Here is a 56,660-nt window from a genome sequence, read left to right on the forward strand (position 1 = left end):
GGCGAGGTCGCCGATCCAGGCCGCCCGTCGACGCAGCAGGTTCCGCACGAGCGTCCCGGTGCCGACGACGGCGAGGATGACGACGAGGACGGTGAGCGACCAGCCCCCTGGAGCGATGACCGAGGTGAACGGCCACATCGCCACGAGTGACGCGGTCGCAGCGAGGGCTCCCGGACCGACGACCCCGGTCGGCTCTTCGCGGTCGCGGTGCCAGCGCGAGTTCGCCCGCGCGGCATCGATCGTCGCCGGAGCGTGCTCAGCGCGGAACATCGCCGACTCCGATCCGCGCGGAGACGGCATCTTCCCAGGCCTCGGCGATGTCGGGTCCGAGCGGCACCACCGTCCAACCGTGAGGGGTCGCGGCCTCGGCGGCGCCGGGGAGCAGGTCGGTGCCGAACAGCATCGGGGCCGCGGCTCCGGCCGGCCGCAGCAGGGCGGCGTCCTCCTCATCCAGGCGTCCGGTGATGTAGACCAGCGGGCCGGGCGGTGTGCCTCCCACGAGCGCCGCCAGGTCGCGGCTCTCCCCGCGAGGCGTGACCATCGCGAGTGCCACGAGCAGGCCGTCCCGGTCGTCCTCATGTCCGCGCAGTGCCCCGAGCAGGGTTCCCGCGCTGTCGATCACGTCGACGCTGTACCCCTCGGAGGCGAGGTGCACGGCCGAGGAGGCGCACAGCGACACGGCGGCCTCGAACGCGGGGTCCGCCTCGCTGCCGGGTGCATCCCAGCGGCGGCCGCTGCGGTCCAGCACGACGACCGCGTCGGGGCTCGACTCCTCCTCTTCCTGGCGCACCATGAGCTGGCCGCGGTGCGCGGTGGCCCTCCAGTGGATGCGGCGCATCGAGTCGCCGGGGATGTAGCCGCGCGGCGAGAGGTTGTCGCTGCCCTGTCCGAGCCGGGTCGAGGAGGTGTGCGCGGTGCCGCCGGCGGCGCCGATCCGCACGGCCAGCGGGGCGAGGGCGAACACCTCCGGGACGACGGTGACGCTCCGGGTGTCGCCGAACGCCTGCTCCCGCTGGGCGAGGCCGAATGGGTCGACGGTGCGCAGCATCAGCGGGCCGAGCGGCCACACGCCGCGCCGGACGCCGGTGATCAGGTAACTGAGCTGACCGGTCTCCGGGGGATACTCTCCGCCGGAATCGCCGGCCACGGCATCGGGCAGCTCGTCCCGCCACAGCCCCCGCGGCACGCGGAGGGAGCGCAGGGCGAACCGCACGGTCACGCGTGACGTCTCGGAGACGGTCAGGAGGTCGGTGGAGATCTGCCGTGTGACGGTGCCGGAGCGGCGCGGCAGCCGAACGGCGAGGAGCGAGAAGAGGGTGAGCGCGGCCAGCAGCACCCCGAAATAGAGGAGGATGCGGGCACCGAGGACGTTGGCGGCGATCATGCAGCACAGTGCGGCGATGAGCGCACCGGCGCCGCGGCTGGTGAGGGATCGGCGTCGTCGCATGAGGGATCCGGTCAGGAGCGTGTGGCGACGGGGACGCGCACCCGCTCGACGATCTGGGTGAGCGCGGCCTCGACCGGCTGCGCCCCCGCGCGATGGGCCCCGCGGGCCGGAAGCAGCCGGTGCGCGAGGACGGGGATGAGCAGAGCGGTGATGTCGTCCGGGATGACGTAGTCGCGTCCGTCGAGCGCCGCCCACACCTTCGCCGCTCGGACCAGTTGCAGGGTCGCCCGCGGGCTCGCCCCGAGATGGAGGTTCGGGTCGGAACGGGTCGCCTGGGCGAGTGCGACGGCGTACTCCTCGAGAGCGGGCGCCACATGGACCGAGCGGGCCCACGCGATCAGCTGGGCGATGGATGCCGCATCGGCGACGGGCGACACCGCGGCGAGCGGGCTGACCACGTCGCGCTGACGGAGCATCAGCGCCTCGGCCGCGGCATCCGGATACCCCATCGAGATGCGCATCATGAACCGGTCGCGCTGCGCCTCCGGGAGGGCGTAGGTGCCTTCCATCTCCAGAGGGTTCTGGGTCGCGACGACGAGGAACGGCTCCGGAAGCATGTGCGTGGCGCCGTCGACGGTGACCTGGCCCTCCTCCATCGCCTCGAGCAGAGCGGACTGCGTCTTGGGGGAGGAGCGGTTGATCTCGTCGGCGATCACGATGTGCGCGAACACCGCGCCCCGCTTGAACTCGAACTCCCGGTCGACGGGGTTGTAGACGGAGACGCCCGTGACGTCGCCGGGGAGCAGATCGGGGGTGAACTGGATGCGGCGCACCGTCGCGTCCACGCTCGCGGCCAGAGCCCTGGCGAGCATGGTCTTCCCGACGCCGGGCACGTCTTCGATGAGCAGGTGCCCTTCGGCGAGCAGGCACACGAGGGCGCTGCGCACCGCATCCGGCTTGCCGTCGATGACCTGGCCGATGGAGCCGAGGATCGCGGAGGTCTGCGCGGCGAACCGTTCGGCATCGATCGTCACCGGGATCAGGGGGGCGTTCTCTGTCATGCGTTCCCTCTCACGTCGGCGCAGCGATGCGCGTTACTCGATCGTAACCCTGTGGCGGGGGTAGCGCTCTGGCAGTTCCGCGTGCTGAGGCCGGGCGTCGCAGGAAGCGAGGACCGTCGCAGAGAAGTACGGCCCCGCGGAACCACAGCTGGTTCTGGGGGCCGTACTCGCGTTTGCCTCTGCATCTCCTGCGATTGCGGCGGACTGTCGTCGGGCCCGTCGTCGCCGGGTTAGGATGGTTGACGGCTCTCCGCGTGGCGGCATCCAGGCCAATTCCCCCAGGGCGGAAACGCAGCAAGGGTAACCGGGCTCTGCTGGGTGCGCGGAGAGTCACTTTCTTTTTCTGCAGGTGGTCCGCCCGACGCTCAGTCCCCTCGCGGTCGCACCTGAGAGAATCGTCCGGTGACCGTCACCCAGCCGCCGAACGCGGAGCATCCGCTCGGCCGATTCGCCTCGCCGGTGCTCCTGCTCGTCGCGATGTGGGTCGTGCAGTTCGCCGATGCGATCCTGCCGGGCTCGTTCTCCGGCTTCGGCCTGCGGTCCTGGGATGTCTCGGGACTCGGCGGCATCGTTCTCGGTCCGCTCCTGCATGCGAACTGGCAGCATCTCATCGCGAACTCGGTGCCCTTCCTGGTGCTGGGCTGTCTCGTCGCGGTCGAGGGCACACGCCGATTCTGGGCCGTCACCGCCATCGTCGCGATCGTCGGTGGCATCGGCACCTGGGTCGTGAACGCACCGGGAACGCTGACGGTCGGCGCGTCAGGACTCGTGTTCGGATACTTCGGCTATGTGGTGATGCGCGTGTTCGCACCGGGCAGGCGAGTCGCACACCGCGTCCTGTACGCCGTGATCGCGCTCGTCGTCGTCGCGCTCTACGGCGGGTCGATGCTGGCGGGAGTCTTCGGGGCCGCCGAGGGCATCTCCTGGCAGGGGCACCTCTTCGGCGCGATCGGCGGGGGCGTCGCGGCGCTCGTCGGCCGACGCCCCCGAACCCGAACCGACCGAGGAGCCCTCGCGGCATGAGTGCGAGGCGCGCGTCATCACGGGCGAGGCGCAGACCCGCCTCGAAGAGGCCGGCGTCGAAGAGGCCCGCCGCGAGAAGGAAGACCGCGGCGCGACGCCGCAAGCCCGGTGCGAGGCGCCAAGCGGCGATCCGGGCGCGCCGTCGGAGAATCCTGCGGCGGGTGCTCGTGTCGACGGCGGCCGTCGCAGTGGCCGTCGGGCTGTTCGTGCTCGTCCCGCTCGGGCTCGCCCGAGATCCCGCGCCCCTCTGCGTCGAGGAGCCGCAGACGTTCCCCGAGGCGGGCATCGAGGGCTGGAGCGGCGAGCAGCTCGAGAACGCGGCGACGATCGTGCGCACGGCGGCGACGCTCGGATTCCCGCGAGAAGGACAGATCCTCGGGGTGATGACGGCGATGGGCGAGAGCAGCCTCCGCAACATCGACTACGGCGACTGGGAGACCCGGGGCTTCACCAACCCCGACGGCTCGCGCACGACCAGCATCGGACTGTTCCAGCAGCAGGACTGGTGGGGGAGCGCGGAGCAGCGGATGGACCCGGCGACCTCGGCGACGCTGTTCTTCGACCGACTCGGCCGGCTGCCGGACTGGCAGGCGATGGAGCCCTCGCACGCGATCCACCGGGTGCAGGTGAACACGGACCGCGACTACTACTCGCGGTTCCAGGCGGATGCCACGGCGGTCGTCGATGCGCTGTCCGGTCCGTGCGAGTGAGGCCCCCGCATTAGTCCCGGTGCGGTCCTCGGGGGGTTCCCGGATGCCGCGCCTAAGCTGAAGCCGTGGCGCAGAGCATCTACATCACCTCCGCAGAAGGTCATACCGGCAAGTCGACGATCGCCCTCGGCGTGCTCGACGCCCTGATGCGCGTGTCGCCGCGGGTGGGGGTGTTCCGTCCGATCGCGCGCTCGGTCACGGCGCGGGACGAGATCCTCGAGCTGATGCTCGCGCACGACGGCGTGCACCTCGACTACGAGGACTGCATCGGCGTCACCTACGACGACGTGCGCGCCGACCCGGAGGCCGCTCTGTCGACGATCGTCGCCCGGTTCAAGGCGGTCGAGGCCCAGTGCGACTCGGTCGTCATCATCGGCAGCGACTACACGGACGTCGCGAGCCCCGCCGAGCTCGGGTTCAACGCCAGAGTCGCCGCGAACCTCGGCACCCCCGTGCTGCTCGTGCTCAGCGGTCGCGATCAGCAGCGCCAGGCCGAGCATCTCGGCACGACGACCGCACGACCCGCCGCCGCGATCGCCCAGATCGCCGCGCTCGCGCTGTCCGAGCTCGCCGAGGAGCGGGCCGAGCTGTTCGCGGTCGCCGTGAACCGTGCCGATCCCGAAGCCCTCGACGCCATCATCGAGGCCGTGCACAGCGCGCTCCCCGAAGACCGCACCCCGGTGTGGGCGATCCCGGAGGACCGCGCACTCGTCGCCCCGTCGATCCGCGGCATCCTCGCCGCCGTCGACGGCACGCTCCTCAAGGGCGACGACGACCGGCTGACCAGGGAGGCGCTCACGATCGTCGTCGCCGGCATGTCGATGGTCAACGTGCTGCCGCGGCTCACCGAGGAGGCCGTCGTCGTGATCCCGGCCGACCGCACCGAGGTCCTGCTGGCAGCCCTGCTGGCCGACTCGTCCGGCACGTTCCCGCGCATCGCCGGCATCATCCTGAACGGCCCGTTCCCGCTGCCCGAGCCGATCGTGCGGCTGCTCGACGGCTTCGCGTCCTCGGTGCCGATCATCACCACCGACCTCGGCACCTATGACACCGCGGTGCGCGTGATGAGCACCCGCGGACGCATCTCCGCGGACTCCCGCTCGCGTTACGACCGCGCGCTGGGCCTGTTCCAGGCGCACGTCGACGTCGCCGAGCTCACCACGCAGCTCGGGCTCGCCGAGGCGCATGTCGTGACGCCGCTGATGTTCCAGTACGGACTGATCGAGCGTGCCCGCGCCGATCGTCGGCGCATCGTCCTCCCGGAGGGCGACGACGATCGCATCCTGCGCGCCGCGGCGACCCTCCTCGCCAGGGACGTGGCCGATCTGACGATCCTCGGCGACGAGGCCGCAGTGCGGGCACGCGCCGTCGAGCTCGGCGTCGACATCGCGACGGCACAGGTGCTCAGCCCCACCGATCCCGAGCTCGTGGAGCGCTTCGCCGCGGAGTACGCGCGGCTCCGGGCGCACAAGGGCATCACCCTCGCGCAGGCTGCCGACACCGTCACGGACGTGTCCTATTTCGGCACCATGATGGTGCACCTCGGCCTCGCCGACGGGATGGTCTCCGGCGCCGCGCACACGACAGCGCACACCATCCGTCCGTCCTTCGAGATCATCAAGACCAAGCCGGGCGTCAACGTCGTCTCCAGCGTGTTCCTGATGGCGCTCGCGGACCGGGTGCTCGTCTACGGCGACTGCGCCGTGATCCCCGATCCCACCAGCGAGCAGCTCGCCGACATCGCGATCTCCTCGGCGACCACGGCCCGCCAGTTCGGCATCGATCCGCGGGTGGCCATGCTGTCGTACTCGACGGGAGAATCCGGATCCGGCGCCGACGTCGACAAGGTGCGGGCAGCGACCGCCCTCGTTCGCGAGCGCGCGCCGGAACTGCCGGTCGAGGGGCCGATCCAGTACGACGCGGCGGCGGATGCGGCGGTCGCCAAGGCCAAGCTCCCCGACTCCGCCGTCGCCGGGCGAGCGACGGTGTTCGTGTTCCCCGACCTCAACACCGGCAACAACACCTACAAGGCCGTGCAGCGCTCCGCGGGCGCCGTCGCCATCGGGCCGGTGCTGCAGGGCCTGAACAAGCCCATCAACGACCTGTCCCGCGGCGCTCTCGTCGACGACATCGTCAACACGGTGGCGATCACGGCGATCCAGGCGCAGGGAGCCGCGCCGGAAGGAGATGCCGCATGAGTGCGATCCTCGTCATCAACAGCGGGTCGTCCTCCCTGAAGTACAGCCTGATCGACATCGAGCAGGAGGACCTCCTCGCGAGCGGCCTGATCGAGCGCATCGGCCAGGATGTGAGTCCGATCGCGCACACCGTGCGCCCGGAGACCGACGGCGACGCCGCGCCGACGATGCTCGACGCGACGTACCGCAGCGAGCGTGCGATCGCCGACCACGCCGCCGCCTTCGAGGTGATGCGCGAGCAGTTCGCCGCCCACGGGCCGTCGCTCGAGGAGCATCGCCCCGTCGCGGTCGGGCATCGCGTCGTGCACGGCGGTGCCCGCTTCTATGCCCCCACGTTGATCGACGCCGACGTGGAGCGGCAGATCGACGAGCTCGCGGTGCTCGCGCCGCTGCACAACCCCGCGAATCTGGCCGGCATCCGAGCCGCACGGGCCGTGTTCGACGACGTGCCGCACGTGGCCGTGTTCGACACCGCCTTCCACCAGACGCTTCCGCCCGCGGCGTACACCTATGCGATCGACGCCGCGCTCGCCGCGGAGCATCGGGTGCGGCGCTACGGCTTCCACGGCACGAGCCACCAGTACGTGAGCGAATCGGCGGCGGCGTTCCTCGGCCGTGATCTCGCCGAGCTCCGCCAGCTCGTGTTCCACCTCGGCAACGGGGCATCCGTGACCGCGATCGACGGCGGTCGGTCGGTGGAGACGTCGATGGGTCTGACGCCGCTCGAGGGTCTGGTCATGGGAACACGCTCCGGCGACCTCGACCCCGCCGCGCTCGTGCATCTGTCCCGCCGTGCCGGACTCTCGATCGACGACCTCGACTCCCTGCTCAACACCCGCAGCGGCCTCGCGGGCCTGGCGGGGCGCAGCGACATGCGCGACATCCTCGCGGGAGTGGCAGCGGGAGAGGATGCCGCGACACTCGCGTTCGACGTCTACGTGCATCGGCTGCGCGCCTATGCCGGTGCGTACATCGCGCAGCTCGGAGGGGTGGACGTCATCTCCTTCACGGCGGGTGTCGGCGAGAACGCAGCCGCGGTGCGGGCGGCGTCGATGGCGACCCTCGGCTTCGCGGGCGTCGAGATCGACCCTGCGCGCAACGAGGCGCGAGAGCGGGGCATCCGTCGCATCTCCGCGGACGCTTCGGCCGTGACCGTGCTCGTCGTGCCGACCGACGAGGAGCTGCAGATCGCCCGGCAGACCGCCGAGCTGCTCTGATCCGCGCGCGGGGGTTACCCCGTGGCGCGCGACCGCATTACGCTTGCACAGTGGCACGGAGAGGTGCCGGCCCGACGATCGCCCTTCTCCTGGAGGCTCTGTGCCAGAAGCACTGCCCGACCTGTTCCACGCCGACGGCGTGCTCTTCGACCTCGACGGCGTGCTCACTCCGACGGCCGAGGTGCACATGCGCGCCTGGAAGACCGTCTTCGACGACGTGTTCGCGCGCTGGGGCATCACTCCGCCCTACACCGACGCCGACTACTACGACTACGTCGACGGCAAGAAGCGCTACGACGGCGTCGCCAGCCTGATGCACAGCCGCAACGTCGAGGTGCCCTGGGGCGCCGTCGACGACGACCCGTCCGCCGAGACCATCTGCGGGATCGGCAATCGCAAGAACGCCGCCTTCGCCGAGTCCCTGCGCGGTCAGGGCATCGCGCCGTACCCCGGTTCGCTCGCGCTCGTCGAGAGCCTGCACGCGGCGGGCATCCCGCTCGGCGTCGTGTCGAGCTCCAAGAACGCCGAGGAGGTGCTGGGAGCAGCCGGCATCCGCTCCTTCTTCCGGATCGTCGTGGACGGGGTGGTCGCCGAGCGCGACGGTCTCGCCTCGAAGCCGGCCGCCGACATGTTCGCCGCGGGAGCCGTCGCCCTCGGGGTCGACCCGGCGCGGTCCGTCGCGGTGGAGGACGCGACGTCCGGCGCAGCATCCGCCGCCGCCGCAGGTTTCGCGACCGTGATCGGCGTCGATCGCGGAGCCGGTGCCGACGCGCTCCGCGATGCCGGCGCGACCGTGGTCGTCGATGACCTCGCCCTCTTCGTCCCCGTTTCCCGCACCGACACCCCGGAGACCGCATGATCGACCGCGACCGCTTCCCCGTCGACCCGTGGCAGCTGATCGACACGCACTACTCCGAGGAGGGCGTCGGCGAGACGCTCTTCTCCATCGGCAACGGCTACCTCGGTCTGCGGGGCAACCACATCGAGGGCCGCGGTGCGCAGGAGCACGGCACCTTCATCAACGGGCTGCACGAGACCTGGCCGATCCGTCACGCCGAGCAGGCCTACGGCTTCGCCGAGGTCGGACAGACGATCGTCAACGCCCCCGATGCGAAGGTCATGCGCGTCTACGTGGACGATGAGCCGATCTCGCTCGACGACGCCGATGTACGGGAGTACCGCCGCTCGCTCGACATGCGCACCGGCGTCCTGCGACGCGATGTGGTCTGGGAGACGCCGTCGGGCAAGCGCGTGCGCATGCGCGACGAGCGGGTCGTGAGCTTCGAGGAGCGCCACCTCGCGGTCCTCCGGCTCGAGGTCGTCGTGGAGAACGCCGACGCCCCGGTCACGATCAGCTGCCAGCTGCTGAACCGGCAGGACGGTGCGGGCGTGTACGCCGGCACCCCGATCGGCACGAAGGCCGCCGCGTTCGACCCCCGCAAGGCCGAGAAGATCGCCGACCGCGTGCTGGAGCCGGCCGAGCACTGGCAGGACGGACTGCGCTCCGCGCTGTCGTACCGCGTCGCCGACTCGGGGATGACGGTCGCCGTCGTCGCCGATCACGTCGTCGAGACCGAAAACGAGTACAACGCCCGCACGCTCGTGGAGCCGGACATCGCCAAGAACGTGTTCCGCGTGCAGGCCAAGGCCGGGGTCCCGATCACGGTCACGAAACTCGTCAGCTACCACACCTCCCGCGGAGTGCCGCCGCGCGAGCTCGTCGACCGCTGCCGTCGGTCGCTCGACCGCGCGGCCGACGAAGGCGTGGAGACCGTGTTCCGGTGTCAGCGGGAGTGGCTCGACGCGTTCTGGGAGCGCAGCGATGTGCAGATCGGCGGACGGGACGACCTGCAGCAGGCCACGCGCTGGTGCCTCTTCCAGCTCGCGCAGGCCTCCGCGCGTGCCGACGGAGCCGGCGTCCCCGCCAAGGGCGTCTCCGGGTCGGGATACAGCGGGCACTACTTCTGGGACACCGAGATCTACGTGCTCCCGTTCCTCACCTACACGACCCCGCGATGGGCGTACAACGCCCTGCGCGCACGGGTGGCCATGCTGCCCGCCGCGCGCCGCCGGGCAGCGCAGCTGAACGAGGCGGGGGCTCTGTTCCCGTGGCGCACGATCAACGGCGAGGAGGCCTCGGCCTACTACGCCGCCGGCACCGCGCAGTACCACATCAACGCCGACATCAGCTTCGCGCTGGGCAAGTACGTGCGCGCGACCGGCGACGAGGAGTTCCTGCGGCGAGAGGGTGCCGACGTCGCGATCGAGACCGCGCGACTGTGGGCGACGCTCGGGTTCTGGCGCGCCTCGCGGCTGGTCGAGGAGACGGGAGCGGGGGATGGGATCGAGACGTTCCACATCCACGGCGTCACCGGGCCGGACGAGTACACGACGGTCGTGAACGACAACCTCTACACGAACGTGATGGCGCGCTACAACCTCCGCTACGCGGCCAAGATCGTGCGCGAGATCCGGGAGAACTACCCCCAGGACTATGTGAAGCTGGTCGACCGCACGGGCCTCGGGCCCGGTGAGGCCGAGGCGTGGGACCGGGCCGCGGAGGCCATGTACATCCCGTACAGCGAAGGACTCGGGATCCACCCACAGGACTCGCTGTTCCTCGAGCGCGAGGTGTGGGATCTCGCGAACACCCCCGCCGAGCAGCGGCCGCTGCTGCTGCACTTCCACCCGCTCGTGATCTACCGGTTCCAGGTGCTCAAGCAGGCCGACGTCGTGCTCGCCCTGTTCCTGCAGGGCAACCACTTCACGCCCGAGGAGAAGAAGGCCGACTTCGACTACTACGACCCGCTGACCACGGGCGACTCGACCCTGTCGGCGGTCGTGCAGTCGATCCTCGCCGCCGAGGTGGGCTACCAGGACCTCGCGCAGAAGTACTTCGAGCAGTCGCTGTTCGTCGACCTGCACGACCTGCACCACAACGCGGCCGACGGCGTGCACGTCGCCTCCGCGGGTGGCGTGTGGACGGCGCTGGTGTGCGGCTTCGGCGGCATGCGCGACTACGCGGGCGACCTGAGCTTCGATCCGAGGCTCCCCGCGGCGTGGCCGTCGCTGTCGTTCCCGCTGCAGTGGCAGGGCTCCACGCTGCAGGTCACGGTGACGAAGGACGAGCTGCGCGTGCAGGTGCGCAGCGGGCCTCCCGTGCCGTTCAGCGTGCGGGACACGGCGTACATCGCGACCGTCGAGGACGAGGTCCTCGTCCCGCTCGCGGATCAGGGGCCGCTGCTCCCCGGGCGACCGACGCTGCGGCAGTTCGCCGACGCCCGGCGCGAGGACGGCACGCGCATGTCGGCATCCGTCCCCGTGATCACCACGGCGATCCCGGTGATCGAACCCGTCGACTGACCTCCTCTGTTCGCGGCCGCACGCGCGCCGTGTCCAGCCACCCCTTCCTGTCCGAACCACCCCTTTGCATGCGCGCGCAGAGGGGTGGTTCGCAGAAAGGGGGACGGGTCGGGATGCCGGGACGCGGCCGGCCCGCCGAAGGTCGGTGGCACGCCGTAGGCTGTTGAGGTGACCACAGCCCTCTACCGCCGCTACCGACCCGAGACGTTCGGCGAGATGATCGGGCAATCCCAGGTGACCGATCCGCTCATGACGGCGCTGCGCGGCGACCGGGTCGGCCACGCGTACCTGTTCTCCGGCCCTCGCGGCTGCGGCAAGACGACCTCCGCGCGCATCCTGGCACGCTGCCTGAACTGCGCCGAGGGCCCCACCGACGTGCCGTGCGGCGTCTGCCCGAGCTGCGTGGAGCTTTCGCGCGCCGGCGGCGGATCCCTCGACGTCGTCGAGATCGACGCGGCGAGCCACAACGGCGTCGACGACGCCCGCGACCTGCGTGAGCGCGCGACCTTCGCCCCCAGCCGCGACCGGTACAAGATCTTCATCCTCGACGAGGCGCACATGGTGACGCCGCAGGGATTCAACGCGCTGCTCAAACTCGTCGAAGAGCCGCCGGAGCACGTCAAGTTCATCTTCGCGACCACCGAGCCCGAGAAGGTCCTCGGCACGATCCGCTCCCGCACGCACCACTACCCCTTCCGACTCGTGCCGCCGGCCGCCATGCTCGAATACGTCGCCAAGCTGTGCGGCGAAGAAGGCGTGATCGTCGAGCAGGGCGTCCTGCCGCTCGTCGTCCGTGCCGGGGGCGGCTCACCGCGAGACACGCTCTCGCTGCTCGACCAGCTGATCGCCGGCTCCGATGCCCCGGCCGGCTCCGAGACCGTCACCGTCGGCTATGCGCGTGCGGTCTCCCTGCTCGGGTACACGCATGCCGCTCTCCTCGACGAGATCGTCGATGCGCTCGCGGCGGGCGATGCGGCCGCCGCCTTCCCCGCGATCGATCGCGTCGTGCAGACCGGACAGGATCCGCGCCGATTCGTCGACGACCTGCTCGAGCGCCTGCGCGACCTCATCGTGATCGCTGCGGTCGGAGCCGGCGCATCGGCGGTCCTGCGCGGTATCGCCGAAGACGAGCTGGAGCGCATGCGCGGCCAGGCCGAGTCCTTCGGTGCCGCACGCCTCTCCCGCACCGCCGATGTGGTGAGCGCGGCCCTCGACGACATGTCGGGTGCCACGTCGCCGCGCCTGCATCTCGAGCTCATGGTGGCGCGCGTCCTCGCCGGTGCGACCGATGCCGCATCCGCGGCCCCTGCGCCCGCGCCCGAACGTTCCCCCGCCTCCGTCCGCCCAGCTGTCGTCTCCGCACCTGCGCCTGCTGAGCCCAGCCCCGCACCCGCACCTGCGCCGGTGGAGCAGAGCCCGGCGGCGGCCGCAGCGACTTCGACGCCCGCCCCGGCGGCCCCGAGCTCGGAACCCACTCCCGCGCCGGCAGCCGCACAGAGTCCGACCGTCGAGCCGGCCGCCGACGCGACGGTCGACACCGTGTCCGAGGCCGCATCCGCCGAGCCCGCCGTTCCGCAGGGCCCCGTGACATTCGACCGCGTCCGCGCCGCCTGGCCGGCCGTGCTCACCCGTCTCGAAGACATCAGCCGCACCTCCTGGCTCCTGGCCACGGCCGTGCAGCCGCTGGCCTACGTCACCGAGACCGAGGTCCTGACCCTCGGCTTCACGAGTCAGCACGATGTCGCGAAGTTCAAGGGGACGACACCGGGCTCCGGGCCGTCCGATCACCTGCGCTCCGCGATCGAGCACGAGCTCGGGGTTCGGGTGAAGTACCTGCCGGCGCCGATGCCCGCCGGCGGCGCCCCGCGCCAGCCCTCAGCCTCCGGCCCCTCGGCACCGGCTGATTCCGCTCCCGCATCGGAGCCTGCGTCAGCGGGGCCATCCCGCTCCCAGTCCCGTGGTTCTTCCGCATCCGCGGTGACGGAGTGGGCGGTCGCCCCGATCCCGACCACGCAGGAAGAGCCGAGCATCACATTGGCTCCCTCGTCGCCGCTCCCGGTCGACGAGGAGCCGGAAGAGGTCGAGGCCGCATCCTCCGCGCCCCTTCCGCCGTCCGACGGGGCTGTGGATCGCGACGAGCCGCCGCTGCCCGGTGACGACGACGCCCCGGCCTTCGACGACGAGCCGCCCTACGATCCGTCATACGAGCCGCCGATGTCGCGCCAAGTGACTCCGGCCCCCGCCGCTTCACCGGCTCCGCAGACGCAGCCGCGTACGGCCGCCGCCCCACCCGTCGTCATCGAGCGCTCGCCCTCCGTCGGGGGAGTGCAGCGCTACGGTGAGGCCGTGATCCGCCAGGTGCTCGGCGCGACCTTCGTGCGCGAAGAGCCCTACGAGCCCCCGACGAGGTTCTCCTGATGTACGACGGCATCGTTCAAGAGCTGATCGACGAGTTCGGTCGCCTTCCCGGCATCGGCCCGAAGTCCGCCCAGCGGATCACGTTCCACATCCTGCAGACGCCGACCTTCGACGTCGCGCGTCTCGCGGAGCTTCTCGGCGAGATCCGCACCCGGGTGCGGTTCTGCGAGGTCTGCGGCAACGTCGCCGAGCAGGAGCGCTGCGCGATCTGCCGCGACCCACGTCGCAGCCAGGCGCTGATCTGCGTGGTCGAAGACGCGAAAGACGTCGCGGCCATCGAGCGCACCCGCGAGTTCCGCGGGCTCTACCATGTGCTCGGCGGAGCCATCAGCCCGATCGCCGGCATCGGCCCCGACGATCTCCGCATCACCCAGCTCATGTCGCGTCTCGCCGATGGGACGGTGCAGGAGGTCATCCTCGCCACCAACCCCAACCTCGAAGGGGAGGCGACGGCGAGCTACCTGAGCAGGCTGCTGACGACGATGCAGATCACCGTGTCCCGCCTCGCGTCCGGACTCCCGGTGGGAGGCGACCTCGAGTACGCCGACGAGGTCACCCTCGGTCGTGCCTTCGAAGGCCGGCGCATCCTGTGACCGCGAGCGCGGGCTTCTCGCGTCGCGGCTGGCTCCTCTTCGGGGCCATGGCTCTGCTGTGGGGCGTGCCGTATCTGTTCATCAGCGTCGCGGTCGAGTCGATCTCGCCGCCGGCGATCGTGGCCGGACGCACGCTCATCGCCGCGCTGCTGCTGTTGCCGTTCGCCCTCCGCAACGGCGCGCTGCGCGCCGCGCTGAAGCACTGGCCCTGGGTCCTCGCGTTCGGCGCGGTCGAGATGGCGGGACCGTTCCTGCTGCTCGGGCACGCCGAGATGACCCTCCCGTCGGGAATGACGGGCCTGCTCGTGGCGACCGTTCCCCTGTTCGCCGCGCTGATCGCGCTCGGCGGCGGCGACCGCGGGGTGCTGCGGCCTGCGCGGGGGATCGGGCTGCTCGTGGGATTCATCGGCGTCGCGATCGTGGTCGCGGGCCCCGGGCTGTTCGGGGGAGAGGTCAGCCTCCTCGCCGCGGGGGAGGTGCTGCTGGTCGCGGTGCTCTACGCGATCGCGCCCTTCATCGTCGCGCGGAAGCTGAGCGACGTCCCCTCGCTGGGCACCATCACCCTGTCGCTGCTCATGATCGGGATCTTCTACCTCCCCATCGGTCTCCTCACCCAGCATCAGGTGCCGACTCTGCCCTCGCTCGGGGCGCTCCTGGCTCTCGCGGTCATCTGCACGGCGGTGGCGTTCCTCGCGTTCTTCGCGCTGATCCGCGAGGTCGGTCCGGTGCGTGCGCCGCTTTTCACCTACGTGAACCCGGTGGTCGCGATCGTCCTCGGCGCGATCGTGCTCGCGGAGCCCCTGACCCCCGGACTGCTCCTCGGATTCCCGCTGATCATCGTCGGCTGCTGGTTCGCCGCCACGGGCGGGCGGCTGCGCCCGGTCTCCCCGCAGGCGCTGCCCCCGGCCCTCTAGCCCGTCCACCCGCGCCGATGCCGTGCGATCCGCGCGACCGTGACACATGCGCAACGCGGCATACGCGCCGATCGTAGAATGAGCGTGGGCGGATCCGCCCGACATCCCAGGGAGTGATCGTGGCCCTCATCGTGCAGAAGTACGGCGGCTCGTCCGTCGCCGACGCAGAGAGCATCAAGCGCGTCGCCAAGCGCATCGTCGACACACGTCGTGCCGGGCATGACGTGGTCGTCGCCGTGAGCGCGATGGGCGACACCACCGACGAGCTGCTCGAGCTCGCGAACGAAGTCGCACCCATCCCCGCACCGCGCGAACTCGACATGCTCCTCTCCAGCGGAGAGCGCATCTCGATGGCGCTGCTGGCGATGGCGATCCACTCGATGGGCTTCGAGGCGCGTTCCTTCACCGGCAGCCAGGCCGGCATGATCACCGACTCGCAGCACGGCGCGGCCCGCATCGTCGACGTGACGCCGGTTCGTCTTCGCGAGGCGCTCGATGAGGGGGCGATCGTGATCGTCGCCGGCTTCCAGGGCTTCAACCGCGACACCCGTGACATCACCACGCTCGGGCGCGGCGGCTCCGACACGACGGCCGTCGCCCTGGCCGCCGCCCTCGATGCCGACGTGTGCGAGATCTACAGCGATGTCGACGGCATCTTCACGGCCGACCCTCGGGTCATCCCGAAGGCGCAGAAGCTCGATCACGTCTCCAGCGAAGAGATGCTCGAGCTCGCGGCCAACGGCGCCAAGGTGCTCTACATCCGCGCCGTCGAGTACGCACGCCGTCACGGCGTCCTCATCCACGCCCGGTCGACGTTCTCGTCGGCCGAGGGCACTTACGTTCTGGGCGAGGGTATGAAGAACCCCCGCGAAGCCGAGGGAGCAGTCATGGAAGAACCGATCGTCGCCGGTGTCGCCACCGACTTCAGCCAGGCCAAGATCACGGTCGCGGGCGTGCCGGACGTTCCGGGCAAGGCCGCGGAGATCTTCAAGATCGTCGCGAAGTCCGGCGCGAACGTCGACATGATCGTGCAGAACGTTTCGGCGACCGGACGCACCGACATCTCCTTCACCGTCCCGAAGGCGGATGCCGCCGCGGCCCTCAAGGCGCTCGCGGGCGATCAGACCGAGGTCGGCTTCCAGAATCTGATCCATGACGACCAGATCGGCAAGCTCTCGGTCGTGGGTGCGGGCATGCGCACGCACTCCGGCGTCTCCGCCACGCTCTTCGAGGCGCTGTCGGCCGGCGGCATCAACATCGAGATGATCTCGACCTCCGAGATCCGCATCTCGGTGGTACTGCGCGACACCGACCTGACCGAGGCCGCGCGCACCGTGCACACCGCCTACGGACTCGACGGCGAGGCCGAGGCCACCGTGCACGCCGGCACCGGCCGCTGATCTCTGCCGTTCGACGCCGTTTTCCTGCCGACCCTGCGGGCGCCGCACTCAGAGCGGCGACCGCCGGTCCGGCCACGGTAGACTCACCGAAACCCTGACACCGGCGCCAGGCGCAGCTTCAGCACCCCGACGCCGCGCCCGAAGCCTCGTACGCAGTACCGCACGACGCCAAGGAACATCATGACCCGCATCTCCGAATCAGGACTCTCCGTCGCCATCGTCGGCGCCACCGGCCAGGTGGGCACCGTGATGCGCGAGATTCTCGCTGAGCGGTCGTTCCCGATCCGCGACCTGCGTCTGTTCTCCTCCGCGCGTTCTGCGGGCACGGCGATCGAGTACGGCGGCGCGACGGTCATCGTCGAAGACGTCGAGACGGCGGATGCCTCGGGCATCGACATCGCCCTGTTCTCGGCCGGGGCCACCGCGAGCCGCGCGTATGCGCCGCGTTTCGCCGCCGCCGGCGCCGTGGTCGTCGACAACTCCAGCGCCTGGCGCATGGACCCCGAGGTTCCGCTCGTGGTCAGCGAAGTCAATCCGCATGCGATCGACGAGCGCCCCAAGGGCATCATCGCGAACCCGAACTGCACCACGATGGCCGCGATGCCCGTGCTGAAGGTGCTGGATGCCGAGGCCGGACTCGAGCGTCTGATCGTGTCGACCTACCAGGCCGTCTCCGGCTCCGGTCTCGCCGGCGCGCAGGAGCTCCTCGGCCAGGTCGAGGGTGTGCTCGCACAGGGCGACACTCTCCGGCTCGTCCACGACGGCTCCGCAGTCGACTTCCCCGAGCCCGAGAAGTACATCGCCCCGATCGCGTTCGATGTGATCCCCTTCGCCGGCAATCTCGTCGACGACGGCGACAACGAGACCGACGAGGAGAAGAAGCTCCGCAACGAGAGTCGCAAGATCCTCGAGCTCCCGGGTCTCCGAGTCGCCGGCACCTGCGTGCGCGTCCCGGTCTTCACCGGCCACTCGCTGTCGATCAACGTCGAGTTCGCGCGCGACATCACTCCTGAGCGCGCGCGCGAGGTCCTGAGCGCTGCTCCCGGCGTCGTGGTCGACGAGGTCCCCACGCCGTTGCAGGCCGCGGGCAAGGACCCGAGCTTCGTCGGTCGCATCCGCGCCGACCAGTCGGCACCCGAGGGCAAGGGGCTCGTGCTGTTCATCAGCAACGACAACCTGCGCAAGGGGGCGGCGCTGAACGCGGTGCAGATCGCCGAGATCCTGGCCGAGCGCCTGGCGGTCATAGCCTGACCGCATCCCCGCCATGTGGAAGCGGTCTGACAGGGGCGGTCCGCATGGTCTGCGGCGGCGTGCCTGCGAACTAGACTGGTTCGGTGACTGAAAACGTCGATGTCGTCCTGATCGGCGGTGGCATCATGAGCGCCACCCTGGGTACTCTCCTGCACGAGCTGCAGCCGGAGTGGAAGATCGTCGCCTTCGAGCGACTCTCCGAGGTGGCTCAGGAGAGCTCCAACCCGTGGAACAACGCCGGCACGGGCCACGCCGCCCTGTGCGAGCTGAACTACATGCCGCAGCAGGGCGATGCTCCGCTCGATCCGGCCAAGGCCGTGTCGATCAACGAGCAGTTCCAGCAGAGCCGCCAGTTCTGGTCCTCCCTGGTGGAGAAGGGCGTGCTCGATGAGCCGTCGACCTTCATCAACGCGACCCCGCACATGACGTTCGTGCGGGGGGAGAAGGACGTCGCGTACCTGAAGGCCCGCTACGAGGTGCTCAAGGAGCAGCCGCTGTTCGCCGGAATCGAGTACAGCGAGGACTCGCGCGTCATCAACACCTGGGCGCCCCTGCTCATGCAGCACCGCCGCAAGGGTGAGCCGTTCGCCGCGACCCGCGTCCCCGCGGGCACCGACGTCGACTTCGGCGCCCTGACCCACCAGCTCTTCGACCACCTCACCGATTCGGGCGTCACGCTGCGCACGAACCACGAGGTCCGCAGCCTGAGGAAGCAGAAGGACGGCACCTGGCTGGTCAAGTACCGCAACAGCATCGGGCACACCCCGAACGAGGTCAGAGCTCGCTTCGTGTTCGTCGGCGCCGGTGGCTGGGCGCTCAAGCTGCTGCAGAACTCCGGCATCCCCGAGATCAAGGGCTACGGCGTCTTCCCGATCGGCGGCCAGTTCCTCAAGACCACGAACCCCAAGATCGTCGCACAGCACAAGGCGAAGGTGTACTCGCAGGCTTCGGTCGGAGCCCCGCCGATGTCGGTGCCCCACCTCGACACCCGTGTCGTCGGCGGCGAGGCCTCGCTTATGTTCGGTCCGTTCGCGACGTTCAGCCCGAAGTTCCTGAAGAACGGCTCGATGCTCGACATCGTGTCGCAGGTTCGCGCGCACAACCTGCTGCCGATGCTGCAGGTGGCCGTCAAGAACCCCGATCTCATCACGTACCTCGTCGGCGAGCTGCTGAAGAACCACGCGAAGAAGGTCGACAGCCTGCGCACGTTCATGCCGACCGCGAAGGACGAGGACTGGACCCTCATCGACGCCGGCCAGCGTGCCCAGGTGATGAAGAAGGACCCGAAGAAGGGTGGCATCCTGCAGTTCGGCACCGAGGTCGTCGCGGCGGCCGACGGGTCGATCGCCGGTCTTCTCGGCGCCTCTCCCGGTGCGTCGACGGCGGTGCCGATCATGCTCGACCTGCTCAAGAAGTGCTTCCCGGCGGAGTACCCGGGCTGGGAGCCCGAGCTGCGCGCGCTGATCCCCACGTTCGGCGAGAAGCTGAACCAGGATCCGGCGCTCGCGGAGCGGTCAACGGAGGCGACCGCAGCCGCCCTCGGCATCAACGTCTGAGCGCGCACCGTGGCGAAGCTCTACTTCCGCTACGGCGCGATGAACTCGGGCAAGTCGACTGCCCTCCTGCAAGCCGCGTACAACTACGAGGAGCGCGGTCAGCACGTGCTGCTCGCCAAGCCCGAGATCGACACCAAGGGCGCGTCCGAGATCGAGAGTCGGCTCGGTGTCACCCGCCAGGTCGACTTCCTCATCGCGCCCGACGGCGATGCCCGGGCGCTGTTCGCGGAGCATCGCGATCGCATGCGACGCTCCACCGAAGATGAGCTTCTCCCGGCAGGTCCGGTCGACGTGGCGTGCCTCCTGATCGACGAGGCGCAGTTCCTGACGCCGAGCCAGATCGATGACCTGTTCCGCGTCGCGGTGGAAGACGGCATCCCGGTCATGGCCTACGGCATCCGGAACGACTTCCTGACCCATGCCTTTCCCGGATCGGCCCGTCTGTTGGCGATCGCGCACTCGCTCGAGGAGCTGAAGACCATCTGTCGGTGCGGACGGAAGGCTGTGTTCAACGGCCGCGTCGTCGGTGGTCGGTTCGTGTTCGACGGCGATCAGGTCGCGATCGACGAAGGTGCGGACGGATCATCCTCGCCCGAGCTGACGACCTACGAGTCGCTGTGCGGCACGTGCTATCTCGAGGAGTCCGGCGGGCGCCTGGGCTGAAGCCCTTCTCTCTCCCCCCGAAACACCCCCTTCTGTGCGAGCCACCCCGTTGAGGGCGCACGCAGGAGGGTGTTTCGCGCGCAGCGGTGTGGCTCGGCCTGCCACGCGACCGTGTTTGCGTGGTCTGACCACACGCGATACTCTGTGGTCTGACCACAGGAGGCCGAATGGCGGAGCAGCCGGCACGCGCATGGCGACTCGTGCTCGAGCACATCGAGCGCGACCTTCTCGACGCCCGCCTCGGCCCCGGTGATCGCCTGCCCTCGGAACGCGACCTCGCGACCGAGCTCGGCGTCGGCCGCTCCAGCGTGCGCGAGGCCTTCCGGGTCCTCGAGGTGATGGGACTCATCCGCACCGCGACCGGCTCCGGCCCGCAGGCGGGAGCCATCGTCATCGCCACCCCGACCGGGGGGATGTCGGCGCTGCTGCGGCTGCAGGTCGCGGCTCAGGGCTTCGCACTGGACGACGTGGTGCGCACGCGTCTCGTGCTCGAAGACGCGGTGGTCGCCGCGATGGCGTCGGCGCCCGTCCGCGACACGGCGCGCGCCCGCGAACTGCTGGAGGCGATGGATGCCACAGACCTCACGCCGTCCGAGTTCCTCGCGCTCGACGCCCAGCTGCACCTCTCGCTCGCGGAGGCGAGCGGCAACACCGTCATCGCCGCGATGATGGCCGGTCTGCGGTCGTCGATCGAGTCGTACGTGCAGGCCGGCGTCGACGCGATCCCGGACTGGGAGTCGATGGCGGTCACGCTCCGTGCCGAGCACCACGCCCTGGTCGCCGCGATCGACAGCGGTGACATCGAGACGGCTCGAGACCTCGTCCGCGCGCACATCACCGGCTACTACACGTCCGCGGGCCTCACCCGCGACCTCCACCCCCAGAACTGAGAGGCACATCATGGTGCAGCGCCAGCTCCCCAATCCCGTCGAACTGCTCGAACTCATGAAGTTCAAGAAGCCGGAACTCGATGGCCGCAAGCGCCGCCTCGACGCCGCGCTCACGATCGACGACCTCCGCCTGATCGCCAAGCGCCGCACGCCGAAGGCCGCCTTCGACTACACCGACGGCGCCGCAGAGGGCGAGCTCTCCCTGACCCGCGCGCGCCAGGCGTTCCAGGACGTGGAGTTCCACCCCGGCATCCTGCGACCGGCACCCGATGTCGACACGAGTGTCGAGATCCTCGGCGGGCCCTCCGCCCTGCCGTTCGGCATCGCGCCCACCGGCTTCACGCGTCTCATGCAGACCGAGGGAGAGGTGGCGGGGGCCGGCGCCGCCGCGGCCGCGGGGATCCCGTTCACGCTCTCCACGCTCGGCACGACGTCGATCGAGGGCGTGAAGGCCGCGAACCCGCACGGGCGCAACTGGTTCCAGCTCTACGTGATGCGCGACCGCGAGATCTCGTATGAGCTCGCGCGCCGTGCCTCCGCCTCCGGCTTCGACACGCTGCAGTTCACGGTCGACACCCCCGTCGCCGGCGCCCGCCTGCGCGACAAGCGCAACGGCTTCAGCATCCCGCCGCAGCTCACGCTCGGGACGATCATCAACGCGATTCCGCGGCCCTGGTGGTGGTTCGACTTCCTGACGACGCCGAAGCTCGAGTTCGCGTCGCTCAGCGCCACCGGAGGCACGGTCGGCGAGCTGCTGGATGCCGCGATGGATCCGACGATCAGTTACGACGATCTCGCGGTGATCCGCGACATCTGGCCCGGGAAGATCGTCATCAAGGGCGTGCAGAACGTCGAGGACTCCGTGCGTCTGCGTGACGAGGGAGTCGACGGCATCGTGCTCTCGAACCACGGTGGCCGCCAGCTCGACCGCGCGCCGATCCCGTTCCACCTGCTGCCCGAGGTGCGACGGGCGGTCGGCGACGACTTCACGGTGATGATCGACACCGGCATCATGAACGGCGCCGACATCGTGGCAGCGGTGGCGCTCGGCGCCGACTTCACGCTCATCGGCCGCGCGTACCTCTACGGCCTCATGGCCGGTGGCCGCCAGGGTGTCGACCGCACGATCGCCATCCTGCGCAGCGAGATCGAGCGCACCATGCGGCTGCTGGGGGTGTCCTCGCTCGCCGAGCTCGAGCCCGGCCACGTGACGCAGCTCACCCGCCTGGTTCCCGTCGCTCGTGCTGCGGCCGAGGCGCGCACGCACTGAGCCCGCTTGCCGCGCCCGCGCCGGACGCCCCCTCTGTTCTCAGGACTGCGGGGCGACGGCGCGGGTGCGCGGCGGCCAGGGGACCAGCATCGACGTCGTGCGGCGATACTCGGCATAGGCCGGGTACTTGGACGCGGTGATCGACTCGGTGAAGATCGTCGAGCCGATGAACAGCACCGTCAGCAGGGCGGGGCCGATGATGGTCGGGTTCAGCACGCCGCCGATCACTCCGGCCCCACCGGCCACCAGGGCGGTCGCGCCGATCGCGTAGAAGGCCCACCACTGCGCCTGCTCGAAGAAGAAGTTCGGGTGGCGGCTGTACCGGAACAGCCCCGTCGTCGCGAACCCCGGCGCGAGTGAGCCGCCCGCCTGCTTCTTGCGCTGGTGGAACCTCCACTGCTGCTGGTCGGCGATCGTCTCTCCGACGAGGAACGCGAGGAATGCGGCGATGAACAGCAGGTCCCACCCGGTGAGGGCGGCAGGGTTCTGGGCGGCGACCTGCGCCGGCAGCGTGATGAGCACGAGCAGCGTCATCTGGTAGGCGATGATGAACAGCACGTTGAAGATCTGGAACTGCCAGGGGCGCATCCGCTCGCGTAGGATCGCCCACCGATAGTCCTCCATGCCGGTGTAGCCGCCCTTGCGTGCGAAGTTGAAGGTCAGGCGCGCGCCCCACGCCGTGGCGAGCACGCCCATCAGGACGACGCGCACGGATCCATCCCCGTTCGCGAACGCCCCCGCGACGAAGATCCAGACGTAGACCACCGGGACGATCGACCAGGCGCGGTCGACCCATGAGGTGTCGCGGGTGATCAGGGACAGGAGCCAGCACAGGGCGCTGGCGACCGCGGCGACGATGATGACGATCAGCAGAGCATCCATGACGCCATGCTAGGACCCTCCTGCCACGCTGCGCCGCGCGACACCGCGGCGGTCAGAGCGTGAGCAGCAGTGCGTCGAGCTTCTCCGCGGTGTCTTCCCAGCCGTCGACGGCCACCGACGGCACGCCGATCGCGAGGACTGGATAGTCGTTCCCGCCCTCGTCGAGCCGGTCGCCGTAGAACAGCATGTCGGCGAGGGAGATGCCCGTGCGTTCGGCGAGCTGACGCATCCCGAAGGCCTTGTCGATGCCCGCCCGCGTGATGTCGATCGAGGTCGAGCCGCCCGAGCGCACTTCGAGGCCGGGGAGGCGCGCGGCGACCGCATCCCGCAAGGCGGCGCGCTTGGCTCCGGTCGGATCCCACGCGTGCTTCGTCTCGCGGGGCGCGCGCTGGCCCAGAGCGGAGAAGGTGACCTGCGACCCGCGGTCCTCGAGGATCTCGCCCCAGGGTTCGGCTTCCCAGAGTCCGAGTCGCTCGGCTTCTTCGCGCAGAGCCGTGAGCGCGGCGCGCTTCTCGTCGTCGCTGAGGTCGTGTGCGTATACGGCGACGAAGTCGGCGCCGTCGTGTCGCAGATAGCGCGTGCCGCACGTCGGCAGCAGGTGCAGCCGGGCGAGATCCGCGGCATCCGCGTCGCTGAGGCGGGCGACGACCTGCGAGCGGAACTGCGCCTCGTTCCCCCCGGAGATGATGGCGACGTCGACGGTGCGCAGAAGCTGCTGCAGAAGTGCGGCGATCCGCGGGTCGATCACTCCCTTGGACGGTGCGAGCGTGTCATCGAGGTCGAAGGCGACGAGTGCGGGCGCGGTCATGATGTCTCCAGCCTAGAAGGCGGTCGCTGGGAAGACCGCGGGGAGAGGAGCAGCGTGCACAGCACGGCGAGGGCGACGCCGAGCAGGGAGCCGGCGGAGTTCGCCAGCACGTCGGTGACGGTCGCAGCACGGTGGGGAAGCGCGACGCGCTGCACCGTCTCGATGGCGATGGAGAGCAACGGCCCGACCAGGAGCGAGAGGACCCAGATCCGACGGGGGAGCAGCACGAACGCGAAGATGCCGACCGGCACGAACACGAGGACGTTCGCGATGATCTCCAAGCGGGTGAAGTCGAGCGAATCCCAGCCGAGACGGTGCGCGGTGCCGAGGACCAGGTCGAGCAGATTCGGCAGGGACTCCTCGACCCGGGACGGCGTGAGCGTCAGCACGGCGAGTGCGATGAAGAAGGGGATGCCGAGGGCGAGCGCCCAGGCGCGGGTGAAGCGGCGCGGCGGCGGGAGCAGAGAGCTCATGCGTTCCCTTCGTGCGCGGTCCCGGTACAGAGAAGGCCGCCCCTGAGGGCGGCCTTCCGGTGTCACTGGTCGGGGTGACAGGATTTGAACCTGCGACCTCTTCGTCCCGAACGAAGCGCGCTACCAAGCTGCGCCACACCCCGTTTGCAACCCTCCGAGTCTACAGGGAAAACTCCCGAGCACCGAATCGGGGCGGCGATCAGCTCCGCGCCGTCAGCGTGAGCAGTGTCGCCTCCGGGCGGCACGCGAAGCGCACGGGGGCGTAGATGGAATGACCGCATCCCGCGCTGACGTTCAGCGGTACGGTGCGGCCGCCGTGGGACCAGGTGCTCAGCCCCTTCGCCTGCTTGAGGGGGATGTCGCAGTTCGCCACGAGAGCGCCGTAGCCGGGAAGGCAGACCTGCCCGCCGTGGGTGTGACCGCCCAGGATCGCGTCGGCGCCGAGGTCGGTGAACCCGTTGAGCACCCGCTGGTACGGCGCGTGGGTGACGCCCAGCACCGGGGTGTCGGCGTCGCGCGGTCCGAGGGCGGCGATGGCGTCGGGCAGTTCTTCGAGGCGGTCCCAGTCGCGATGGGCGTCATTGACGCCGAAGAGGTCGACCTCGGAGCCGGCGAGGGTGAACCGCGCGGCCGCGTTGTTCAGGTCGGTCCAGCCCAGCTCGTCGGTGAAGTACCGGTCCATCGCATCGGTGTCGAGGAGAGCCGGTTCACGGTGCTTCTTGGAGGGGCCGAGGAAGTAGCGCAGCGGGTTGCGCGGCGAGGGAGCGGTGACATCGTTCGAACCGTGCACGAAGACGCCGGGGATGCCGGCGAGCGGGTCGAAGGCGCGGCGGATGCCGTCGAGGCCGTTCGTGTGCCCGAGGTTGTCGCCGGTGTTGACGATGAGGTCGGGCTCGAGCTGTGCGAGGGATGCCAGCCAGTCCTGCTTGCGGTGCTGCCACGGCGCCATGTGCGCGTCGGACATGTGCAGGATGCGCAGGGGCGCCGATCCGGGAGGGAGAGCGGCCGCGGTCGCCTCGCGGACGGTGAACAGGTACCGCTCGATGCCGATGCCCCAGACCGCGGCGGCGACGCCCGCGGCCCCCACCGCGCCGAGCGCGATGAGGGCCGGGTGTGCCGTCCGGCGTGTGCCTACTGGCACGTCACGCCGACGGTCGTCGCCTTGCTGGCCGCCGAGCCCGGGGCGGGGTCGGTGCTGCTCACGACCGCTGTCGGTGGATTACAGGAGTTGTCGAACTCGATCGACGTGAAGCCGGCTCCTCCCAGAGCGGCGGCCGCCTGGGCTCTCGACATTCCGACCATGTTGGCGGGAACCGTCGTCCCCTGCCCGTTGCTGGTCGCGAGATTGATGGTCGCGCCACCGGCCGCCTGTCCGCTCGGATCCTGCGCCGCGACGAGGCCGGCTGCGATGCTGCTGTCGATCGATCCGCTGACGGAGACCTGGAAGCCTGCGCTTTCCAGGATCGATGTCGCCTCGTCGACCGACTTTCCGACGACGTCCGGGACCGACGACATCACCTGACGGATCAGCTTGTCGTCCGGGCGGGGGAAGGCGTCGCCGCCATAGGCGGCGTTGGCGGCCTCCTGCGCGGTGCGGGCCAACGGGTATCGCAGCTCGTTCAGGAGCCTGCCGTTGTAGCTCTTGCGGTAGATGTTCTCCTGGCCGTCGTACCGGCCGGCCCAGACCGCGGTCGCGACCTTGGTGCTGGACTCGATCATCATGGTCGACCAGGTGTCGTGCGTACCGGTCTTGCCGATCAGCGGAGTGCCGTCGTTGGGGTTCGCCTGGCGACCCGTTCCCCCGCTGGCCATCACGCTCTGCAGGGCGTAGGCGGCGGTGGCGGCGACCTCGGGCGAGATCACGCCTTCGGTGCACGACGAGGCGGGCAGTGGGCGGTCCTTGCCGTCGGCGCCGATCACGCGGTCGATCGCGCGCGGCGTGCAGTAGGTGCCGCCGCTCGCGACGGTCGCGTAGGCGTTCGCCATGGCCAGCGGGGAGATGTACTTCGCTCCGAGCACGTCGGCGGGCACGTTCTCGTCGGTGGTCTTGTCGCCGTTGCCGAGCGTGACTCCCATGCGGTCGGCGACCTTGTTGATGTCGCACAGGTCGAGCTTCGACGCCATCGCGAAGAAACCACTGTTGAGAGAGTTCCTCGTGAAGTTCATCACGGTGTCGGTGGAACCTCCGCCGCCACCGAAGTTGCCGATCTCCTTCGTGTTGGCGACCATCGTGCCGCCACCGCAGGCGGCCGCGGTGAACTTCATGTTCGTCTGTACTCGTCCGTTGACGACCTCACGTACCGAGTGGCCCTTCTCGAGCCAGTCGATCAGGGTGAACAGCTTGTACGTCGACCCCACCTGGAAGCCGTCCGAGTTGCCGTGCGCCCGATCGCCCGCGAAGACGAGCGACGAGTATGCGAGGTCGCTGGTCGGCGTCTCGGTGAAGAGGGTGTTCTGCGTCATGGAGAGGATCCGGCCCGTACCGACCTCGACCGAGACACCGGCCGCACCGAAGTGCTGGTCGTCGTAGTTGGCCGGGACGATCTCTGCCATCTTGTCCGCCGCAGGGGTCTGGATACGGAAGTCCAGCGAGGTGTAGATCTTCAGGCCGCCGCGACGGAGGAGGTCGGTCCGGTCCTGCTTGGTCTTGCCGAAGGCCTCGTCGTTCAGCACGATCGACTTCACGTACTGGCAGAAGTACGCGCTGGTGCTCGCCGAAGCGCAGCCCTGGGTGGGCGGGTTGAGCACGGGCACGATCTCCGAGGCGTCGGCCTCGTCGTACTGCGCCTGGGTGATCTTGCCGTCTGCGAGCATGCGCCCGAGCACATAGTGACGACGGTCCTTCGTGAGGGAGTATCCGCTGTCGGCGGTGTTCAGCGCCTCGCCCTTGGCATTCGTGATGGTGCCTGCCGGCTTGTCGATGCGGTAGGTGTTCGGGTTCTGCACGATGCCGGCCAGAGTCGCGGCCTGCGCGACGGTCAGGTTCGCGGCGCTCGTCGAGAAGTAGAAGTTCGCCGCGGCCTCGATGCCGTAGACGGTGCCGCCGAAGTTGGCGATGTTCAGGTAGCCGAGCAGGATCTCGTTCTTGGAGAAGTCCTTCTCGATCTGGATCGCGAAGCGCATCTCCTGGAGCTTGCGCTCGATGCCCTTCGCGCCGGTCGCGTTGGTCGCGTCGCGCCAGCACTGCTCGAGGTCTTCGGAGTGGGTCTCGGACTCCGTGTCGACGTCCTGCTCGCACTGCTGGATCAGCACGTTCTTGACGAACTGCTGGCTGATCGTGGAAGCGCCGCGGCTGGAGGTGCCGCGCACGTTGTCGACGAGGGCCTTCACCGTGGCGCCGACGTTGACGCCGCCGTGGCTGTAGAAGTTCTTGTCCTCACTGGAGAGGATCGCGTCGTAGAGCGCCGGGGCGACCTGTTCGTAGGTCACCGGGATGCGGTTCTGCTCATAGAACGACGCGAGCTCGATCGGCGTGCCGTCAGGGAGGGACGCGTAGATCGTCGACTGCTCCATGGGCGTACCCGGGTTGAGGTTCTCGGGAAGCTGGTCGAAGAGAGTCAGTGCCTGGGTGCCTGCGAGGCCGGTCATCGCGAGGACGGGGGTGACGCTGGCAGTGACCAGGAGACCGGCGACGGCGCTCAGACCGACGAGCCCGACGAGACCGCCGAGCACGCCTCTCACCGTGCGATTCTTTTGGGGCATACGCTTGATCGTAGGGGAGTTCCCTGAATACCACCTTTGACGAGCCCGCCCGGAATCCCGGTGTCGCGCCCCGATCGACAGGAGTGCCATGACTACGTGGGAGTACCTCACCACGCCGCTGCTGATCCACAACACCGCCGCGATCCTCAACAACTGGGGAAAGCAGGGCTGGGAGCTCGTGCAGGTCGTGCAGGGTCCCGAAGGCGGTCTCGTCGCGTACCTCAAGCGCCCCGTGACGTCGGACGCCTCGGCGAACGCCGGCCTCGCCGCTGCGGAGCAGGCCTCCCGTCAGTTCGAGGGAGGCCAGGCATGAGCGTCGCCGCCCGTCTCGCCGAGCTCGGCATCGAGCTTCCCGCCGTCGCCGCCCCGGTCGCCGCCTACGTGCCGGCGGTCACCCATGGTGGACTCGTCTACACCTCCGGGCAGCTGCCCTTCGTCGACGGCGCGCTGCCGGCAGTCGGCAAGGTCGGTGCCGAGGTCTCCGCGGAGGATGCGAAGACCTATGCGCGCACCTGCGCCCTGAACGCGCTCGCCGCGGCAGCGGATGCCGCGGGTGGAATCGACCGCATCGCCGGTGTGCTCCGTGTGGGCGGCTTCGTCGCCTCGGCGGAGGGCTTCACCGGTCAGCCCGGCATCGTCAACGGCGCGAGCGAGGTTCTCGGTGAGATCTTCGGCGACGCCGGGCGGCATGCTCGCGCTGCCGTCGGTGTTGCGGAACTGCCGCTGGGCAGTCCGGTCGAGGTCGAGGTCACCTTCCTCCTCGCCTGACCTGAGCTGCGGCATCCGGTGCCGTGCTCGAACGACGAACGCGCCTCCCCGAAGCAGGGGAGGCGCGTTCGTCGTTCCGGAGGTAGTCCTACTTCACCTGAGCCGAGATGATGCTCATCACGGCGGTATCGGCGAGCGTGGTCGTGTCGCCGACCTCGCGACCCTCGGCGACGTCGCGCAGCAGGCGTCGCATGATCTTGCCGGAGCGGGTCTTCGGCAGCTCGCCGACGATGTACACGTCGCGCGGGCGTGCGATCGCGCCGATCTGCTCGCCGACCCAGAGCCGCAGCAGCTGGGCGAGGCCGGCAGGGTCGTGCGCGGAGAGATAGCTCTCCTTGATGATGACGAACGCCACCACGGCCTGTCCGGTCGTCTCGTCGGAGGCGCCGACCACGGCGGCCTCGGCCGTCGCCTCGTGTGCGACGAGCGAGGACTCGATCTCGGCGGTGGACAGGCGGTGACCCGAGACGTTCATGACGTCGTCCACGCGACCCAGCAGCCAGAGGTCGCCGTCTTCGTCGAGACGCGCGCCGTCGCCGGCGAAGTAGTAGCCCTGCTTCTCGAACTTCTCCCAGTAGGTCTCGCGGTATCGCTCGGGGTCGCCCCAGATGCCGCGCAGCATGCTCGGCCACGGCTCGGTGATCACCAGCAGCCCGCCGTTGTCGTTGCCGACCTCGACGCCCTGCTCATCGACCACGTCGATCGAGATGCCCGGCAGCGGCACTTGTGCGGAGCCCGGCTTGGTGGCGATGACGCCGGGGAGTGCGGAGACCATGATCGCGCCGGTCTCGGTCTGCCACCAGGTGTCGACGATGGGGGTCTTGCCCGCGCCGATCACCTCGCGGTACCACATCCACGCCTCGGGATTGATGGGCTCACCCACGGAGCCGAGCAGGCGCAGGGACGACAGGTCGAACTTCGCCGGGATGCTGCGCCCGGTCTTCATGAACGAGCGGATCGCCGTCGGAGCGGTGTAGAAGATCGAGACCTGGTACTTCTCGATGATCTCCCACCAGCGGCCGGGGTGCGGGGTGTCCGGGGTGCCTTCGTACAGCACCTGGGTCGCGCCGTTCGCGAGCGGGCCGTAGGTGACGTAGCTGTGCCCGGTGATCCAGCCGATGTCGGCCGTGCACCAGAAGACGTCCGTCTCGGGATGCAGGTCGAAGACGTACTTGTGCGAGTACGCCACCTGGGTGAGGTAGCCGCCGGAGGTGTGCAGGATGCCCTTCGGCTTCCCCGTGGTTCCGGAGGTGTAGAGGATGAAGAGCGGGTTCTCGGCGGGAAAGGCCTGAGCGGTGTGCTCGGCGGAGGCCGCGGGGACCACCTCGTGCCACCAGACATCACGGCCCTCGGTCCACTCGACCTCGTTCTCGCCGCGCTTGACGACCAGCACGTGCTCGACCGTCTGCTGCTCGCCCTCGCCGCGGTCGGAGAGAGCCTGATCGACCGCGGGCTTCAGGGCGGAGACACGTCCCTTGCGGTATCCGCCGTCCGCGGTGATGACGAGCTTGGCGCCCGCGTCATCGATACGCGAGCGCAGGCTGTCGGCGCTGAATCCGCCGAAGACGACCGAGTGGATGGCGCCGAGGCGCGCGACCGCCAGCATCGAGGCGATCGCCTCCGGGATCATGGGCAGATAGATCGCGACGCGGTCGCCCTGCCCGATGCCGAGGCCCTCGAGCACGTTGGCGACGCGCTTGACCTCCTCCGTGAGCTCCGCGTACGTGATGCGGCGGGAGTCTCCCGGCTCGCCCTCCCAGTGCAGCGCGACGCGGTCGCCGTTGCCGGCCTCGACGTGGCGGTCCAGGCAGTTGTAGGCGACGTTCAGCTCGCCGTCGTCGAACCACTTCGCGAAAGGCGGGTTGCTCCAGTCGAGCACCTGAGTGAACGGCTTGTGCCAGTGCACGAGCTCGCGGGACTGCTCGCCCCAGAAGGCCTCGCGATCGGCGGCGGCACGCTCGTACAGCTCCGGTGAGGAGATGGACTGGGCGACGAAATCCTCCGACGGCGGGAACTTCCGGGTCTCGTCGAGAAGGTGGTCGATCTGGCTGCTCATCGGCAGGCGCTCCTTTGCGGCATACGGGTATCGCGAACATGATCGCGGGGGTGCGGCGACCAGGTCAGGGCGAATCTATCCTCGCGACCCATCGTCGCATACTGCCGAAAGTCGGTAGTGGTGCGGGTTTTGTCAGGACGGTCGCCTTGCGTACACTCGACGACAGCCGAAATTTCATTCCGGCCTTGGCGTGCCCGGTTCCCCCAATCGTGGACCGCCGTGGGCGGCATCTCATTCCCCCCGTGAGATGCCGCCCATTCCGTTGGGAGCGCTCCCGGCCGACGGGGGTGCGGTGCCGTCCAGCTCCTGCACCGAGCGAGGGGTATGAGGGGTTACGCACAGTCCTCGAAGCTCCCGGACGCCTCCGCTCTCTCCTCGTCGGCGTGCCGCCTAACGTCGCGGTATGGCCGATTCCTTCATCATCCAGCCGCGGGCCGGCGCCTCATCATCGTCCGCGACGGACGCCGGCTCAGAACCGCTGCGGCTGGACCCGGCGTTCGGTCCGCTCCTGCCGCACATCGACGATGCCGTCACCGACATCTTCGTGAACGGTGCGGACAGACTCTTCCTCGACCGCGGCAACGGCGCCGAGCCGGCGGTCGGCTGGCGGGCTTCGGAGCGCGAGGTCCGTGACCTCGCCGTCGCCCTCGTCGGTCTGGGCGGGCGCCACATCGACGACCAGGCGCCCTGCGTCGACGTGCGACTCGATTCCGGCATCCGGGTGCACGCCGTTCTCGCGCCCGTCTCGGTCACGGGCACCGCGCTCTCCATCCGCATCCCGCGGGTGCGGGCCGCCGATCTCGACGCGCTCGCCGCACTCGGCGCCTTCGAGGCGCCACAGCAGAGATGGCTCGAAGGCCTCGTCGCGGAGCGGGCGAACGTCCTCATCACTGGCGGCACCGGAACAGGCAAGACCACATTGCTGTCGGCCCTGCTGTCCGAGGTTTCCCCTGCTGAGCGCATCGTCACGATCGAAGACGTCGCGGAACTGCGGCCTCGTCACCCTCATCACATCGCGCTCGAGGCGCGGCAGGCGAACCTGGAAGGCGCCGGAGGGATCACTCTCGCCCGCCTGGTGCGCGAATCCCTGCGCATGCGGCCGGATCGACTTGTGGTCGGGGAGTGTCGCGGCGAAGAGGTGCGTGAGCTGCTCACCGCGCTCAACACGGGCCACGACGGAGGGGCCGGAACCATGCATGCCAGCGGGCTTCGAGACGTGCCCGCCCGCCTCGAAGCACTCGGGGCTCTCGCGGGGATGGATGCGGTCGCGCTGGCTCGACAGGCGGTGAGCGCGTTCACGGTGGTGCTCCACCTCGACCGCGCGCCCGGCGGTGTCCGACGCATCCGTCAGGCGGGCCGGCTGATCATCACGAGCGAGCGACTGGACATCGAAGAGGTCAGGCCATGGTGATCCGGCTGCCTCGCGGGGCGGGGCAGCGGGAGGGGGCGGGACGGGCCGCGGACGCCGCGACCTCGGTGCAGACGCTGGCGGTGCTGCTGCAGGCAGGAGCGGTGCCGCTCGTCGCCTGGCGCCATCTCGCCGGAACGGGCGACCCGCACGCCGTCTCGGTGGTCGAGCGGGTCGACCGGGGGGTCCCCCTCCTCGCGGCCATCGAGGCGGAAGACGGAGCGTGGGTCGACCTGGCCGCGGCGTGGGAGATCGCGACGACCGTGGGCGCGCCCCTCGCAGAGGTTCTCCGTATGATCGCCGAGACCCTGCGCGACGCCGCCTCGGCGGCAGACGACGTGCGCATCGCGCTCGCCGAGCCGGCGGGAACGGCGAAGCTGCTGCTCTGGATGCCCTTCGCCGGGCTGCTCCTCGGCTTCGCCCTCGGGTTCGACACCATCGGCGTCGTCGTGACGAACCCTCTCGGTGCCGCCTGCGTGATCGCGGGCCTGCTCCTCGTGGCGGCGGCACGGCTGTGGACGGGGCGGATGCTGCGACGGGCGAGACCGGCCCCGGGCACCCCGGGCATGCGGGCGGAGCTCGTCGCCGTCGCGCTCGCCGGCGGCGCATCCATCGACCGCGCGCTGCAGCTGGTCGCAGACAGCTCGACCTCCGGAGGAAGCGAGGACCGCGTCCGTGCCGTGCTCGATCTCTCCCGGGCGGCGGGCGTGCCTGCCGCCGAGCTGCTCCGCGCGTCAGCAGCCCAGGATCGCCATCAGTCCAGGGTGCAAGGCCGCCTGCGTGCCGCGAAGCTCTCGACGCGGCTGCTGATCCCGCTCGGTGTGTGCACGCTGCCCGCATTCCTCCTGCTCGGCGTGGCGCCCCTGCTGCTCAGCGTCCTCGCCTCGACGCCGTTGCCGCTGTGATCGATCAGCCCCGGACCGAGACCACCCCGATGCACACGCATCCCAGAGAAAGAAGGAACACCATGATGAGCATTCCCCGGTTGGACCGGCGTCGCGCGGCGACCCTGTTCGGCGACGACACCGGCGCCGCCACGGCCGAGTACGCCATCACGACCATGGCCGCTGTCGCGTTCGCCGGGCTCCTGGTGGTGATCATGCGGTCCGACGAGGTCCGTGGCATCCTCACCGACCTCGTGCGGCGGGCACTGACGGTGTCGTGATGTCGAGTGCGAGACGACGGAGGTGCGGTCGCGTGAGAGGCGACTCGTCGACGGATCGCATGGGCGAGCGCGGATCGGTCTCGGCCGAGCTCGCGCTCGCGCTTCCGGCCGTCGTGCTGACACTGCTTCTCGGGGCCGGAGTACTGGGAGCGGCATCCCGCCAGGTGGCGTTGCAGGACGCGTCGGCGGATGCGGCCCGGCTGCTCGGGCGAGGGGAGGGGCAGGACGCTGCGGAGCGCGTGGTGGATGCGGCCGTCGCCGGGGCGGGCGTCTCCTCGTCGCACTCGGGTGATCTCGTGTGCGTCACGGCATCCCTCGACGTCTCGGTGGGGACGCTGATGAGGCTGCCGCTGCGGGCCTCGAGCTGCGCGCTCGACGGAGGCCGCTGATGGCGGGCTCGGCCCTCGCCGCCGGGGTCCTGGTCGTGGCTGCAGCCCTCTCCCTGGGCCTCGCTGCCGTGGGCGGGGCATCGGTGACCGCGCAACGGGCGGCGGGTGCGGCCGATGCCGCGGCGCTCGCCGCCGCCGATGCCGCAAGTGGCGCGGTGCCGACCGACGACGAGCCGTGTGCCCTCGCCGCGCGGGTCGCGGGAGCCGCCGGTGCCACGCTCACCGGATGCGCCCTCGAGGGCTTCGTGGCGACCGTGGAGGTGCAGGCGGCGTACGCTGGACTCGCTGCCGTCTCCCGCGCCCGTGCCGGGCCACCCGAGGGACAGTGACGGCCGTGCGACCTCACTCACTGTGAATGACCCCACACAGTGGTGTGTATGGTGTGCTTCGAAGAAAGGACGCACCCTTGGCTGAAGGCAAGAAGCTCGTCATCGTCGAGTCCCCGACGAAGATGCGGTCTATTCAGGGATACCTCGGCGACGGCTATGAGGTGCTCAGTTCCGTCGGCCACATTCGCGACCTCGCTGACAAGAAGGACATCCCGGCCGCTGACAAGCAGGCCTACGGGAAGTACTCGATCGACATCGAGAACGGGTTCGACCCGTACTACGTCGTCTCCGACCGGAAGACCAAGACGGTCGCCGAGCTCAAGCGCGCGCTGAAGAGCGCCGACGAGCTCCTGCTCGCCACTGATGAGGACCGCGAAGGCGAGGCGATCGCCTGGCACCTGCTGGAGACCCTCAAGCCCAAGGTGCCCGTCAAGCGCATGGTCTTCCACGAGATCACCAAGGATGCGATCCAGGCGGCTGTCGGCAACACGCGCGAGCTCGACCACGATCTCGTCGACGCGCAGGAGACCCGCCGCATCCTCGACCGCCTGTACGGCTGGGACGTCTCGCCGGTGCTCTGGTACAAGGTCAAGACCGGCATCTCGGCGGGACGAGTGCAGTCCGCAGCCACCCGTCTGATCGTCGACCGGGAGCGCGAGCGCATGGCGTTCACCTCCGCCGAGTACTGGGACGTCGATGCCGCAGCAGCGGCGACCGGCACCTCTTTCAAGATCCGCCTCGTCCGCGTCGACGGCGGCCAGCTCGCGCGCGGCACCGACTTCGACGACGACGGAAAGCTCAAGAAGGCCGTCGTCATCCTCGACGAGGCCACGGCAGCGGCGCTCGCCGAAGCCGTCGACGCTGTCGGCGCCGGCACCGTCACCAAGGTCGAGGCCAAGCCGGGAACACGCAGCCCCTATGCGCCGTTCACGACGTCCACGATGCAGCAGGAGGCAGGGCGCAAGCTCTCGATGGGCGCCAAGCAGGCGATGGGCGTCGCCCAGCGGCTGTATGAGAAGGGCTACATCACTTATATGCGAACCGACTCCACGTCGCTGAGCACCCAGGCGGTGCAGGCGGCACGGAGCCAGGCGGTGTCGCTCTACGGCGATGCCGCGGTGCCGCTGAAGCCGCGCGTGTACAAGTCCAAGAGCAAGAACGCACAGGAGGCACACGAGGCCATCCGCCCCTCCGGCGACAACTTCCGCACGCCCGCGTCGCTGTCGTCCGAGCTCGACCGCGACGAGCAGCGCCTCTACGACCTCATCTGGAAGCGCACGGTCGCCAGCCAGATGTCCGACGCCAAGTACGAGACCACCACGGTCACGATCGCCGTCGAGGCCGCCGGGAAGAAGGCCGAGTTCACGGCATCCGGAACCGTCTACACCTTCAAGGGCTTCCTGGAGGCCTATGAGGAAGGCCGCGACGAGAAGCGCGGTGACGCGGATGCCGCCGAGAACCAGTCGCTGCCCGCCGTCGCCGTCGGCGATCAGCTCGCGGTGTCGGATGCCGAGGCCAAGGGCCACCGCACCACGCCGAAGCCGCGATACACCGAAGCATCCCTCGTCAAGGTGCTCGAGGAGAAGGGCATCGGTCGTCCCTCGACGTTCGCCTCGATCCCTGAGACGATCCTCGATCGCGGGTATGCGGTCAAGCGCGGACAGGCCCTCGTTCCGACGTGGCTCGCGTTCAGCGTCGTGCGTCTGCTCGAGGAGCACTTCGCCGACCTCGTCGACTACGACTTCACCGCCGCACTCGAGGACGACCTCGACACGATCGCCCGCGGCGAGCAGAACCGCGTCGAATGGCTCAAGTCGTTCTACTTCGGCTCGGACTCCCACGTGGGACTGCGTCAGGTCGTCGACAACCTCGGCGAGATCGACGCGCGTGCGCTCAACTCGACGCCCATCACCGACACGGCCACACTCCGCTTCGGCAAGTACGGCCCCTATCTCGAGGTCGCCGACCCCGAGAACCCCGAGGCCAAGCCGCGCATCGTCAACGTGCCGGAAGACCTGGCCCCCGATGAGCTGACCGCCGAAAAGGCGCAGGAGCTCATCGACGCCCCCGTCGCCGGTGACCGCGTCCTGGGTGAGAACCCCGAGAACGGCAAGATCGTCGTCGTCAAGGACGGTCGATTCGGCCCGTACGTGCAGGAGAACGACCCGGTGTCGGAAGACGCCGCAGTGGATGAGACCACCGGTGAGGTCGTCGAGGCGCCGAAGCCGAAGCGAGGAGCGAAGAAGGAGACGGCGCCGAAGCCGCGCACCGCGTCCCTCTTCCGCTCGATGTCGGTCGACACCATCGAGCTCGACACCGCGCTGCAGCTGCTCAGCCTCCCGCGCGTGGTCGGGGTCGACCCGGAGTCCGGCGACGAGATCACGGCGCAGAACGGCCGGTTCGGTCCGTACCTGAAGAAGGGCACGGACTCCCGATCGCTCGAGAGCGAGTCGCAGATCTTCGATGTGACGCTGGAGCAGGCGCTCGAGATCTACTCCCAGCCCAAGTACGGCGCCGGGCGTCGCGCGTCCAGCGCGCTCGCCGAGTTCGAGGCCGACCCCGTCAGCGGGAAGCCGATCCGCATCCGTGACGGTCGCTTCGGCGCATACGTCACCGACGGCGAGACGAATGTGACGATCCCGCGCGGCCAGACCGTCGAGGACATTACCTTCGAGATCGCGGTGCAGATGCTCGCCGACAAGCGCGCCAAGGGCCCCGCCCCCAAACGCGGTGCGGCGAAGAAGGCCCCGGCCAAGAAGCCTGCGGCGAAGAAAGCCCCGGCCAAGAAGCCGGCTGCCAAGAAGACGCCAGCGAAGAAGACCACGGCTGCGACGTCCGCCGCGCGGTCGGCTGCGGCGAAGAAGGCGGCAGCCACGCGCGCTGCGAACGCGGCCGCGAAGGCAGCGGAGAAGGCGGACTCGTGACCTCAGGTCACGGGGTGTGGATCACGCTCGAAGGCGGTGACGGCTCCGGCAAGACCACGCAATCGACCCTGCTCGCCGAATGGTTCGAAGGTACCGGACGCACGGTCGTCCGGACTCGCGAGCCCGGCGGCTCCGAGGTCGGGCAGCTGATCCGTGACATCGTGCTGCACCACCGCGGTGACATCGCGCCGCGCGCGGAGGCCCTGCTGTATGCGGCGGATCGCGCGCACCACGTCGCGACCGTCGTGCGGCCGGCGCTCGAGCGAGGCGACATCGTGCTGCAGGATCGCTATCTCGACTCGTCCGTGGCCTACCAGGGTGCCGGCCGAGTCCTCGACGCGACCGAGATCCGCGATCTGTCGCTCTGGGCTGCTGAGGGTGCTCTTCCGGATCTGACAGTCCTGCTCGACCTCGACCCCGGAGCTGCGCGCACGCGCCTCGATTCCGCCGACAAGCCCTTCGATCGGCTGGAAGCCGAGAAGGCGGAGTTCCACGGCCGTGTCCGCGACGCCTACCTCGCCCTCGCCGAGGCGGAGCCCGACAGGTTCCTCGTCCTCGACGCGGCGGCGGCTCCGGACGAGATCGCCGAGCGGATCCGCGCCCGAGTCGCCGCGCTGCTCGCCTGACAGGTCCCGGTACCGCCCCTCGGCTGGACGGTACTCTCCAGATGCCGACGCGGCACCTATGGCCGCACGAGCGGGCACGCGTCGGACGCATGGGACACCCTCCGAGCGAGGACCGTGCGGGGGAGTCGGTGGTCCCGATTAGGCTGAGTGCATGCCCCAGACCGTCGCCGCTCCCTTCCCGTGGGCCGATGTCTGGGGGCAGGACGCTGCCGTCGACACGCTCCGTGCCGCGGCATCCGATCCCGCCGCACTGTCGCATGCCTGGTTGATCACCGGCCCGCCCGGATCGGGGCGCTCGACGCTTGCGTACGCGTTCGCGGCCGCCCTCGTCGCCGACCGCCCCGACGATGAGACGGTGATGCGCCAGGTGTTGGCCGGCACCCATCCCGACGTCACGGCTCTGCGCACCGACAAGGTCATCATCACGATCGCCGAGGCGCGAGCACTCGTGGAGCGCTCCTACTTCGCGCCCTCTGCGGGGCGCTACCGGGTCATCGTGGTCGAAGACGCCGACCGCATGGTCGAGCGCACCTCGAACGTGCTCCTGAAGGCGCTCGAGGAGCCGCCGGAGCAGACGGTGTGGATCCTGTGCGCCCCGAGCGAGGCCGACCTGCTGCCGACGATCCGCTCGCGCGTGCGCTCGCTGCGCCTCAGGGAGCCCGACGTCGCCGATGTCGCCAGGCTGATCAGCCTCCGCACGGGGGTCGACGAGAGCGTCGCCGAGCAGGCCGCCCGGCACGCGCAGCGCCACATCGGCATGGCTCAGCGACTGGCCACCGACGATGGGGCCCGACGCCGGCGCGATGAGACCCTTCGGTCGGTCCTCGGTGTCCGTGGCGTCGGCGATGCGGTCGAGGTGGCCGGGCGGATCATCCAGGCAGCGACGGAAGACGCGAAGGCACTCACCGCCGAACGCGATGCGAGCGAACGGGCCTCCCTCCTCCGCACCATCGGCATCGCCGAGGGGCAGGCCGTGCCTCCGGCAGTGCGAACGCAGCTCTCGGCCCTCGAAGACGATCAGAAGAAACGGGCCACCCGCAGCCTGCGCGACGGCATCGACCGCGTGCTCACCGACATGCAGTCGCTCTTCCGTGACGTCGTAATGCTCCAGTTCGGCCGCGGGGACGACCTCATCAACAGCGAGCTGCACTCGGAGCTGGCCGCCCTCGCATCCGCCTGGTCCGAGACCCGTACCCTTGTCGTACTTGACCACCTTGCCGAGACGCGGCAGTCGCTGGAGCGCAACGTCGCCCCTCTGCTCGCACTGGAGAGCTTGCTCGTGACGATCACGAGCGGGAGGAAACCGTGAACAATCGACCGACTTCCCGCTTCCGTCGCGCCGCCGCCGTCATCGCCGGTCTGGCCGCTGCATCCGTCGCCCTCTCGGGCTGTCTGTATTCGATGATCCCCGAGCAGTCGTCGCGCCCGTCCACGACCAGCGCTCCCGACACCGAGGGGGTCGCAGAAGACCTGCTGCCCTTCTATTCGCAGGAGCTGGTGTGGAGCGACTGCGGTGTCGGATTCGACTGCACCGACGTCACGGCTCCCCTCGACTGGGAGAACCCGGGCGAGGGCGACATCACGCTCTCGGTCGTGCGACACCGGGCCGAGGGCACCCCGGTCGGATCGCTGCTGACGAATCCGGGCGGACCGGGTGCGAGCGGCGTCGACCTCATCCTGAACAGCCTCGACTTCGCCGTCGGCGCCGACATCATCGAGAACTACGATGTGATCGGCTTCGACCCGCGTGGAGTCGGCGGCTCGACCGCGGTGACCTGCTACGACGCGCCGCAGATGGACGAGTATCTCTACGGCATCCCCACTGCCGCCCGCGGCACGGCCGACTGGGAGGCCGAGCTGCTCGACGCGCACCGGTCCTTCGCCGAGGCCTGTGATGCGAACAGCGGAGGTATCCTGCCGCACATCACCACGATCAACGCCGCCCGCGACATGGACCTGATCCGGGCCGTGCTGGGCGACAAGCAGCTGAACTATCTCGGCTACTCGTACGGCACGTTCCTCGGCGCGACGTACGCGAAGCTCTATCCCGAGAAGGCCGGACGCCTGGTGCTCGATGGCGCCATCGACCCCGCGGTCCCGGGGCTCGAAGTGGGCGCGACCCAGGCTCTCGGCTTCGAATCGGCGCTGCGCGCGTACATGCAGGACTGCCTCGAATCAGGGAACTGCCCCTTCAACGGCTCCGTCGACGAGGCGATGGCCGACCTGGGGGCGCTGTTGGCGAGTGTCGACCGCACGCCGCTGAAGAACGGTGACGGTCGCATGATGGGCGCGGATTCCCTGCTGACGGGCATCATCACCGCGCTCTATTCGGAGCAGAGCTGGAGTGCCCTCACGCAGGCGCTCGACGAGGCGCTCCAGGGCGACCCGACGACGGCCTTCTACCTCGCCGACGCCTACAACAGTCGCGAGAACGGCGTCTACATCGACAACTCGACCGAGGCCTTCCGTGCCTACAACTGCATGGATTACCCGGTGGAAGACGATCCGGCGGCCGAAGCCGCGATCGAGGCCAAGATCGCCAAGGGTGCGCCGACCATCGCCCCGTATTGGACCGGTCCGGATTCGTGCGAGGTCTGGCCCTACCCGCCGACCGGCACGCGCGACGAGATCACGGCCGAGGGCGCCGGACCGATCCTGGTGATCGGGACGACGAACGACCCCGCCACTCCGTACGAGTGGTCGGAGTCGCTCGCCGACCAGCTCGAGGAGGGTGTCCTCATCACCCGCGTCGGTGAGGGGCACACCGGCTACAACAAGGGCAATTCCTGTGTCGACGACGCTGTCGAGGCGTTCCTGCTCGACGATGTGGTGCCCGAAGACGGCCTCCGCTGCGAGTGAGGCGGTCTCGATTCGCGAGCGAGCACGAGACAGGGTAATATCGGTGATCGCGCCGCTCACGCGTCGCACGCCGCTTTAGCTCAGTCGGCAGAGCATTTCACTCGTAATGAAAAGGTCGTCAGTTCGATTCTGACAAGCGGCTCCGAAGGCCCCGTGATGCGAAGAACATCACGGGGCCTTTCCCGTTCCGCACGGCGTACCCTCGAAGCATGAGCAGAGCGCTTCTCATCGTCGACGTGCAGAACGACTTCACCGAGGGCGGTGCACTCGCCGTGGCCGGCGGCGATGCGGTGGCCACCGCCGTCTCGACCTTCCTTGCCGCGCACTCCGCGGACTATCAGGTGATCATCGCCTCGCGCGACTGGCACGATGTGGAGGGCGACAACGGCGGGCATTTCGCCGAGGCGCCGGACTACATCGACTCGTGGCCCGTCCACTGCGTCGCCGGTACCGAGGGGGCCGAATACGATCCGCTCCTGGTGACGGATGCCGTGACGCACCATGTCCGCAAAGGGCAGGGGAAGCCGGCCTACTCGATGTTCGAGGGTGAGACGGAGGCGGGGGAGACCGTCGGCGCCATCCTGACCGCAGCGGGAGTGCTCAGCGCCGATGTCGTGGGCATCGCGACGGACCACTGTGTCCGAGCATCCGCACTCGACGCCATCTCGCATGGCGTTCGCGTCCGCATCCTCACCGACCTCGTCGTCGGCGTCGCACCGGGGCCGAGCGAGGCGGCATTGGCCGAACTCGTGCATGCGGGTGCGGAGCTGGTCGAGAGCGCCGACGCGTGAGTCGCAGCGTCCTGCTGCTGCGGGCCGTGAACGTCAGTGGACGCAACAGCGTTCCGATGGCGCGGCTTCGAGAGGTTCTCGCCACCGAGACGGACCTCGCCGAGGTCTCGACGTACATCGCCAGTGGCAACATCATCTGCGCGACCCCGAAGCATCCGGAGGCTGCGTGCGCGGCTGTTCGCGCCGTGATCCACGACGAGTTCGGAGTCGACACGCCCGTCGTCCACCGGACCAATGCGCAGTTGCGCGCGTCCGAGTCCGCCCAGCCGTTCCCCGAGGGGGAGGTGAAGTTCGTGCACGCGATGTTCCTGGAGGGAGCACCCGCACGCGGTGCGGTCGAGGCGCTGGAGCAGCGGCTCCTGCCTGCGGAGCGTCTCGAGCTCATCGGGAACGACCTGTGGATCGACTATGGCGCGGATGGCGTGCACTCCACGAAGCTCACGAAGGCTGTGCTTGACCGCGCGCTCGGGGTCGCGGGTACCGCGCGCAACCTGCGGACGACCCGCAAGCTCATCGAGCTGACGGGATGACCGGGCCGGATGCCGTCGAGCTGGCCCTGCCCTTCGTCGGCCGGTGGCTGGTGCAGAACAGCCCGGCATCGCGTGTGCCCAGCCACGGCACGGAACTGTTCGGCACCTCTCATGCGATCGACTTCGTGCCGGTCGGCCCGGACGGACGCAGCGCGAGGCGCACGATCGCGAGCCTGATCCGCACAGAACGACCGGAGAGTTTCGTCGGGTTCGGCCGTCCGATCCTCAGCCCGGTCGCGGGCGAGGTCGTCGCCGTCCACGACGGCGAGCCCGATCATGAGGCGCGCCGTTCGCCGTTCGCGCTGATCGCCTACGCGCTCACCCAGTCGGCCCGCGTCCGCGGTGGCGCGCCGGCGATCGCGGGCAACCACGTCGCCATCCGCGTGGGCAAGGGGGTGGTGCTGCTGGCGCACCTGCGGGTGGGCAGCGTCCGGGTGCGCGCGGGGCAGGAGGTGGCGGTCGGCGACCAGGTGGGGGAGTGCGGCAACTCCGGCAACAGCACCGAGCCACATCTGCACGTGCAGGTGTCGGAGTCGCTCTCGCGGGAGGCCCGCGGCATCCCGCTCGTCTTCACCCGACCGGGCGGCGGTCGCTGGGTGCCGACGACCGGCGAGCTCATCGAGGCGTGAGGATCAGCTCGGCGCACCGCCGAGCTCCGCACTCATCGAGATCGGCGGCGTGTGAGGGTGCGACTGCACGTCGATCCGGCGGATTCCGCAGTCCGCGCAGCGGACGTAGAGCACCACGCCCTCGCTCGTCGGATGCCGCGACTCCACGAGCCAGGCATGCTCGTGCGTCTGTGCGGTGGGGAGGATGCGGGGGATCGGAAGGGTGTTCAGCGAGGTCATGTACCCAGCGTGATGTAATGGTCTTATGCATCTCAACCCTTACGGCGAGTATGCGGTCCTGCTGGCCGCATCCCTCGCCAACGACTGGCCCGATGACCGAGCCGGAATCGAGGAGCGCACCCTCGCCTTGGGCATGACGCAGACCTTCCCGCCGGCTCCCGATGACCACGAGCAGATCAGGGCTGTGATCGACGAGTGGCTCACGATCGTCGACGAGCCCGATCCCGATGCGCGAGCGCTGCTGCTCAACGCGCAGCTCGCCGCGGCCGCCGCCTATCCGCGCCTGACGAACCACGACGGCGAAGGGTGGCACCTGCACTACCGCGACGACGTGCCCTCGCTGCCCTACGTGCTCCGCGCGATCATCAGCCTGGGTACTTCGCTGCACCTCGTGACACGAGGGATGAGCCGACTCGGCCGATGCCAGGCCGCGCCCTGCGCGAACGTCGTGGCGGACGTGACGCGGAACGGTCGCCAGCGCTTCTGCTCCGTGCGCTGCGCGAACCGCGCCGCGGTGCGTCGGCACCGGGCGCGGTCCTGAGCGCCGACTCGGATCAGGCCGTCTGACCCGAGTGCTTCCCCTCGCCGATCTCCTCGACGAGCTTCGCGTTGAAGGCCGGCAGGTCGTCCGGCGTGCGGCTCGAGACGAGGCCCTCGTCCACCACGACCTCTTCGTCGACCCATGTCGCGCCCGCGTTGCGCAGATCCGTGGTCAGACTCGGGTAGCTCGTGAGCGTGCGGCCGTCGACGACGCCGGCCTCGATGAGGATCCAGGCGCCGTGGCAGATCACGCCGACCGGCTTGTGCTGCTCGAAGAAGGCGCGGGCGAGCGCGATGGAGGGCTTGTCGAGCCGCAGATGGTCCGCGTTGACGACGCCGCCCGGAAGCACGAGCGCATCGAACTGATCTGCCGACGTCTCGGAGGCGAGGAGATCGACGGCCTGCTCATGACCGTTCTTGCCCGTGATCGCCGCGCCGTCCGGGGCGATCATCGTGGCGCTCGCGCCCTGGGCGGTCACGGCTTCCCAGGGGCTGGTGAGTTCACTGTCCTCGAATCCATCGGTCGCCAGGAATGCCACTCGATTGCCGGTGAGAGCCATCATTCGTCCTTTCGTGGAGAGTCGTCCGCCGTTCGGGGACGACAGAAGCCTCTCCCGGACTGTGGCCGGAGTGAAGGGGGTGGCCGATGCGCGAATGCGGTGATACAGAAGGAGAAAGCAGGAGAAGTCCCGGTCCTCGGAGCGCTCCCGTCGGATCCGGAAACCGGGGCAGTAGCATCCAGGCATGCGCTTCCGTCCCGCTCTCGTCCTCGTTCCGGTGCTCGTCCTGCTGGCAGGCTGCGCAGCTTCTCCGGCGTCGTCTCCTTCGCCCTCAGCGACATCCGCGACGACGAGCCCGACGCCCTCGCCCACGCCTTCACCGACGGCGACCGCGACGGCGACCCCGGCGCCCCCGGAGCCCACCCCGGAGTTCACGGGTGCGGATCTCGTCGCCCTCTGCACCGAGAGAACCCGGAGCCTGGCGACCGGCGCGACGTACTACGCCGACATGGCGACGACCGAGTGGCTGGACCAGCCGTCGCTCTGGTTCGTGGTCATCCCCAAGACGCTCGACGGTCAGGACAGCGTTGCGGTGTGCGCCATCGGCGGGAACCCCGAGGCCCCGACGTTCGAACTCGAAGGCGAGTCCCTGCCGGGAGGGGTGGCCGAGATCCGCGCAGAGCTGCTCGCGGGGAGCGGCGGAGAGTAGCGGGCTAGGCGAGCTGGTCGAGAACGAGCTCGCCGCGGGCGTTCAGGTTCTCCATCATGCGCTCGATCCGCGACGGATCGATCTCGGCCATCTTCGAGTCGTCGAACGCGAAGATCAGCGGGATGCTCGGGTGCATCCAGATCGTGAGACGGCCGGAGGGCTTCCCGTCGGACAGCCAAGTCATCATGAAGCTCTCATGGCGGCGCAGTTTCGTCCCGATGACGATCTTCAGGTGCGCCAGAGTCTGGTCGTCGACGTCGATCGGCGGGCGAGCGCTGTTGTACTCGAGTGTTCCCATGAGGTGAACATTACCCGTCCGGATCGATCCCGGCGTTGCACCCGGCACGAACGCCGGGTGTGCGGAGGAATCAGGATGCTGGTGGGCCCCGTGGGGCTCGAACCCACGACCCGCGGATTAAAAGTCCGATGCTCTGCCAACTGAGCTAGAGGCCCCTCCTCAAAGTCTAGTGCGCACGACGAGGGGCCGCCTGCGACACAGCGTCGCCGACGGCCCCATTCCTTCCCGGATGCCTCCCCCTGCTCCCGAGAAGGGCGCGTGCCGGGTCCTCCTCCCGGCCATCCCGAGCTTAGGAAGCCGGGGGCATCAGAACCGTGTCGATCAGGTACACGGTCGCGTTCGCGGTCTGGACTCCACCGCAGACGACCTTGGCATCGTTGACCATCCAGTCGTCACCGCTGCCGGTGACCTCCAGGTCGGCGCCCTGCACGGTGGTGTGCATGCCCTCGATGTCGGCGGGCTCGATCTGGCCCGGGACCACGTGGTACGTCAGGATCGAGCTCAGCGTGGCGCTGTCGGTCTTGAGGGCCTCGATCGTGGCGGGGTCGATCTTCGCGAAGGCGTCATCCACCGGTGCGAAGACGGTGAACTCGTCGCCGTTGAGCGTGTCGACCAGGTTGACGTCGGGGTTGAGCTGTCCACTCACCGCGGCGACCAGCGTGGTCAGGATCGGGTTGTTGGATGCCGCGACGGCCACCGGGTCCTGGGACATGCCCTGGATCGATCCTGCGCCATCCGGCACGGCCTCCGCGTAGGCGGCGCAACCGGGACCGACGAGGTTCGCTGCCGGGTCCATCTCCATCGGCGTCGACTCCGACGTCTCAGGCGCCTTCGGCTCGGTGGACTCCTCGGCGGTGCTGCCGCTGCCCATCGAACAGGCGGAGAGCAGGAACGCGCTCGCCAGGCCGAGCGTGACTGCTGCGGTGACCTTCTTCTTGGTGCTGAACATGTCGAGCTCCTTCAGAACTGAGCCACGGCCTCTCCGTGGCGTCGACATCTGTTCGGAGCCCGCCCGGGATCGGATGGAGGAAATCTGAGAAATCTTCGAAACGAGTCCGATCCAATCCGATGACGGCCTCGGAGCGAACAGTCCCTGACAGAAGTGGGGACCTCATGGACCTGATCATCATCGGCCTGCTCGGCGGGCTCATCACCGGCATCTCGCCGTGCATCCTGCCCGTCCTGCCCGTGATCTTCCTCACCGGAGGAGCGCAGTCGGCGAGGTACGAAGACGAGGTGGTGCCGGCCAGGCGAAGCCGACCGTACTTCGTGATCGCGGGGTTGGTGCTGAGCTTCACGCTCGTCACCCTCGGAGGCTCGCTTCTCCTCGGACTGCTGAACCTGCCGCAGGACATCATCCGCTGGGTCGGCATCGCGGTCCTGATCATCATCGGCGTCGGGCTCATCGTCCCGCGTTTCCAGCACATCCTCGAGCGCCCCTTCCAGAGGTTCGGGCAGCGCGAGGTGAAGAACCGCGGGAGCGGCTTCGGCGTCGGCCTCGCACTCGGCGCGGTGTTCGTGCCGTGCGCCGGTCCGGTGCTGGCCGCCATCATCGTCGCCGGATCCACCGGACAGATCGGCATCGGAACCGTGCTGCTCACCGTGTCGTTCTCCATCGGGGTGGCCGTGCCACTGCTGATCTTCGCGCTCGCGGGTCGCAGCGTGGTCGAGCGCATCCGCTCCTTCCGTTCGAAGGAGCGCGGGCTGCGCATCGCCGCCGGCATCGCGATGATCGCGCTCGCCATCGGGCTCGTGTTCAACGTGCCGCAGGCGCTGCAGCGGCTGCTGCCCGACTACACGGCACCGTTGCAGGAGCAGATCGCGGACTCCGATCAGGTCAAGGACGCGCTCGATCTCGGCGGGCTGGTCAACGAGGAGAACAAGGATCTCGACAAGTGCACCAACGGTGCCGAGGAACTCGAATCGTGCGGCACCGCGCCGTCGATCAAGGGCATCCAGGAGTGGCTCAACACCCCGGACGGCGAGGCGCTCGACCTGGAGGATCTGCGCGGTCAGGTCGTGCTGATCGACTTCTGGGCCTACTCCTGCATCAACTGCCAGCGATCGCTGCCGCACGTCGTCGCGTGGGACGAGGCGTACCGCGACGCAGGCCTCCAGGTGATCGGCATCCACTCTCCGGAGTACGCCTTCGAGAAGGATCCGGGGAACGTCGCAGCCGGCATCCGCGACTTCGGCATCGAGTACCCGGTCGCGCTCGACAACACCCTGTCGACGTGGACGAACTACCGCAACCGGTACTGGCCCGCCCACTACCTGATCGATGCGGAGGGCACCGTGCGCCACATCTCGTTCGGAGAGGGCAACTATGCCGCCACCGAGTCCATGATCCGCGAACTGCTGAAGGATGCGGATCCGTCCGTGTCGCTGCCTGCGGCGACGGATGTCGAGGATGACACGCCCGATGTCGGATCCACGACGCGGGAGACGTTCCTCGGATCGTCGAAGGACGTGAACTACGGCGGCGACGGCGACTACCGTGCAGGGACGAACGCCTACTCGTTCCCGAAGGACCAGCCGGCGGACAGCTTCGCGCTCGACGGCGACTGGAAGGTCGAGACCCAGTTCGCGACCCCGGAGGGCGAGGGCGGCGAGATCGCTCTCGACTATCACGCCGCCGAGGTGCGGATCGTGGTCGCGGGTTCCGGTGACATCGTCGTCCGACGAGACGACGGCTCGAAGGAGACCATCGCGATCGACGGGACCCCGCGCTCCTACGAGCTCGTCAAACAGTCCGACATCGCGGAGGGCACTCTCACACTCGAAGTGCCGGCCGGTATCGAGGTCTATTCCTTCACGTTCGGGTGACGCCTGCACGTGATCGGGGAGGAGATGCGGCATGCTTATGGAGATGGTCATCGATGGGTTCGACGTTCCGGAGGACGGAGCGACGCAGGATGCTGTCGCCGACCTCCTCGTCCGCGTCGCGTCCGGTGATCAGGCTGCCTTCGCGGCTCTCTACGACACCCTCTCCGCTCGCGTGTTCGGCCTCATTCTCCGAGTGCTCGTCAACCGTGCACAGAGCGAGGAAGTACTGCAGGAGGTCTTCCTGGAGATCTGGCAATCCGCTTCGCGCTTCGCTCCGAACAGAGGACAGGGACGAGCGTGGGTCATGACGATCGCTCATCGTCGGGCGGTGGATCGGGTGCGGGCTTCGCAGTCGAGCGCCGACCGAGACGTACGAGCAGGCTTCAAGGACATCGGCGTCGCGCACGACAGCGTCGCGGAGCAGGTCGAATTGGGGATCGAGGGAGGCAAGGTCGTCGAGGCGCTCTCGGGGCTTCCCGAGGTGCAGCGCCAAGCACTCGTCCTCGCGTACTACGGCGGTTACAGTCAGAACGAGATCGCGGCCCTCGTGGGGGCCCCGCTGGGGACGATCAAGACACGGATGCGAGACGGACTCACCCGTCTGCGCACGGCGATGGGGGTGACGGCATGAACGAGAAGGACTTCGCGGAGCTCGCGGCAGGTGCCGCGCTGCACTCGCTCTCCGCAGACGACGAGCGTCGCTTCCAGGCGGCGCTGGCCGCGCATCCCGAGTGGCAGGACCTGGTCGAGGCGGATGCCGCCACGGCCGCCGGGATCGCCGACGCCGCAGCTCCCGTTCCGGCTCCTGCGCACATCCGCTCCGCGCTGCTCGACCAGATCGCCGCCCTGCCGCAGGACGGCAGCGGCCGAGCCGCGGCGTCCGTCGACGCGGAGTCCCCTGCGGAGCCGGCCGTGCACCCGGAGGACCTGTCCGCGGTCGCTCCGGAGGTCGCACCCGGATCCTCTCCGAAGCCGCCGCGACGCTGGACACGGACCGTCTTCGCGCTGGCTGCGTGCCTCGCGGTGCTGGTCGGCGTCGGTATCGGAGCGGTCGCGTTGAACGAGCAGCTGAACCGTCCCGCGAGCGTGGTCGCCCTGCAGGAGATCGAGGCGGCAGGAGACGCCGAACAGGCGACCGTCGTCCTCGATGACGGCGGAACGGCGACAGCCCACTGGTCGGGCTCGGTCGGCAAGGCCGTACTGGTGGCCGACGGGCTCCCGAGTCCGGGGGAGGGCGAGACCTACGAACTCTGGTTCGTGCGCGGTGACGCCCCCGTCTCGGCAGGCGTGTTCGACGTCGACGGCGGTGAGGCGACCGCCCTGCTCGATGGCGACATGCAGGCGGGCGACGCGATCGCGGTGACGGTCGAGCAGGCCGGCGGGTCGCCGACGGGGCAGCCGACGTCCGACCCGGTGATCGTCATCCCCACGGCCTGAGCGTCGCTGATCGCGCGTACCCTGGAGGGATGCCCGAGCAGTACCACCGGCCTGTACGCCGCCCGACGAGCGCCTTCGACAACATCGTCGGAGCGCACGATCCCGCCGAGGAGACCCGCATCGCGCATGCCACGGCATCCGCCCTGCTGACCCGCGTCCGTGCGGACGAGAGCGGCGCGAGCGCCGAGCGTCTGGTCGCGTTCACCGCGGAGCACGGGATCGACGAGATCGCGGAACTGTGGTCGAAGGCCCCTTCGCGCACGCTGCCCGGAGCGCTCTGGCGCCTGTACGTGCTGCAGCTCGCGATCCACGGCGATCCCCGGACCGCAGCCCTCCTCTACGACCGCGGCCGCGTCGAGCTGGCTTCGGCGGATGCCGTGATCGCCGGGGCGCCCGTACCGGCGAGCCCGGACGAGCTCGTCGCGCTCATCGATACGATCCTGCGCGGGGCGTTCCGTGGGGACTTCGCGGTGGCGCTCGACCGCGCCGCCGCCTTCTGCCGGGTGCAGGCCTCTGGTGCGACGCACACCGCCGATGACTATGAGTCGACCGAGCCCGCCCGCGCGAGCGAGCTGACCACGAGGGCGCTGCGATTGAGCAGCTACGGGCAGGACCTCGCGGCCGCAGCCGTGCTGTGGCGCATGGATGCCCTGTCCTGACGTCCGGATCCCGCGCGCGCCTGTGCCCGGATAGGAGAAGACCGGGCCGCAAGAACGCCTCTCGGCGGAAGGCCGCTCGTAGCGGCGAAAAATGGAGCCCGGGGTTATGCGGCCCGGCCGTTCAATTGTAACGCGATGCCGCCGAGGGTATTCCCGCCATCTAGGCTCGGATCATGACCGGGCGTTTTGCACTGATGATCGATCCCGTCGCCGCCGACGAGCAGCGTACCGACTACGCCGACACGTTCACGCAGGTGGATGCCGCGGCTCCGGCGCTCAGCGTCGGCGAGCTGAGCACGCAGCGCGGAGACGGTGTGTTCGAGTCGATCGGCGTGGTCGACGGCCATGCGCAGGAGGTCGTCCCGCACCTCGAGCGGCTCGCGCACTCGGCGCGGTTGTGCGATCTGCCCGTGCCGAACCCCGCGCAGTGGCGACAGGCCATCGACCATGCCGCCGCACAGCTCGGTGCGGGCGAGTCCGTCATCAAGCTCATCCTGAGCCGCGGCGTCGAGCACGGCCCCACTCCGACGGCATGGGTGACGGCGGCGCCCGCGGCCGACTTCTCCGCCGTGCGCGAGAACGGCGTGCGCGTCGTCACCCTGGACCGCGGGTACGACCTCGGCGCGGCGGAGCGGGCGCCGTGGCTGCTGCTGGGGGCCAAGACACTGTCGTACGCCGTGAACATGGCGGCCCTGCGTGAGGCGCACCGGCGCGGGGCGGACGATGCGATCTTCCTGTCGAGTGACGGCTATGTGCTGGAGGCGCCGACGGCCTCGCTGATCCTCCGCTTCGGAGACCGCTTCGTGACCCCGGCCCCGAACGGCGGCATCCTGCATGGCACGACTCAGCTCAGCGTGTACGAGCACCTCGCCGCACGGGGGTTCGAGGTCGGCTACGACCGTATCCCGGCGACGGGTCTGGCCCAGGCGGATGCCGCGTGGCTCGTGTCGAGCGTCCGTCTCGCGGCGGCCATCACAGCCGTCGACGACGTCTCGCTCCCGGTGGATCAGGCCCTCACGGCCGACCTGAACCGCTACCTCCTCTCCCCGCGCGACTGAGCGTCGAGGCATCGCCGACACGCAAGAGGGCCCGGGAGTCGACGCTCCCGGGCCCTCTCGCGTGAACTTCAGCTCAACCGAAGCGGCCGGAGACGTAGTCCTCGGTGGCCTGCACGGACGGGGTGGTGAAGATCGAGGTGGTGTCGTCGTACTCGATGAGCTTGCCGGGCTTGCCGGTGCCGGCGATGTTGAAGAACGCGGTCTTGTCCGAGACGCGGCTCGCCTGCTGCATGTTGTGCGTGACGATCACGATCGTGAACTCGTTCTTGAGCTCGCCGATCAGCTCCTCGATCGCGTACGTCGAGATGGGGTCCAGGGCCGAGCACGGCTCGTCCATCAGCAGCACCTCCGGCGACACGGCGATCGCGCGGGCGATGCACAGTCGCTGCTGCTGTCCGCCCGAGAGGCCGGAACCCGGTCGGTCGAGGCGGTCCTTGACCTCGTTCCACAGGTTCGCACCCGTGAGGGACTTCTCGACCAGGTCGTCCTGGTCGCTCTTCGACATGCGGGTGTTGTTGAGCTTCACGCCCGCGAGGACGTTCTCCTTGATGGACATCGTGGGGAACGGGTTGGGACGCTGGAAGACCATGCCCACCTGGCGCCGCACGAGCACGGGGTCGACTCCGGGGCCGTAGAGGTCCTTGCCATCGAGCAGTACCTCACCCTCGACGCGGGCGCCGGGGATGACCTCGTGCATGCGGTTGAGAGTGCGCAGGAACGTGGACTTGCCGCAGCCCGACGGGCCGATGAAGGCCGTGACGCTGCGCGGCTGGATGTCAAGGGAGACGCCTTCGACGGCGAGGAAGTTGCTGTAGTAGACGTTGAGGTCGTTGACTTCGATGCTCTTGGACACGTGGATTCCTGTTCTGAGTGGTCGGGCGCTCAGCGGCCGGAGACTTTGGGGGCGAACCACTTCGCGATGAGACGCGCGAGGAGGTTCAGCACCATGACGATGAGGATGAGGGTGAGGGCGGCAGCCCAGGCGCGCGCGACGGCGGCATCCGGGCTCGTGCCCTGGTTCATGTACTGGTTGTAGGCGAACACCGGCAGGGTCATCATCTGCCCGTTGAAGATGTTCAGGTTCATGCTCTGTGTGAACCCGGCGGTGAGCAGCAGCGGCGCGGTCTCGCCGATGACGCGGGAGATCGCGAGCATGACCGAGGTCATGATGCCGGCGATCGAGGTCGGCAGCACCACCTTGAGGATGGTCAGCCACTTCGGCACGCCGAGCGCGTACGAGGCTTCGCGGAGCTCGTTGGGGACGATGCGCAGCAGCTCCTCGCTGCCGCGCACGACGACCGGGGTCATCAGCACGGCGAGGGCGAGGGCGCCCATGAACCCCATCGAGATACCGGGCTTGAAGATGAGCGCGAACACGGCGTAGATGAACAGACCGGCGACGATCGACGGGATGCCGGTCATCACGTCGACGAAGAAGGTGATCGCCTTCGCGACCTTTCCGCGACCGTACTCGACCAGGTAGATCGAGGTCATCAGACCGATCGGAACGGAGATGATCGTGGCCGTCAGAGTGATGAGTACCGTGCCCCAGATGGCGTGGACGATGCCGCCGCCCTCGCCGACGACGTTGCGCATCGAGTAGCTGAAGAACTCGGCGTCGAAGCGCTCGATACCGTTGGCCACGACCGTCCACAGCAGCGAGACGAGCGGCAGCAGCGCGATCAGGAACGCCGTCGCGACGAGAGCGGTCATCAGGCGGTCGACCGCCTTGCGACGGCTCTCGGCGATCGAGGAGATCACCGTGATGATGACCATGTAGAGCAGGATGCCGACGATCGCGGTTCCGACGATGTTGAAGTCGGCGAGGCTGGACCCTGCGGCCGCGACGCCGAAGATCGCGGCGGAGATGACGAACGACGCCGCGAGCAGCGCCCACGGGGCCCACTTGGGCAGCTTGCCGGAGGTGAGCGACGCCGACGTGCCGGCGGCGGGAGCAGTGGTCAGGGTGGTCATGTCAGTTCGCTCCCGAGAACTCGGCGCGGCGGGCGACGATCCAGCGCGCCAGCGCATTGACCGCGAAGGTCACGACGAAGAGGATGAGGCCGGTGGCGATGAGTGTGTTGACGCCGGTGCCGTGCGCCTCGGGGAAGGCCAGCGCGATGTTGGCGGGGATCGGCGTCGGGTTGGTGGCGGTGAGCACCAGGAAGCTGACGACGGCGGAGGGGGAGAGCACCATGGTCACGGCCATGGTCTCGCCGAGAGCCCGGCCGAGCGCCAGCATCGCCGCCGACACCATGCCGCCGCGGGCGAAGGGGAGCACGGCCATCCGGACCATCTCCCACCGGGTCGAACCGAGGGCGAGAGCGGCCTCTTCATGGAGCTTCGGGGTCTGCAGGAAGACCTCGCGGCAGATGGCGGTCATGATCGGGATGCACATCACCGCGAGCACGAGGGCCGCGGTGAGGATCGTCTTGCCGGTGGACGAGACCTGACCGCCGAAGAACGGCACCCAGGACGCGTGCGTGTTCAGCCATGCGTAGATCGGCTGCAGGAGCGGTGCCAGGACCAGGCCGCCCCAGAGGCCGAAGACCACGGAGGGAACGGCGGCGAGCAGATCGATGATGTACCCGAGGAAGGCCGCGAGTCGACGGTGCGCGTAGTGCGAGATGAACAGCGCGATGCCGATGGCGATCGGTGCGGCGATGAGCAGGGCGATGAAAGAGGCCCACAACGTGCCGAAGACGAGCGGCCACACGTACACCCAGAACGACTCGCCCTTGAGGATGTGGTTGTCGCTGGTGTCGAGTTGGAACGCGGGGAGGCTCTGGATGAAGAGGAAGGCGGCGACGAGCGCGAGGACGATGAGGATGATGATCCCCGCCGCGAGTGCGGTGCCGGAGAAGACCCGGTCGCCGAGACGCTGCTTGGCCTTGATCGGCGCGGGCGGCGTCTGGGTCGGTGCCGGTGTGGGCGCCTGGGCGGTCGTGCTCATGATCTCCCTGTTTCGGGCCGGGTCGGTGTGGATCGGATGCTGACCGGGAGGTGCCCCCACGCCCCGTCGGGACGCGGGGGCACCGCTGTCAGTCGATCGGCTGGATCAGCCGACCTGGATCAGGTCGATCGCGGCCAGGACCTGCTCGCGCAGACCGTCCGAGATCGGGGCGCTGCCGGCGTTCTCGGCGGCGGCGTCCTGGCCCTCGGCGCTCGCGATGTAGGAGAAGTACTCCTTCACGAGCTCCGCGACGTTGGTGTCCTCGTACTGCTCGCAGCCGATGAGGTAGCTGACCAGGGCGATCGGGTAGGCGCCGTCCGCGGCAGCGGCGGGGTCCACGTCGAAGACGAGGTCGCCCTCGCCGCGGCCCTCCGCCAGCGGCGAGTTCTCGACGAGCTTCGAGGCGGCCTCGGCGGAGTAGGAGACGAAGTCCTCGCCCACGCCGACCGCGACCTGTCCGAGGCCGTCGGCCTGCGACGCGTCGAGGAAGCCGATCGCGCCGTTGCCGGCCGTGATGGCCTGCTTCACGCCGGAGGTGCCCTGAGCGGCCTCGCCGCCCTGGATCGGCCAGACGTCGGCCGGCTCGTAGGTCCAGATGTCGCCCGCGGTCGCGTTGAGGTACTTGGTGAAGGTCTCCTGCGTGCCCGAGGGGTCGGAGCGGTGCACCGGCGAGATCGCCAGGTCGGGCAGCTCGACGCCGTCGTTCAGCGCGGCGATCTCGGGAGCGTTCCAGTTGGTGATGGTGCCGGCGAAGATGCCCGCGATGGTGGCGGCATCCAGGTTCAGGGTTTCGACGCCCTCGAGGTTGAACGCGACGGCGACCGGCGAGATGTAGAGCGGGACCTCGACGATGTCGTCGGTGGTGCAGGCGCCGAAGCCGCCGGCGGCGATCTCCTCGTCGTTGAAAGCGCGGTCGGAGCCGATGAAGTTGCTGCCGCCTTCGAGGAAGTTCTCGCGGCCCGTGCCGGAGCCGGTGGGCTCGTAGTTGACGGTCACGTCGGGGTTGGCGGTCTGGAACGCGGCGACCCAGGCCTCCTGGGCGGCCGTCTGCGAGGACGCGCCGGTCGCGTCGATGGTGCCGGAGAGCGAGGACTGCGTGGGCTCGTCGGTCGAGCCGGTGCCGCCTTCGTTCGCGGCACAGCCGGCGAGGGCGAGAGCGGCGACGGCGCCGATGGCGCCGATTCGTGCGATTCGGGAGATCTTCACTGTGGATCCTTCGATCTGGAATGGGTGGGGCCCGGTGCAGGGCACACAGTGACGCTAGAGGCGACGGTTAACGAGACTCTCCCGAGCAGGTGAACGGCAGGTGAACGACGGGCGACTCTCTGGGGCGCACCCGCGAGATTCCGGTCCCGGGGTCTCGAGATTCCGGTCCCGGGGTCGCGGGATCGAGACCCCGCGGTCGCGGAGCTCGTCGAAGCGTCAGACCTTCGGGATGTGCGTCTCGATCGCGATGATGCCGGAGCCGGGGTTGGTGGCCGAGAGGTGCACGACCGAGAACGCGGCCGGCTCCAGGTCCGCCGCACTGCTGAGGTACGAGCCCTGGATGGTCCCCGTGGCCAGGGCGATCTCCGAGAGCAGGCCGGGCAGCACGGGTCCGTGGCTGCAGAGGACGGTCGGCTTGCCGGCGCGGATCCTGCGGCCGACGACGGAGCGGAGGTCGGACTCGCCGTCCTCCCAGGCATCCTGACTGATCTTCTCGGTCGTCACCGGTTTGCGGTCGAGCGCGCGGGCGAGCGGCGTGATCGTCTCGACGCAGCGCACGGCGTCGCTCGTGACGATCCGGCGGACGCCGAAGGCGCGCAGCGGTCCGACGATCGACTTCGCCTGCTTGCGGCCACGATCCGTGAGCGGGCGGGAGGCGTCGGATCGATCCCATTCCGACCGGGACAGGGCCTTCGCGTGCCGGAGCACGATCACCGGGAAGGTGCGGAGGACCCCGTCATCGACCAGATTCGCGAAGAAGTCGAGGATCTCCAGGTCGACCGGGTAGCTCAGGCGCGAGCGCGCCTTCTTCAGGCTGACCCATTCGAGCGCGGCGATCTCCCGGTTGGGGACGAATGTCGACTCACGGATCGCGGCGTCGGTGGCCTCAGCGGCCCAGTAGTGCACGACCTTCTGCTTCTTCGACGCGAGGTGGTAGCGGCTGACACCGACCGAGACCCCGAGCGAGACCCGGATGCCGGTCTCCTCGTGCACCTCGCGCACGGCCGTCTCGGCGAGCATCTCCCCGGGGTCGACCTTGCCCTTGGGCAATGTGATGTCCCGGTACTTCGTGCGATGGATCAGCAGGATCCGCAGTTTGCCGTCGACCAGACGCCACACGACGGCCCCCGCCGCGTACACGGCCTTGTCCGTCCACTTCGAGCTCGTCGGGGTGTCGGCGGGGAGCTGCAGCTGCCGCCCAGTCATCGAACCGCCCGTGCGCGGCGCCGCCGCTGGATCAACCCCATGGTCTTATCCTGCAGGTCGATCAGAGGCTTGCCGTTCGCATCCACGGCGTGGCGCTCCCAGACGCCTCCGGCGCCGAGGTGCCACGAGGTGGTGCCCGCGTCCATCGCCAGGTCGAAGAACGCCTGGAGCTCCTTGAGGTGTGCGGGGTCGGTGACGCGCACCAGCGCTTCGACACGACGGTCGAGGTTGCGATGCATCATGTCGGCACTGCCGATGTACACCTGCGGGTCGCCGCCGTTCTCGAACGCGAAGATGCGCGAGTGCTCCAGGTAGCGGCCGAGGATGCTGCGCACCGTGATGTTGTCGCTGATGCCGTCGAGATCGGTGCGCAGGCTGCAGATGCCGCGTACCCAGACATCGACCTTCACGCCCGCGGCGCTCGCGCGGTAGAGCGCGTCGATGATCTCCTCGTCGACCATCGAGTTCACCTTGATGCGGATGTGCGCCGGCACGCCGGCCTCGGCGTTCTTTCGTTCGGCGTCGATCTGGCGGATCAGGCCCTTGCGGAGGTGCAGCGGGGCGACGAGGAGACGCTTGAATTTCTTCTCGATGGCATAGCCGCTGAGCTCGTTGAACAGGCGCGTCAGGTCCTTGCCCACCTGCGCATCGGCGGTGAACAGGCCGAAGTCCTCGTAGATGCGGCTGGTCTTCGGGTTGTAGTTGCCGGTGCCGACGTGCGAGTAATGCTGGAGCTTGCCGTCTTCCTCGCGGATCACGAGGGCGAGCTTGCAGTGGGTCTTGAGCCCCACGAGTC

Annotated in this window: 55 protein-coding genes, 3 tRNA genes and 1 other RNA gene (2 of these 59 only partly in view); 38 read left to right on the forward strand and 21 right to left on the reverse strand. The window is 69.2% G+C overall.

The window, feature by feature from the left end:
• The 3 genes in view from CQ045_RS10790 to CQ045_RS10800 are tightly spaced (at most 11 nt apart) and all read right to left on the reverse strand, a layout consistent with a single transcriptional unit that may run on beyond the window.
• Nucleotides 1-270: the 5' end (the start) of a DUF3488 and transglutaminase-like domain-containing protein gene (locus tag CQ045_RS10790; protein ID WP_105723766.1), read on the reverse strand. 1,995 nt of this gene lie to the left of the window's left edge; 270 of the gene's 2,265 nt are visible here — the first part of the coding sequence; it begins with the start codon at nt 268-270; its stop codon lies beyond the left edge, outside the window.
• Nucleotides 257-1,447 (reverse strand): DUF58 domain-containing protein, encoded by a 1,191-nt coding sequence (locus CQ045_RS10795; protein WP_105723523.1) that lies wholly within the window; start codon nt 1,445-1,447, stop codon nt 257-259. Before CQ045_RS10795 ends, CQ045_RS10790 begins: the two co-directional genes overlap by 14 nt.
• Nucleotides 1,448-1,458: 11 nt before the next feature.
• Nucleotides 1,459-2,448, reverse strand: a complete 990-nt coding sequence (locus CQ045_RS10800) for a MoxR family ATPase (protein ID WP_105723525.1) — start codon at nt 2,446-2,448, stop codon at nt 1,459-1,461.
• 241 nt (nt 2,449-2,689) lie between these two features.
• Here CQ045_RS10800 and ffs point away from each other — a divergent pair.
• The 16 genes from ffs to CQ045_RS10880 all read left to right on the forward strand — a co-directional run bounded on the left by ffs (nt 2,690) and on the right by CQ045_RS10880 (nt 21,914).
• Nucleotides 2,690-2,786, forward strand: an RNA gene (gene ffs / locus CQ045_RS10805) — signal recognition particle sRNA small type.
• A 64-nt stretch (nt 2,787-2,850) separates the two neighbouring features.
• Nucleotides 2,851-3,471, forward strand: coding sequence for a rhomboid family intramembrane serine protease (locus CQ045_RS10810; protein WP_105723527.1), 621 nt, complete (start codon nt 2,851-2,853; stop codon nt 3,469-3,471).
• A gap of 161 nt (nt 3,472-3,632) precedes the next feature.
• Complete coding sequence (locus CQ045_RS10815) at nt 3,633-4,181, forward strand: hypothetical protein (RefSeq protein WP_258131038.1); 549 nt, start codon at nt 3,633-3,635, stop codon at nt 4,179-4,181.
• A gap of 65 nt (nt 4,182-4,246) precedes the next feature.
• Complete coding sequence (gene pta / locus CQ045_RS10820) at nt 4,247-6,379, forward strand: phosphate acetyltransferase (RefSeq protein WP_105723531.1); 2,133 nt, start codon at nt 4,247-4,249, stop codon at nt 6,377-6,379.
• Nucleotides 6,376-7,596 (forward strand): acetate/propionate family kinase, encoded by a 1,221-nt coding sequence (locus tag CQ045_RS10825; RefSeq protein WP_105723533.1) that lies wholly within the window; start codon nt 6,376-6,378, stop codon nt 7,594-7,596. Before pta ends, CQ045_RS10825 begins: the two co-directional genes overlap by 4 nt.
• A 100-nt stretch (nt 7,597-7,696) precedes the next feature.
• Nucleotides 7,697-8,455 carry an HAD family phosphatase gene (locus CQ045_RS10830; protein WP_105723535.1) on the forward strand — a complete coding sequence of 253 codons (759 nt, stop codon included), beginning with the start codon at nt 7,697-7,699 and terminating at the stop codon, nt 8,453-8,455.
• On the forward strand, nt 8,452-10,959 hold the full coding sequence (locus tag CQ045_RS10835) for a glycoside hydrolase family 65 protein (protein ID WP_105723537.1): 2,508 nt from the start codon (nt 8,452-8,454) through the stop codon (nt 10,957-10,959). The genes CQ045_RS10830 and CQ045_RS10835 overlap by 4 nt, the downstream gene beginning before the upstream one ends.
• Before the next feature lie 168 nt (nt 10,960-11,127).
• The gene (locus tag CQ045_RS10840; protein ID WP_105723539.1) at nt 11,128-13,377 is read left to right on the forward strand and encodes a DNA polymerase III subunit gamma and tau; all 2,250 of its coding nucleotides are present in this window, start codon (nt 11,128-11,130) and stop codon (nt 13,375-13,377) included.
• Complete coding sequence (gene recR / locus CQ045_RS10845) at nt 13,377-13,970, forward strand: recombination mediator RecR (protein ID WP_105723541.1); 594 nt, start codon at nt 13,377-13,379, stop codon at nt 13,968-13,970. Before CQ045_RS10840 ends, recR begins: the two co-directional genes overlap by 1 nt.
• Entirely contained in the window at nt 13,967-14,884 is a 918-nt protein-coding gene (locus CQ045_RS10850) for a DMT family transporter (RefSeq protein ID WP_105723543.1), read from the forward strand. The genes recR and CQ045_RS10850 overlap by 4 nt, the downstream gene beginning before the upstream one ends.
• Nucleotides 14,885-15,003: 119 nt before the next feature.
• Entirely contained in the window at nt 15,004-16,284 is a 1,281-nt protein-coding gene (locus CQ045_RS10855) for an aspartate kinase (RefSeq protein WP_105723768.1), read from the forward strand.
• Nucleotides 16,285-16,464: 180 nt separating this feature from the next.
• A complete protein-coding gene (locus CQ045_RS10860) occupies nt 16,465-17,535 on the forward strand; it encodes an aspartate-semialdehyde dehydrogenase (protein ID WP_105723545.1) in 1,071 nt (356 codons plus the stop codon).
• Nucleotides 17,536-17,618: 83 nt separating this feature from the next.
• Complete coding sequence (locus CQ045_RS10865; protein WP_105723547.1) at nt 17,619-19,091, forward strand: malate:quinone oxidoreductase; 1,473 nt, start codon at nt 17,619-17,621, stop codon at nt 19,089-19,091.
• Nucleotides 19,092-19,100: 9 nt separating this feature from the next.
• Nucleotides 19,101-19,754, forward strand: coding sequence for a thymidine kinase (locus tag CQ045_RS10870; protein WP_105723549.1), 654 nt, complete (start codon nt 19,101-19,103; stop codon nt 19,752-19,754).
• Nucleotides 19,755-19,921: 167 nt separating this feature from the next.
• Nucleotides 19,922-20,644, forward strand: coding sequence for a FadR/GntR family transcriptional regulator (locus CQ045_RS10875; RefSeq protein ID WP_105723551.1), 723 nt, complete (start codon nt 19,922-19,924; stop codon nt 20,642-20,644).
• A gap of 10 nt (nt 20,645-20,654) precedes the next feature.
• A complete protein-coding gene (locus tag CQ045_RS10880) occupies nt 20,655-21,914 on the forward strand; it encodes an alpha-hydroxy acid oxidase (RefSeq protein WP_105723553.1) in 1,260 nt (419 codons plus the stop codon).
• A gap of 39 nt (nt 21,915-21,953) precedes the next feature.
• Here CQ045_RS10880 and CQ045_RS10885 read toward each other — a convergent pair whose 3' ends face one another.
• The 6 genes from CQ045_RS10885 to CQ045_RS10910 form a co-directional block, all read right to left on the reverse strand.
• The gene (locus CQ045_RS10885; protein ID WP_105723555.1) at nt 21,954-22,796 is read right to left on the reverse strand and encodes a DUF1295 domain-containing protein; all 843 of its coding nucleotides are present in this window, start codon (nt 22,794-22,796) and stop codon (nt 21,954-21,956) included.
• A gap of 52 nt (nt 22,797-22,848) precedes the next feature.
• Entirely contained in the window at nt 22,849-23,604 is a 756-nt protein-coding gene (locus CQ045_RS10890; RefSeq protein WP_105723557.1) for an HAD-IIB family hydrolase, read from the reverse strand.
• A complete protein-coding gene (locus tag CQ045_RS10895) occupies nt 23,601-24,077 on the reverse strand; it encodes a VanZ family protein (protein ID WP_105723559.1) in 477 nt (158 codons plus the stop codon). The genes CQ045_RS10890 and CQ045_RS10895 overlap by 4 nt, the downstream gene beginning before the upstream one ends.
• Before the next feature lie 66 nt (nt 24,078-24,143).
• Nucleotides 24,144-24,220 (reverse strand) — tRNA-Pro (locus CQ045_RS10900).
• 56 nt (nt 24,221-24,276) lie between these two features.
• The gene (locus CQ045_RS10905; protein ID WP_105723561.1) at nt 24,277-25,218 is read right to left on the reverse strand and encodes a metallophosphoesterase; all 942 of its coding nucleotides are present in this window, start codon (nt 25,216-25,218) and stop codon (nt 24,277-24,279) included.
• Nucleotides 25,209-27,779 (reverse strand): transglycosylase domain-containing protein, encoded by a 2,571-nt coding sequence (locus CQ045_RS10910; RefSeq protein WP_258131040.1) that lies wholly within the window; start codon nt 27,777-27,779, stop codon nt 25,209-25,211. Before CQ045_RS10910 ends, CQ045_RS10905 begins: the two co-directional genes overlap by 10 nt.
• An 88-nt stretch (nt 27,780-27,867) precedes the next feature.
• On the opposite strand from CQ045_RS10910, the gene CQ045_RS10915 reads away from it, so the two are divergent.
• A complete protein-coding gene (locus tag CQ045_RS10915) occupies nt 27,868-28,092 on the forward strand; it encodes a hypothetical protein (protein WP_105723564.1) in 225 nt (74 codons plus the stop codon).
• On the forward strand, nt 28,089-28,547 hold the full coding sequence (locus CQ045_RS10920) for a RidA family protein (protein ID WP_105723566.1): 459 nt from the start codon (nt 28,089-28,091) through the stop codon (nt 28,545-28,547). The genes CQ045_RS10915 and CQ045_RS10920 overlap by 4 nt, the downstream gene beginning before the upstream one ends.
• 88 nt (nt 28,548-28,635) lie before the next feature.
• Here CQ045_RS10920 and acs read toward each other — a convergent pair whose 3' ends face one another.
• A complete protein-coding gene (acs, locus tag CQ045_RS10925; RefSeq protein WP_105723568.1) occupies nt 28,636-30,603 on the reverse strand; it encodes an acetate--CoA ligase in 1,968 nt (655 codons plus the stop codon).
• Nucleotides 30,604-31,006: 403 nt separating this feature from the next.
• Between acs and CQ045_RS10930 the strand changes: the two genes are divergently transcribed.
• The 13 genes from CQ045_RS10930 to CQ045_RS10990 all read left to right on the forward strand — a co-directional run bounded on the left by CQ045_RS10930 (nt 31,007) and on the right by CQ045_RS10990 (nt 42,253).
• Complete coding sequence (locus CQ045_RS10930; RefSeq protein WP_105723570.1) at nt 31,007-32,014, forward strand: TadA family conjugal transfer-associated ATPase; 1,008 nt, start codon at nt 31,007-31,009, stop codon at nt 32,012-32,014.
• Nucleotides 32,008-32,916, forward strand: coding sequence for a type II secretion system F family protein (locus CQ045_RS10935; protein ID WP_105723572.1), 909 nt, complete (start codon nt 32,008-32,010; stop codon nt 32,914-32,916). Before CQ045_RS10930 ends, CQ045_RS10935 begins: the two co-directional genes overlap by 7 nt.
• A 62-nt stretch (nt 32,917-32,978) precedes the next feature.
• Complete coding sequence (locus CQ045_RS10940; protein WP_105723574.1) at nt 32,979-33,176, forward strand: DUF4244 domain-containing protein; 198 nt, start codon at nt 32,979-32,981, stop codon at nt 33,174-33,176.
• A 59-nt stretch (nt 33,177-33,235) separates the two neighbouring features.
• The gene (locus CQ045_RS10945; RefSeq protein ID WP_105723576.1) at nt 33,236-33,565 is read left to right on the forward strand and encodes a TadE family type IV pilus minor pilin; all 330 of its coding nucleotides are present in this window, start codon (nt 33,236-33,238) and stop codon (nt 33,563-33,565) included.
• Complete coding sequence (locus CQ045_RS10950) at nt 33,565-33,894, forward strand: helicase (RefSeq protein ID WP_105723578.1); 330 nt, start codon at nt 33,565-33,567, stop codon at nt 33,892-33,894. The genes CQ045_RS10945 and CQ045_RS10950 overlap by 1 nt, the downstream gene beginning before the upstream one ends.
• A gap of 77 nt (nt 33,895-33,971) precedes the next feature.
• On the forward strand, nt 33,972-36,818 hold the full coding sequence (gene topA / locus CQ045_RS10955; RefSeq protein WP_105723580.1) for a type I DNA topoisomerase: 2,847 nt from the start codon (nt 33,972-33,974) through the stop codon (nt 36,816-36,818).
• Nucleotides 36,815-37,444: a dTMP kinase gene (tmk, locus tag CQ045_RS10960; protein ID WP_105723582.1), complete on the forward strand. Its 630-nt coding sequence runs from the start codon at nt 36,815-36,817 to the stop codon at nt 37,442-37,444. The genes topA and tmk overlap by 4 nt, the downstream gene beginning before the upstream one ends.
• Before the next feature lie 151 nt (nt 37,445-37,595).
• Nucleotides 37,596-38,753, forward strand: a complete 1,158-nt coding sequence (locus CQ045_RS10965) for a DNA polymerase III subunit delta' (RefSeq protein ID WP_105723584.1) — start codon at nt 37,596-37,598, stop codon at nt 38,751-38,753.
• Nucleotides 38,750-40,303, forward strand: a complete 1,554-nt coding sequence (locus CQ045_RS10970) for an alpha/beta hydrolase (protein ID WP_105723586.1) — start codon at nt 38,750-38,752, stop codon at nt 40,301-40,303. The genes CQ045_RS10965 and CQ045_RS10970 overlap by 4 nt, the downstream gene beginning before the upstream one ends.
• A gap of 69 nt (nt 40,304-40,372) precedes the next feature.
• Nucleotides 40,373-40,445: transfer RNA gene (locus tag CQ045_RS10975), tRNA-Thr, on the forward strand.
• A 67-nt stretch (nt 40,446-40,512) separates the two neighbouring features.
• On the forward strand, nt 40,513-41,094 hold the full coding sequence (locus tag CQ045_RS10980) for an isochorismatase family protein (RefSeq protein ID WP_105723588.1): 582 nt from the start codon (nt 40,513-40,515) through the stop codon (nt 41,092-41,094).
• The gene (locus tag CQ045_RS10985) at nt 41,091-41,624 is read left to right on the forward strand and encodes a DUF1697 domain-containing protein (RefSeq protein ID WP_105723590.1); all 534 of its coding nucleotides are present in this window, start codon (nt 41,091-41,093) and stop codon (nt 41,622-41,624) included. The genes CQ045_RS10980 and CQ045_RS10985 overlap by 4 nt, the downstream gene beginning before the upstream one ends.
• Nucleotides 41,621-42,253: a M23 family metallopeptidase gene (locus CQ045_RS10990; RefSeq protein WP_105723592.1), complete on the forward strand. Its 633-nt coding sequence runs from the start codon at nt 41,621-41,623 to the stop codon at nt 42,251-42,253. The genes CQ045_RS10985 and CQ045_RS10990 overlap by 4 nt, the downstream gene beginning before the upstream one ends.
• 3 nt (nt 42,254-42,256) lie before the next feature.
• Here the strand turns inward: CQ045_RS10990 and CQ045_RS10995 are convergent, their stop codons facing one another.
• A complete protein-coding gene (locus tag CQ045_RS10995; RefSeq protein WP_105723594.1) occupies nt 42,257-42,472 on the reverse strand; it encodes a hypothetical protein in 216 nt (71 codons plus the stop codon).
• Nucleotides 42,473-42,497: 25 nt separating this feature from the next.
• On the opposite strand from CQ045_RS10995, the gene CQ045_RS11000 reads away from it, so the two are divergent.
• On the forward strand, nt 42,498-43,013 hold the full coding sequence (locus CQ045_RS11000) for a CGNR zinc finger domain-containing protein (RefSeq protein ID WP_105723596.1): 516 nt from the start codon (nt 42,498-42,500) through the stop codon (nt 43,011-43,013).
• Nucleotides 43,014-43,026: 13 nt separating this feature from the next.
• Here CQ045_RS11000 and CQ045_RS11005 read toward each other — a convergent pair whose 3' ends face one another.
• Complete coding sequence (locus CQ045_RS11005; protein ID WP_374955022.1) at nt 43,027-43,575, reverse strand: type 1 glutamine amidotransferase domain-containing protein; 549 nt, start codon at nt 43,573-43,575, stop codon at nt 43,027-43,029.
• A 181-nt stretch (nt 43,576-43,756) separates the two neighbouring features.
• Between CQ045_RS11005 and CQ045_RS11010 the strand changes: the two genes are divergently transcribed.
• On the forward strand, nt 43,757-44,221 hold the full coding sequence (locus CQ045_RS11010) for a hypothetical protein (RefSeq protein ID WP_105723598.1): 465 nt from the start codon (nt 43,757-43,759) through the stop codon (nt 44,219-44,221).
• A gap of 4 nt (nt 44,222-44,225) precedes the next feature.
• Here the strand turns inward: CQ045_RS11010 and CQ045_RS11015 are convergent, their stop codons facing one another.
• The 3 genes from CQ045_RS11015 to CQ045_RS11025 all read right to left on the reverse strand — a co-directional run bounded on the left by CQ045_RS11015 (nt 44,226) and on the right by CQ045_RS11025 (nt 45,468).
• Complete coding sequence (locus tag CQ045_RS11015; protein ID WP_105723600.1) at nt 44,226-44,519, reverse strand: hypothetical protein; 294 nt, start codon at nt 44,517-44,519, stop codon at nt 44,226-44,228.
• Nucleotides 44,520-44,598: 79 nt separating this feature from the next.
• Nucleotides 44,599-44,674, reverse strand: a tRNA-Lys gene (locus CQ045_RS11020).
• Between the two features lie 134 nt (nt 44,675-44,808).
• Nucleotides 44,809-45,468: a fasciclin domain-containing protein gene (locus tag CQ045_RS11025; RefSeq protein ID WP_105723602.1), complete on the reverse strand. Its 660-nt coding sequence runs from the start codon at nt 45,466-45,468 to the stop codon at nt 44,809-44,811.
• Nucleotides 45,469-45,632: 164 nt separating this feature from the next.
• Here CQ045_RS11025 and CQ045_RS11030 point away from each other — a divergent pair, with 164 nt between their 5' ends.
• From CQ045_RS11030 to CQ045_RS11050, 5 genes are all read left to right on the forward strand, one after another.
• Nucleotides 45,633-47,345, forward strand: coding sequence for a cytochrome c biogenesis protein DipZ (locus tag CQ045_RS11030; RefSeq protein ID WP_105723604.1), 1,713 nt, complete (start codon nt 45,633-45,635; stop codon nt 47,343-47,345).
• A 31-nt stretch (nt 47,346-47,376) separates the two neighbouring features.
• On the forward strand, nt 47,377-47,976 hold the full coding sequence (sigK, locus tag CQ045_RS11035) for an ECF RNA polymerase sigma factor SigK (RefSeq protein ID WP_181156535.1): 600 nt from the start codon (nt 47,377-47,379) through the stop codon (nt 47,974-47,976).
• Nucleotides 47,973-48,782: an anti-sigma factor domain-containing protein gene (locus CQ045_RS11040; RefSeq protein WP_105723606.1), complete on the forward strand. Its 810-nt coding sequence runs from the start codon at nt 47,973-47,975 to the stop codon at nt 48,780-48,782. Before sigK ends, CQ045_RS11040 begins: the two co-directional genes overlap by 4 nt.
• A 29-nt stretch (nt 48,783-48,811) precedes the next feature.
• The gene (locus CQ045_RS11045; RefSeq protein WP_105723608.1) at nt 48,812-49,441 is read left to right on the forward strand and encodes a DNA-directed RNA polymerase subunit beta; all 630 of its coding nucleotides are present in this window, start codon (nt 48,812-48,814) and stop codon (nt 49,439-49,441) included.
• 173 nt (nt 49,442-49,614) lie between these two features.
• Nucleotides 49,615-50,499 (forward strand): aminodeoxychorismate lyase, encoded by an 885-nt coding sequence (locus CQ045_RS11050; RefSeq protein WP_105723610.1) that lies wholly within the window; start codon nt 49,615-49,617, stop codon nt 50,497-50,499.
• A 73-nt stretch (nt 50,500-50,572) separates the two neighbouring features.
• On the opposite strand, the gene pstB is transcribed toward CQ045_RS11050, so the two are convergent.
• From pstB to CQ045_RS11080, 6 genes are all read right to left on the reverse strand, one after another.
• On the reverse strand, nt 50,573-51,352 hold the full coding sequence (gene pstB / locus CQ045_RS11055) for a phosphate ABC transporter ATP-binding protein PstB (RefSeq protein ID WP_105723612.1): 780 nt from the start codon (nt 51,350-51,352) through the stop codon (nt 50,573-50,575).
• Between the two features lie 29 nt (nt 51,353-51,381).
• Nucleotides 51,382-52,473, reverse strand: a complete 1,092-nt coding sequence (gene pstA / locus CQ045_RS11060) for a phosphate ABC transporter permease PstA (RefSeq protein ID WP_105723614.1) — start codon at nt 52,471-52,473, stop codon at nt 51,382-51,384.
• Between the two features lies 1 nt (nt 52,474).
• Nucleotides 52,475-53,452 carry a phosphate ABC transporter permease subunit PstC gene (pstC, locus tag CQ045_RS11065; protein WP_105723616.1) on the reverse strand — a complete coding sequence of 326 codons (978 nt, stop codon included), beginning with the start codon at nt 53,450-53,452 and terminating at the stop codon, nt 52,475-52,477.
• Between the two features lie 105 nt (nt 53,453-53,557).
• Nucleotides 53,558-54,658: a phosphate ABC transporter substrate-binding protein PstS gene (locus CQ045_RS11070; protein WP_105723618.1), complete on the reverse strand. Its 1,101-nt coding sequence runs from the start codon at nt 54,656-54,658 to the stop codon at nt 53,558-53,560.
• Nucleotides 54,659-54,874: 216 nt separating this feature from the next.
• Complete coding sequence (locus CQ045_RS11075) at nt 54,875-55,864, reverse strand: NUDIX hydrolase (RefSeq protein WP_105723620.1); 990 nt, start codon at nt 55,862-55,864, stop codon at nt 54,875-54,877.
• A protein-coding gene (locus CQ045_RS11080; protein ID WP_105723622.1) for an RNA degradosome polyphosphate kinase crosses the window boundary here: on the reverse strand, nt 55,861-56,660 show its end. The gene runs 1,366 nt beyond the window's last position; the window shows 800 of its 2,166 coding nt (coding positions 1,367-2,166); the start codon falls outside the window, past its right edge; the stop codon is at nt 55,861-55,863. Before CQ045_RS11080 ends, CQ045_RS11075 begins: the two co-directional genes overlap by 4 nt.

Source organism: Microbacterium sp. MYb66 (assembly GCF_002979435.1).
Lineage (GTDB): Bacteria > Actinomycetota > Actinomycetes > Actinomycetales > Microbacteriaceae > Microbacterium.

Bases quoted from the DNA above. Each gene is read 5' to 3' on its own strand.
- CQ045_RS10795 (WP_105723523.1), bottom strand. From the start codon at position 1,447: ATGCGACGACGCCGATCCCTCACCAGCCGCGGCGCCGGTGCGCTCATC.
- CQ045_RS10800 (WP_105723525.1), bottom strand. From the start codon at position 2,448: ATGACAGAGAACGCCCCCCTGATCCCGGTGACGATCGATGCCGAACGG.
- CQ045_RS10825 (WP_105723533.1), top strand. From the start codon at position 6,376: ATGAGTGCGATCCTCGTCATCAACAGCGGGTCGTCCTCCCTGAAGTAC.
- CQ045_RS10835 (WP_105723537.1), top strand. From the start codon at position 8,452: ATGATCGACCGCGACCGCTTCCCCGTCGACCCGTGGCAGCTGATCGAC.
- recR (WP_105723541.1), top strand. From the start codon at position 13,377: ATGTACGACGGCATCGTTCAAGAGCTGATCGACGAGTTCGGTCGCCTT.
- CQ045_RS10860 (WP_105723545.1), top strand. From the start codon at position 16,465: ATGACCCGCATCTCCGAATCAGGACTCTCCGTCGCCATCGTCGGCGCC.
- CQ045_RS10875 (WP_105723551.1), top strand. From the start codon at position 19,922: ATGGCGGAGCAGCCGGCACGCGCATGGCGACTCGTGCTCGAGCACATC.
- CQ045_RS10880 (WP_105723553.1), top strand. From the start codon at position 20,655: ATGGTGCAGCGCCAGCTCCCCAATCCCGTCGAACTGCTCGAACTCATG.
- CQ045_RS10885 (WP_105723555.1), bottom strand. From the start codon at position 22,796: ATGGATGCTCTGCTGATCGTCATCATCGTCGCCGCGGTCGCCAGCGCC.
- CQ045_RS10890 (WP_105723557.1), bottom strand. From the start codon at position 23,604: ATGACCGCGCCCGCACTCGTCGCCTTCGACCTCGATGACACGCTCGCA.
- CQ045_RS10895 (WP_105723559.1), bottom strand. From the start codon at position 24,077: ATGAGCTCTCTGCTCCCGCCGCCGCGCCGCTTCACCCGCGCCTGGGCG.
- CQ045_RS10910 (WP_258131040.1), bottom strand. From the start codon at position 27,779: ATGCCCCAAAAGAATCGCACGGTGAGAGGCGTGCTCGGCGGTCTCGTC.
- CQ045_RS10915 (WP_105723564.1), top strand. From the start codon at position 27,868: ATGACTACGTGGGAGTACCTCACCACGCCGCTGCTGATCCACAACACC.
- CQ045_RS10920 (WP_105723566.1), top strand. From the start codon at position 28,089: ATGAGCGTCGCCGCCCGTCTCGCCGAGCTCGGCATCGAGCTTCCCGCC.
- acs (WP_105723568.1), bottom strand. From the start codon at position 30,603: ATGAGCAGCCAGATCGACCACCTTCTCGACGAGACCCGGAAGTTCCCG.
- CQ045_RS10930 (WP_105723570.1), top strand. From the start codon at position 31,007: ATGGCCGATTCCTTCATCATCCAGCCGCGGGCCGGCGCCTCATCATCG.
- CQ045_RS10935 (WP_105723572.1), top strand. From the start codon at position 32,008: ATGGTGATCCGGCTGCCTCGCGGGGCGGGGCAGCGGGAGGGGGCGGGA.
- CQ045_RS10940 (WP_105723574.1), top strand. From the start codon at position 32,979: ATGATGAGCATTCCCCGGTTGGACCGGCGTCGCGCGGCGACCCTGTTC.
- CQ045_RS10945 (WP_105723576.1), top strand. From the start codon at position 33,236: ATGGGCGAGCGCGGATCGGTCTCGGCCGAGCTCGCGCTCGCGCTTCCG.
- CQ045_RS10950 (WP_105723578.1), top strand. From the start codon at position 33,565: ATGGCGGGCTCGGCCCTCGCCGCCGGGGTCCTGGTCGTGGCTGCAGCC.
- CQ045_RS10965 (WP_105723584.1), top strand. From the start codon at position 37,596: ATGCCCCAGACCGTCGCCGCTCCCTTCCCGTGGGCCGATGTCTGGGGG.
- CQ045_RS10980 (WP_105723588.1), top strand. From the start codon at position 40,513: ATGAGCAGAGCGCTTCTCATCGTCGACGTGCAGAACGACTTCACCGAG.
- CQ045_RS10990 (WP_105723592.1), top strand. From the start codon at position 41,621: ATGACCGGGCCGGATGCCGTCGAGCTGGCCCTGCCCTTCGTCGGCCGG.
- CQ045_RS10995 (WP_105723594.1), bottom strand. From the start codon at position 42,472: ATGACCTCGCTGAACACCCTTCCGATCCCCCGCATCCTCCCCACCGCA.
- CQ045_RS11000 (WP_105723596.1), top strand. From the start codon at position 42,498: ATGCATCTCAACCCTTACGGCGAGTATGCGGTCCTGCTGGCCGCATCC.
- CQ045_RS11005 (WP_374955022.1), bottom strand. From the start codon at position 43,575: ATGATGGCTCTCACCGGCAATCGAGTGGCATTCCTGGCGACCGATGGA.
- CQ045_RS11010 (WP_105723598.1), top strand. From the start codon at position 43,757: ATGCGCTTCCGTCCCGCTCTCGTCCTCGTTCCGGTGCTCGTCCTGCTG.
- CQ045_RS11015 (WP_105723600.1), bottom strand. From the start codon at position 44,519: ATGGGAACACTCGAGTACAACAGCGCTCGCCCGCCGATCGACGTCGAC.
- CQ045_RS11025 (WP_105723602.1), bottom strand. From the start codon at position 45,468: ATGTTCAGCACCAAGAAGAAGGTCACCGCAGCAGTCACGCTCGGCCTG.
- CQ045_RS11030 (WP_105723604.1), top strand. From the start codon at position 45,633: ATGGACCTGATCATCATCGGCCTGCTCGGCGGGCTCATCACCGGCATC.
- sigK (WP_181156535.1), top strand. From the start codon at position 47,377: ATGCTTATGGAGATGGTCATCGATGGGTTCGACGTTCCGGAGGACGGA.
- CQ045_RS11040 (WP_105723606.1), top strand. From the start codon at position 47,973: ATGAACGAGAAGGACTTCGCGGAGCTCGCGGCAGGTGCCGCGCTGCAC.
- CQ045_RS11045 (WP_105723608.1), top strand. From the start codon at position 48,812: ATGCCCGAGCAGTACCACCGGCCTGTACGCCGCCCGACGAGCGCCTTC.
- CQ045_RS11050 (WP_105723610.1), top strand. From the start codon at position 49,615: ATGACCGGGCGTTTTGCACTGATGATCGATCCCGTCGCCGCCGACGAG.
- pstA (WP_105723614.1), bottom strand. From the start codon at position 52,473: ATGACCACCCTGACCACTGCTCCCGCCGCCGGCACGTCGGCGTCGCTC.
- pstC (WP_105723616.1), bottom strand. From the start codon at position 53,452: ATGAGCACGACCGCCCAGGCGCCCACACCGGCACCGACCCAGACGCCG.
- CQ045_RS11075 (WP_105723620.1), bottom strand. From the start codon at position 55,864: ATGACTGGGCGGCAGCTGCAGCTCCCCGCCGACACCCCGACGAGCTCG.